This window comes from Pseudomonas sp. efr-133-TYG-23 (genome assembly GCF_030209215.1).
GTDB classification, from domain to species: domain Bacteria; phylum Pseudomonadota; class Gammaproteobacteria; order Pseudomonadales; family Pseudomonadaceae; genus Aquipseudomonas; species Aquipseudomonas rhodesiae.
Genome location: NZ_JARVSL010000005.1, coordinates 112,689 through 169,033, shown reverse-complemented (window position 1 = coordinate 169,033; position 56,345 = coordinate 112,689). Strand labels below are relative to the sequence as shown.

Sequence of the window (56,345 nt, the reverse complement as noted above, 5' to 3'; positions counted from 1 at the left end):
CGAGCAGGCCACCGACGTCTTCAATCGCCGCCTCGCGTACCAGTTCGAATTGCTCCTGAGCCACCAACGTACCGCCACCGTCGCGGGTGAACAGTTCGGTGAGCAGCGCGCCGTCTTCGGCATAGCTGACGATATGGCTGCGCCCTACCCCGCCCCGGCAAGCCTGGGCCGCTGCGTCGAGCAATTCGGCCTGGTAGTTGCTGCTGCCCAGGCGCTGCAGATGTGCCGGCACCTGCTGCGGACGCAGCTCGCGCACCAAACGCCCATGTTCATCGATCAGGCCGAGATCGGCACCGAACAGCAGCAATTTATCGGCCCCTAAGTCGATCGCGGCGCGAGTAGCGACATCTTCGCAGGCCAGGTTGAAAATCTCTCCGGTGGGCGAGTAACCCAAGGGCGACAGCAAGACGATAGAGCGTTCGTCCAGCAGGCGATTGATGCCCTTGCGGTCGACCCGGCGCACTTCGCCGGTGTGGTGGTAGTCCACGCCTTCGAGTACGCCGATGGGGCGTGCAGTTACCAGATTGCCGCTGGCCACCCGCAGGCGCGAGCCCTGCATGGGAGAAGAGGCCATGTCCATCGACAGGCGTGCTTCGATGGCGATACGCAGATGGCCGACCGCATCGATCACGCACTCCAAGGTGGCGGCATCGGTGATGCGCATGCCTTCGTGGTAAGACGGGGTGAGGCCGCGCGCTTCAAGGCGCGCTTCGATCTGTGGACGCGAACCATGCACCAGCACCAGACGCACGCCCAGACTGTGGAGCAGCACCAGGTCGTGGACGATATTGCCAAAGTTAGGATGGTCCACACCATCGCCCGGCAACATGACCACAAAGGTGCAGTCGCGGTGGGCATTGATGTAAGGGGAAGCATGACGAAGCCAATTGACGTATTCGGGCATAACACCTGGGCCTGTAATAAAAAGCAGCCAAAAAAGGATGAATCGTGAAAGCGCACGGCGGGCTGATGGTTATCGTCGGAACAGGCTTGGCGACACGCTCACTCTCCTTCTATGTACGAACAGGCAGGGGTTAATTTATGCGGGTTTCAGGCAGTAATGTTCGATCAATTCCCGCAATAGACGCACTGTAGGCGTCAGGCGTGACATTTCGAGGTATTCGCCCGGCTGGTGCGCACAGGCGATATCGCCAGGGCCGAGCACTAGGGTTTCACAACCAAGGCGCTGAAGATAAGGCGCTTCGGTGCCGAACGCTACTGCTTCGGCACGATGACCGGTCAAACGTTCCGCAACCCGCACCAGCTCTGCGTCTTCCGGCTGCTCGAATGGCGGCACCGCCGGGAACAGCGGCGCGTAGGCGATCTTGACTTGATGGCGCTCGGCCAACGGTTGGAGCTTCTGCCGAATGGCATCGCGCAACACTTGAGGGTCCATGCCGGGCAGGGGGCGCAAATCGAACTCCAGGGAGCATTGGCCACAGATGCGGTTGGGGTTGTCACCACCGTGGATGCAGCCGAAGTTCAGGGTCGGTTGCGGCACGCTGAATTGCGGATTGCGGTACTCGCGCTGCCAGGCCAGGCGCAGGCCGCGCAGTTCACCGATAGCATCGTGCATAGCCTCAAGGGCGCTGCGGCCGAGGCTGGGGTCCGACGAATGGCCGCTGCGACCGAGAATGTCGATGCGCTCCATCATCACGCCTTTATGCAGGCGGATCGGTTTAAGGCCCGTCGGCTCGCCGATCACCGCCGCGCGGCCCAGCGGGCGACCGGCCTCGGCCAGCGCACGGGCGCCGGACATGGAGCTTTCCTCATCGCACGTAGCGAGGATCAGCAAGGGCTGCTTGAACGGTTGATCCAGCAGCGGCAACAGCGCCTCGATGATCAAAGCGAAAAAGCCCTTCATGTCGCAACTACCCAATCCTACCCAGCGACCGTCGATTTCCGTCAGTTTCAGCGGGTCGGTTTTCCACAACGCGGGGTCATAGGGCACGGTGTCGCTATGCCCGGCCAGCACCAGGCCGCCAGGGCCGCTGCCGAAACTGGCGAGTAGATTGAATTTGCCTGGGCTGACGGTCTGGATGTCGATGCTGAACCCCAGATCGCCCAGCCAGCCGGCAAGCAGGTCGATCACGGGGCGGTTGGTCTGGTCCAGGGACGCCTGGGTGCAACTGACCGACGGCGCGGCAATCAACGCGGCGAACTGCTCTTTCATGGACGGCAACGGCATATACAGTCTCCCCACTTCCCGGATGAACCTCACTATAGAGGCATCTGCACGACACAATAAACCGTTGCGGCGCGTTGCCGGGCTCAGTCCTGTACACTGCACGACCTTGGCAGCCACTCTTTTCCCCGGCTGCGCTCCCGATCCTGGATTTTCCGGCCATGCAGAAAGAAACCGAAATCAAGCTCCGCGTCAGCCGCGAAACACTCGCCGCGCTGCGTGAGCACCCGTTACTGAAAAAACGCAACAAAAGTGGCTGGGAACGCCGTGAGTTGATGAACCAGTATTTCGACACCCCCGAGCGCGACCTGGCCCAGGCCAAGGTTGCCCTGCGCCTGCGCAAGGACGGTGACGACATCATTCAAACCCTCAAGACCCGTGGCCAGAGCGTCGCCGGCTTGTCGGAACGCAACGAGTACAACTGGGACTTGCCCAAAGCCAAGCTCGACGTGAAGAAACTCGACGGCGAGTGCTGGCCCGAGCAACTGGCCGAACTGGACAAAAAAACCCTCAAGCCGATTTTTACCACCGACTTCGTGCGTGAACGCGCCGAAATCGCCTGGGGCCGCGGCAAGGCCAAGGTGGTGATCGAAGCGGCTCTGGACCTGGGCCATGTAGTGGCCGGCAAACAGAAAGAAGAAATCTGCGAGCTGGAACTGGAACTGCGCGAAGGCGAGCCGGCCGCCCTGCTGGAACTGGCCGCCGAACTGGCCGCCACCCTGGCGCTGATGCCATGCGATATCAGCAAGGCCGAGCGCGGCTACCGCCTGTATGACGCCAGCAGTTACTCCCTGAGCCTGCCGGCGCCACAGCTACACGCCGAAATGCCGCTGGACGATGCTTTCGCCGCCCTGATGTGGCACCTGCTCGGCAGCAGCCAGCGCCTGGCTGAACAATACCGTTTCAACGGCCACTGGCGCCTGCTGCAGGACTGGGTCGATAACCTCGGCGAACTGCGCGCTCTGGTCGGCAGCCTCGGCCAGGCCGCGCCCCGCCAGTCCACCAGCGAACTGCGCACTGCGCTGGACGCGCTGCTGGAAGACTGGCGCCCACTGGTGCAGGCCGGTGACGATGATGAAGACATCCGTAAAGCCGCACCGGAACAATTCGCCGAAGAATTGGAAGACGTGCGCTGGGGCCTGTTCTCACTCAACACGTCGCGCTGGCTGATGGCCCGCACCTGGACCGCCGACCGCAACGTGCGTGGCAACCGCCAGGGCGCCGCGCAAATCGCCAACTGGTTGCCGCGCCTGCTGGCCGACGACGCCGTCGCCTTGCAACTGCCACGCTACCAACAGCAGCCGGAAGACTTGGCCGAGCAACTGCCACGTATCGAACGCATCCAGGCCTGGCTGCACCACGCCCGCCATGTGCTGGACATTCCGGAACTGGATCGTCTCTACGGCGAGCTGAACAAGTTGGCGCTATTGGCCAACCAGCCGATCACTGATGAGTCGCTGGATGCGCGGATGCACCAGGCGATTGCGGTGTATCAGAACCGTGCGTGGAAGACCCTGCTGCGTTTGTAACATTGCAATCGGCCGCCAGCCCTCCTTCCACATATGAAATGCATTCCAAGTGTGGGAGGGGGCTCGCCCCCGATAAGATCCACCCGATCAGCGCAATACTGGCAGGCTGGTGGTCGACTTGATTTCAGACAGCGCCACAATCGAATTGACCTCCTGAATCCCAGGCACCATCGACAGCTTCTCGAAGAAAAACCGTTCGTACGCCTCGATGTCCGACGTCACGATGCGCAGCAGGAAATCCACCGCGCCCATCAGCACGTAACACTCCAACACTTCCGGAAACCCGCGAATCGCCTCGGTGAACTCAGTGAAGTTGGAACGGCCGTGGGCGTTGAGTTTGACCTCGGCGAATATCTGCGTGTTAAGGCCGATTTTCTTGCGATCCAGCAACGTCACCTGACCGCGTATCACCCCTTCCTCCTTGAGCCGTTGAATCCTGCGCCAACAAGGCGACTGGGACAGACCGACCTGCTCAGCGATCTGCGCGCTGGACAGCGACGCATCTTCTTGCAGCAAGGCCAGGATGCGGCGATCGTAGGCGTCCAATTCACTGTGCATAAAAATACCTTCTTTGGACCGTCTATTGGTTTGAATACGTTTTTATGTCCGTATTTACGCCAATATTAGATAAGAAATCTCCGAGGTTGGATGTAAAAATTCCTCCACTCAATTTGGAGAGTCAGCATGCACGCCGTCGAAACCACTCCGCCTGTCACCCGCGTCGATGCATGGGCCGTCAACACCGCCCACTGTCAGGCCCACTACCAGATCGTCGCCGAAGCCGAGCCCGATGTGCTGTGCCGCGTGCTCAACTATTTCGCCCTGCAATTTCTTACGCCTCGGCAGGTCTCGGTGAGTCGAGACGTAGACGTACTGAATATCCAAATTGTGCTCGATGGTCTGAGCTGGCATCGGGCCCAGGTGATCGGCGAAAAGATTCGAAACCTGATCAGCGTATGTTCTCTGGACGTGTGGACGCCCGATGCACTGGGGGCCGGCGTCCAGATGGCGGTCGCCAGGTAAAAACCTGCAACACAGGTTGACGGGGCGAGCGTCGGAGGCTGACTAGCCTGGGAGAACATCCAAGGCCATCCGGAAACCTCTTCATGCCTGCTGATCGTCGTTTGGAACTGCACCCGTTGCTGCCACCCTTGGTGGAATATGGGCTGATTACGCCCGACATCGCGCACCGCTTATCGGCGTTGCCAGCCGATACGACCCGCCACCCACTGGAGCGCATCGCGGAGCTGGGGCCATGCCTGGAACGCCTCACTCAGTGGCTTGCCGAGCAGGCCGGGCAAATCTATCTACGCATCGACCCGCTGAAGATCGACGTCGCGACGGTGGTGCCGCTAATGTCCCATGCGTTCGCCCAACGCCACGGCATCCTGGCGGTGGCCGTGGACGCGCAAACCGTCACCGTTGCCAGCGCGCAACCCTATGTGACCTGCTGGGAGGCCGGCCTGGCGCAGGTGCTCAAGCGTTCGATCACGCGCGTGGTGGCCAACCCGCAGGATATTCAGCGCTGCATCGGCGAATTCTATCGGCTGGCAAAATCGGTCAACGGTGCTGAGCAGAAGGTCACCGCGCCAGGCCATCCGGACCTGCTCAACCTTGGGGGCAGCGATCAGGAGCCGGACGCTAACGATGCGCACATTGTCCATATCGTCGATTGGCTGCTGCAGTACGCCTTTGCCCAGCGGGCCAGCGATATCCATATCGAACCCTGCCGGGATCAGGGTCGCGTGCGCTTGCGCATTGACGGGCTGCTGCACGATGTCTATCAATTCCCACCCCAGGTTGCGGTGGCTGTGGTCAGCCGCCTCAAGAGCCTGGGCCGCATGAACGTGGCGGAGAAACGTAAACCCCAGGACGGTCGGGTGAAGACCAAAAGCCCGGCGGGTATGGAAATCGAGTTGCGCCTGTCGACCCTTCCCACGGCCTTCGGCGAAAAACTGGTGATGCGGATTTTCGACCCTCAGGTCCTGCTCAAGAGTTTTGACCAGTTGGGTTTGTCGGATGACGACCGGCACCGCTGGAATGCCATGACGCGCCAGACCAACGGCATCATCCTGGTCACCGGGCCTACCGGCTCAGGCAAAACCAGCACGCTCTACACCACGCTCAAACAGCTCGCGACCCGTGAGGTCAACCTGTGCACCGTGGAGGACCCGATCGAGATGGTCGAGCCGGCGTTCAATCAGATGCAGGTGCAACACAATATCGACCTGACCTTTGCCAGCGGCATCCGCGCCCTGCTGCGCCAGGACCCGGACATCATCATGATCGGCGAGATACGCGACCAGGAAACCGCAGAAATGGCTATCCAGGCCGCGCTGACCGGGCATCTCGTGCTGTCCACCCTGCACACCAACGACGCGCCCAGCGCCATCAGTCGGCTACAGGAGCTGGGTATTGCTCATTATTTGATCAAGGCTACCTTGTTGGGGGTGATGGCGCAGCGCTTGGTAAGGGTGCTTTGTCCTTATTGCAAGCGTATGGGCGATGACGGCCATGAAGCGGTGGGATGTGCGGAGTGCCGTCACAGCGGTTACCGGGGACGAGCCGGTGTTTACGAAATCATGATATTGGACGAGTCGCTCAAAGCGCTGATTACCCCGGGCGCCGATGTTCAAGCCCTGCGTCAGGCGGCGATGGCGCACGGGATGTGCAGCTTGCGCATGGCGGGCATGCAGAAGGTCAGGACGGGGCAGACCTCCTTGGCTGAAGTGCTGCGGGTCACCCCCTCAGATTCAGTAACAAATCCCTAGATTACGGCGCGGACAGATCGTTCTTATCGCAGACAACACCATTACAATCAGCAAACGTTGCGTCACTGACATCATCAGATAGGGAATCGTCATGCAAATCGGAACCGTACTGCTGCTCTTTGTAGGATTGGCCATCGCCATTCTGTTCATGGGCTTCAAAGTCGTACCCCAGGGTTACCAATGGACGGTCGAGCGCTTTGGTCGCTATACCAACACCCTCAAGCCAGGCCTGAACATCATCATCCCGGTCATGGACCGTATCGGTCGCAAGATCAACGTAATGGAAAGCGTGCTGGATATCCCGCCGCAGGAAGTCATCACTGCCGATAACGCCACCGTGCAGATCGATGCCGTGTGTTTCTTCCAGGTGGTCAATACCGCTCAGGCTGCCTACGAGGTCAACAACCTCGAACACGCCATTCGGAATCTGCTGCAAACCAATATCCGAACCGTACTCGGCTCGATGGAACTGGATGCCATGCTGAGCCAGCGCGATGGCATCAATGAAAAACTGCTGAAGACCGTGGACGAAGCCACCGCGCCCTGGGGCATCAAGATCACACGTATCGAAATCAAAGACATCAGCCCCCCGGCCGACCTGATGGCGGCCATGTCCGGTCAGATGAAAGCCGAGCGGATCAAGCGTGCGCAAATCCTCGAAGCTGAAGGGCTGCGGGCATCGGCGATCCTCACCGCAGAGGGCAAAAAGCAAGCCCAGATTCTGGAGGCCGAAGGTAGCCGGCAAGCGGCGTTCCTCGAATCCGAAGCCCGCGAACGCCAGGCCGAGGCCGAAGCACGGGCAACCCAAGTGGTGTCGGAAGCCATCGCCTCGGGCAACGTGCAGGCGGTCAACTACTTCGTCGCGCAAAAGTATATCGACGCCCTGGGCAAGCTGGCCTCGGCCAACAACAGCAAGGTCATCCTGATGCCGCTTGAAGCCAGCCAGGTGATCGGTGCGGTCGGTGGCATCGGCGAGATCGTCAAGGCAACGTTCGATAACAAGAAGGGCTGAGGCCATCGCCATGTGGGATTTCCTGCTGCACCTGTCGTTTTGGGATTGGCTGGCCTTGGGCACGGTGCTGTTGATTCTTGAGGTCTTCGGCGCCGGTGGTTACCTGCTATGGATGGGTATCGCAGCGGCAGCCGTGGGCGTGATCAAGTTTCTGGTTCCGCCCCTCGCGCTGGAATGGCAACTGCTGTTGTTTGCCGTGCTGTCGATATTGACGGCGGTGTACTGGTGGAAACGCCAGCGCAGTAGCGCCAAGGTCAGTGACCAACCGGGGCTGAATGAACGCGGCTCAGAGTTGATCGGCCGCACATTCGTGGTGCACCAGGCGATTGTGGATGGACGAGGTAAGGTGAAGGTCGGCGATGGTGTGTGGATGGTCAGCGGCCCCGACTGCCCGGTAGGCGCTCAAGTACGCGTGATTGCCCAGGAAGGCGTGGTGTTGAAGGTTGAAACTGTTTAGTCAATGACGGAACTCGATTGGGCTAACCACGATCCAAACGTACAGATCACCCACCCGGAGTCACCCATCATGCGTCTCAAATATGCTGTCGCAACCCTCGCTGTGCTTTCCCTTCCTGTCGGTTCAGCCATGGCCGACAGTTTCTGGCGCAATGTCATCTCCTCCGGTGCCACCACCGGCTCGACCTACCTGACATTCAAAGACCACAAACTGGTGGTCGCCGCTCAAGATGACGCCGGCAGCTTCGTAGCCAGCGACGGTGGTATCCGTGGCCCTTACCTGGAGGCCGCAATGCAGAAAGTCCGCGCCGACAACCCAGGCTTGCAAGCCACGGACATGGAGTTGGCCAACGCCATCCTCGCGAAAAACGCTGTCACCGAGTGATAGCTTCTCGCTGAAAAATGCCGCTTTTGAAGCGGCATTTTTTTGCCCGTAAGGTGACGATTCATTCACAGGCGACAGGCTATATTCAGTCGAACCGTGCAACCATGCCGGTGCGCACACGCCTCACCACCATCGCCAATCAGAACGGATGCCGTCATCGTCATGAGCCAACAGCCTTTCCTGCCGTTTTCCAAACCCACCATCGATGAAGCCACCATTTCGGCGGTAGGCGACGTATTGCGCTCCGGCTGGATCACCAGTGGGCCGAAGGTGCAGGCGTTCGAGGCGCAACTGTCGGAATATTTTGGCGGCCGTCCGGTGCGCACGTTCAACTCCGGCACCTGCACCATGGAGATTGCCTTGCGCATCGCGGGCATCGGGCCGGGCGATGAAGTCATCACTACACCGATCTCTTGGGTAGCCACCGCCAACGTCATTCTGGAAGTCGGCGCCACACCGGTATTCGCCGATATCGACCCTGTTACCCGTAATATCGACCTGGCCCAAGTGGAAGCCGCGATCACACCACGCACCAAGGCAATCATTCCTGTCTATCTGGCCGGTTTGCCGCTGGACATGCCGATGCTTTATGCACTGGCCAATAAGTACAACTTGCGTATCGTCGAAGATGCCGCCCAGGCGCTGGGCTCCAGCTGGGACGGCGAGCGCATCGGCGCCACTGGGGATTTCGTGTCGTTCAGTTTCCAGGCAAACAAGAACATTACCTGCTCCGAGGGCGGCTGCCTGGTGCTGAACAATGCCGATGAGGCGCGGCTGGCCGAAAAGTACCGCCTGCAGGGCGTGACCCGTACCGGCTTCGACGGTCTGGATGTGGATGTACTAGGCGGCAAGTTCAATATGACCGACATCGCTGCCGCCATTGGGTTGGGACAATTCGCTCATATCGAGCAGATCACTGCCCATCGCCAGAATCTTGCGCGTCACTACTTCAACTGTTTTGGCAGTGACTTCGAAGAAAAGTACGGGGCGCAACTGCCGCCGGCCGACTTCGAAAACAGCAACTGGCACCTGTTCCAACTCGTGCTGCCGGAACGCCAGGACGGTTTGCCCGCCCGCGCCACATTTATGGAGCGGATGCAGGCCCACGGTGTTGGCATTGGCTATCACTACCCGCCGATCCACCTGCTGAGCCTGTATCGGGCGCAGGGGTTCAAGGAAGGCATGTTCCCGGTGGCGGAAAAGGTCGGGCGTTTGATCGTGTCGTTGCCGATGTTCACGGCGATGACGGAGGCGGATGTGGAGCGCTCGGTGGCGGCGGTAAAGGCCGTCTTGACGGCGAGCTGAACACTCACGGCTCAATGTGGGAAGGAATTGTCGCCCTCCCACATGAGACGTGCGTTATTCGCCGATGGAAGCTTTGTAGCCGGCGGCATCCAGCAGTTGGTCCAACTCAGCCGGATTGCTTGGCTTGAGCTTGAAGATCCATGCCGCGTACGGGTCGGAGTTCAGCAGTTCAGGGCTACCGCTCAATTCCTCATTGACGGCAGTCACTTCACCTGCGATCGGGGCGTAGATATCCGAAGCCGCTTTCACCGACTCAACCACCCCAGCCTGGCCACCGGCCGCGAACGTGGCGCCCACCTCAGCCAACTCAACAAACACCACATCCCCCAACGCTTCCTGGGCGTGATCGGAAATACCGACGGTCACCGTGCCGTCAGCTTCCAAACGGGCCCATTCATGACTCTCGGCAAAACGCAGGTCGGCTGGGATATTGCTCATTGTCTGTGTCCTCAAGAAGAAATGTCAGCGGCCATTGGCCCGCCGGAATAGTTAGATCAAGGTTTTGCCATGACGTACAAAGGTCGGTTTGACCACTCGAACCGGGTACCACTTGCCGCGGATTTCCACTTCGGCCCGGTCGGCGGTTGCCTTCGGTACACGCGCCAGGGCAATGGATTTGCTCAGCGTAGGAGAGAAACTACCACTGGTGATCTCCCCTTCGCCAACATTGGCGATACGAACCACCTGATGAGCGCGTAAAACCCCACGTTCTTCCAGCACCAGCCCCACCAATTTGAACTGCACACCCGCCGCCTCCTCTGCTTCCAGCGCAGCGCGACCGATGAAATTGCGCTCGGCCGGCTCCCAGGCGATGCTCCAAGCCATATTGGCTGCCAGGGGCGAGACGTCTTGGTGGATGTCCTGGCCATAGAGGTTCATACCGGCCTCAAGGCGCAACGTGTCACGAGCGCCCAGGCCGATGGGCGAGATGCCGGCGCCAACAAGGTCGTTGAAGAAACCCGGCGCCTGATCGGCAGGCAGCACAATTTCCAGGCCGTCTTCGCCGGTGTAACCCGTGCGGGCGATAAACCAATCGCCATCGGCCTGGCCTTCGAAAGGCTTGAGTTGATGAATCAAGGCGCCACGCGACTGAGTGACCAGCTCGGCAATTTTATGCCGGGCTTGGGGGCCTTGAATGGCCAGCATCGCCAGTTCCGGCCGTTCACGCAGTTGCGCTTGGTACTCGCCCAGTTGCGCCTGCATCCAGGCCATGTCCTGGTCACGGGTGGCGGCGTTGACCACCAGCCGGTAACCGGTTTCGGTGCGGTACACGATCATGTCGTCCACCACACCGCCCCGCTCGTTGAGCATGGCGCTGTACAACGCATGGCCGCAGCCATGCAAACGACCGACATCATTGGCCAGCAGGTGCTGGAGCCATTCCTTGGCCTGGGGGCCTGTGACATCGATCACGGTCATATGAGATACATCGAACACCCCGCAGTCGCGTCGCACCTGATGGTGCTCTTCAACTTGCGAGCCGTAGTGCAAAGGCATATCCCAACCGCCAAAATCGACCATTTTCGCGCCGAGGGCGAGATGCAGGTCATACAGAGGCGTACGCTGTCCCATGGGTTTCTCCTTCCGGGCTTGGCGAAGGTGCGCAGCGTTACCAAGCGTGCTGGAGGCCTTGAACGACAAGGTCTGCATGACGCTCAGCGCGCCGATCCGAAGGATGGACCGCACCGAATGCCGCGCATTGTAGCCGCAAGCCGTAGGACTGGCACCTAACCGATTTGCCGAGCTGAACGACGGATCAGCCCGATGACCGGCAGCAGCCCCACCAACACCAGCGTCAATGCCGGCAGAGAGGCCCGCGCCCACTCGCCCTCACTGGTCATTTCAAACACGCGTACCGCCAGCGTGTCCCAGCCGAACGGGCGCATCAGCAGGGTCGCGGGCATTTCCTTGAGCACATCGACAAACACCAACAACGCCGCGCTCAAGGCGCCGGGAAGCAACAGCGGCAGATACACTTTGCAAAACAGTCGCGGACCACTCACACCCAGGCTGCGCGCAGCCTCCGGCAACGACGGACGGATTCGCGCCAGGCTGTTTTCCAGTGGCCCGAACGCAACCGCCAGGAAGCGCACCAGATACGCAAGCACCAACGCGGCGAGGCTACCGAGCAGCAACGGTCTGCCCCCACCGCCCAGCCAGCCAGACAGCGGCACCACCAGTTCGCGGTCCAGATAGCTGAAGGCCAACATGATCGACACCGCCAGCACCGACCCCGGCAAGGCATAGCCCACATTGGCCAGGCTGATCCCGGAACGAATCGCCCGAGTCGGCGACAGACGATTGGCGAAGGCCAGCACCAAGGCCACGCTCACAGTAATCAGAGCCGCGATACCGCCAAGATACAGGGTGTGGACGATCAAGCCGGCGTAGCGCTCATCCAGGTCGAAGCGACCGCGTTGCCAGAACCAAGCCACCAGCTGCAGCAGCGGAATCACAAAGGCGCACGCAAATACCAGCCCGCACCAGGTACTCGCCGCCGCCGCTTTGAACCCTCGCAGGTGATACAGCGCCTTGCTCCGCGGCCGTTCATTGCTGGGGCGGCTGGCGCCTCGCGCGCGGCGCTCGCCGTAGAGCACCAGCATGACCAACAGCAGCAGCAAGCTAGCCAGCTGGGCTGCGCTGGACAGGCTGAAAAATCCGTACCACGTCTTGTAGATGGCGGTGGTGAACGTATCGAAGTTGAACACCGACACGGCGCCAAAATCCGCCAGGGTCTCCATCAGGGCCAGGGCCACACCCGCCCCGATTGCCGGTCGCGCCATGGGCAGCGCCACACGCCAGAACGCCTGCCAGGGCGATTGCCCCAGCACCCGCGCGGCTTCCATCAAGCCCTTGCCCTGGGCCAGGAACGCGGTGCGTGCCAATAGGTAGACATAGGGATAGAACACCAGCACCAACACGATGATCACGCCACTGGTGGAACGCACCCGGGGCAGGCGCAGGCCCGTACCGAACCACTCACGCAGCAGCGTCTGCACCGGACCCGAAAAGTCCAGCAAGCCGACAAAGACAAAAGCCAGCACATAAGCCGGAATGGCGAAAGGCAACATCAATGCCCAGTCGAGCCAGCGCCGTCCGGGAAATTCGCAGAGACTGGTCAGCCAGGCCAGGCTAACCCCCAGCAGCGTCACGCCTACGCCCACACCCAGCACCAACGTGAGGGTATTGCCCAGCAGGCGTGGCATCTGGGTATCCCAGAGGTGAGACCAGATTTGCGCGTCGATGCTTTGCCAGGACAACACCAGCACGCTCAGCGGCAGCAGCACCAGGGCGGCGACGCTAAAGACCGGCAGGTACCAGCGGCGTTGGGCGGGGTGGGCCAAAGGGGGGCTCTCGGTAATGAATATCTTGAAATCACCGCAACCCAATGTGGGAGGGGGCTTGCCCCCGATGGCGGAGTGTCAGTCTACTGATCAGTGACTGATCCACCACCATCGGGGGCAAGCCCCCTCCCACAGTTAGATCTGCGGCGTCCTACAAATTCTACTTAGTTCCAGCCGGCGCGATCCATCAACCGAATGGCTTCTGCCTGACGTTTACCTGCGACTTCCACCGGCAGGGTATCCGCAACGAACTTACCCCAGGTCGCCACTTCGGCCGACGGCGGCACTGCCGGGTTGGCCGGGAACTCCTGGTTCACGTCGGCGAAGATCTTCTGTGCTTCAGGAGTGGTCATCCATTCCACCAGAGCCTTGGCGGCGTCCGGATGTGGCGCGTATTTGGTCAGGCCGATGCCAGACAGGTTCACATGCACGCCTCGGTCGCCCTGGTTGGGCCAGAACAGTTTTACCGGCAGGTCAGGCTTCTGTTTGTGCAGACGGCCGTAGTAGTAGGTGTTGACGATGCCTACATCGCACTGGCCCGCATTGATGGCCTCCAACACGGCGATGTCATCGGAGAACACGTCGGTAGACAGGTTATTGACCCAGCCCTTGATGATTTCTTCGGTCTTGGCCGCGCCGTGGGTTTCGATCAGGGTCGCGGTCAGGGACTGGTTGTAGACCTTTTTCGCCGTGCGCAGGCACAGGCGACCCTCCCACTGCTTGTCTGCCAGGGCTTCGTAGGTGGTCAGATCGCTGGGTTTAACCCGGTCGGTGGAATACGCGATGGTCCGCGCGCGCAGGCTCAAGCCGGTCCAGGCATGAGCCGATGAGCGGTATTGAAGGGGAATGTTCTTGTCGATCACCGGGGAGGTGAACGGTTGCAGGATGCCCATTTGCTCGGCTTGCCAGAGGTTGCCGGCGTCGACGGTGAGCAACAGATCGGCGGTGGCGTTTTCCCCCTCGGCCTTGATGCGCTGCATCAGCGGGGCTTCCTTATCGGTAATGAACTTCACCTTCACGCCGGTCTTTTGGGTATAGGCGTCGAACACCGGCTTGATCAGTTCGTCGATGCGCGAGGAGTAGACCACCACCTCATCAGCGGCCTGCGCGGCGCAGGTGCCGACGAGCGTAAGTGCCAGGGCAGTCAGGAGGCGCTTGGGTACCAGCATGGGGGCGGTCTCTCATTTGCAAATAGAGGGCAAATGATAAGGACTCACATTTGGTACCTCAATCAATCGCTCGGCGGAGGCGTTACCAGATGTTGCACGACCCGTTCAGGGCCTGGCCAACTCCGGCAAGTCCCCGCTCAAGCCCAGGGCCTGACGCACGAACAGCGCTTTGGCTTCCGGCATTTGGTCGACCATTTTCAAGCCCGCATTGCGCAACCAGCGCAGCGGCAGTTGGTCGGCCTGGAACAACCGCTCGAATCCCTCCATCGAGGCCATCAGCGCCAGGTTATGCGGCATGCGGCGCCGCTCGTAGCGGCTCAGCACTTTCACATCCGCCAGGCGCTCACCGCGCTCAGTGGCCGCCAGCAGCACTTCGGCCAGCACCGCCGCGTCGAGAAACCCCAGGTTCACGCCCTGCCCCGCCAGCGGATGGATGACGTGGGCGGCATCGCCGATCAGCGCCAGGCCTTCAGCCACGTAGCGTTTGGCATGGCGCTGGCGCAATGGCACGCACACCCGCGGGTCGGCGCTCACCACGCTGCCCAGGCGGCCTTCGAAGGCGCGCTCCAGTTCACGGCAGAAGCTGTCTTCATCCAATGCCATCAAGCGTTCGGCTTCAGTCGGCGTGGTCGACCAGACAATCGAGCACCAATCCTGCTGGCCGTCACGCTCCAGCGGCAAAAACGCCAGGGGGCCGGTATCGGTAAAGCGCTGCCAGGCCGTGCGCTGGTGCGGCTGACTGCTGCGCACGCTGGTGACGATGGCGTGATGCAGGTAATCCCACTCACGGGTCGCGGTGCCGGTGAGGCGGCGCACGGCGGAGTTTGCTCCGTCGGCAGCCACCACCAGCGGCGCCCGCAGCGTGCGGCCATCGGCCAGGGTCAGCAGCCATTCATCGCCGGAGCGCCGCATCTGCTCAAGTCGCGCATTGGCCAAAAGCCCGAGGTCGCAGTCGTGCAGGCGGTCGAGCAAAGCGTCCTGAACCACACGGTTCTCGACGATATGCCCGAGCACCTCGGCGTGCACGCTGGCTGCCGAAAAGTGGATCTGCCCCGTGCCGCTGCCGTCCCACACCTGCATCTGGCCATAGGGGCTGGCGCGGCGCGAGGCGATGCCGTCCCAGGCGCCCAGTCGTTCGAGGATGCGCTGGCTGGCGGCCGACAACGCGCTCACACGGGGTTCGAACGCCGCGTCGCGGTCGAACGGCTTGACACTCAGCGGGCTGCCATCGAGCAGCAGCACCTGTAGGCCGCTGCCTTGCAACGCCAGCGCCAGAGCGCTTCCGACCATTCCGGCCCCTACAATCAGCACATCTGCGCGCATGTCCATGCTTTAGGCCTGTCTCGCTGGCGGCTTGCGCCGCACGTAAAGGGTTTTGTCGACTCGCGCCACCAGGGTGCCGGAGCCGTCATGAATCTGGACCTTGAGGTGGGGCAAGTATTTCTCGCCCCCTTCGGTCTGGCGACGCACCTCGTCGAGCAAGGTGTCGTCGATAAAAAACTCGGCATACACCGGGCCTTTACCCGGCGAGATGAAATCGATGCTGGCCGCTTTGTCCCAGACGATGTAATCGCGCCCCAGGTTCTCCATGAGCATCAGCATGTAGAACGGGTCGACCATCGAATACAGGCTGCCGCCGAATTGCGTTCCCACATAATTGCGGTTGTACCACCCCAGGCCCATGCGCACTTTGACGTGCCGAAAGTCGGCACTCATGTGCTGTACGCTGATGCCCGCGCCCAAGTACGGCGGGTACAGGGTCATGACCCAACGCAACAGGCGCGCCTTGCCCAGGCGCTCGATCAGCCATTTACGCATCGGGGCGCGTACCCAGGCCCATGGCCTGACGGGCGAACCAGCGCTTGGCCGGCGGTAGAAGATCCAGGCCCAGCAGGCCCACATTGCGGCCCAGCGCCACCAAGGGTTGCGCGCTGCCGAACAAGCGCGTGACCTGGTCGGAGAAGCCCACGGTAAGCTTCTGGTCCATACGTTGGCGGTCACGATAGGCTTGCAGGGTCGCCAGATCGCCTGGCACGGCCGGCCCAGCCAGCAGCGCTTCGGCTAAAGCATGGGCGTCACGCAGGGACAGGTTGAAACCCTGCCCGGCAATCGGGTGCAGGCTGTGGGCGGCGTTGCCGATGATGGCCAGGTGCGAGCGCACTTGTTCTTCGGCTTCCACCAACGTCAGCGGATACAGATGACGCGCGCCAACCTGCTTGAGCGTGCCGAGGCGATAGCCGAACACGCCCTGCAACTCGCTGAGAAAACTGCGCTCGTCAAGGTCGGCCAGGCGCTGGGCGTCCATGCCGACACGCGTCCACACCAGCGCGCAGCGGTTGTCCGGCAACGGCAGCAAAGCCATCGGACCATCATCGGTGAAGCGCTCGAAGGCTTCGCCGTTATGGGCTTCGCTAGGGGTGATATTGGCGATCAGCGCACTCTGGTTGTAGGGCCGGGTTTTCACGCCGACGCCCAGTTGCTCGCGCAAACCGGAACGGCCGCCATCGGCCAGCACGGCCAAGTCGCACTCCAGCTCGGTTTCATCGTCGAGGGTCAGGCGATAGCCATCGGGCAGCGGCACCATGCGGGTAACTTGCGCGGGGCAGCGCCAGCTCACCACGTCGCTGTCCAGGCCTTGCCACAGGCACTGGCCCAGCCAGGCGTTTTCCACCACATAGCCCAAGGCCGGCACGCCCTCTTCCATGGCGGACAGGCGCGCAGTGGAAAAACGCCCACGGTCCGACACATGAATCTGCTTGATCGGCTCGGCGCGGCGGGCAATGGCCTGCCACAGGCCCAGGCGCTGATAGATCTGCCGAGCGCCAAACGACAGCGCCGAGGAGCGCGCGTCGTAGCTGGGCTGGTAACTGTCGCCGGGGGCGAACGGTTCGATCAGCACGATCTTCCAACCGCGCGCCTTGGCACCGGCCTGCAACGCCAGCGCCAGGCTGGCGCCCACCAAGCCGCCGCCGATAATCGCCAGGTTGACCCGGCTCATCGGGCGGCCGCCATCAATGCTTCGATATCGGCGACGGTCTTGGGCACGCCGCCGGTCAGGATTTCACAGCCTTGCTTGGTCACCACCACGTCGTCCTCGATGCGCACGCCAATGCCACGCCATTTCTTTGCCACGTTCTGGTTGTCCGGCGAAATATAAATCCCCGGTTCCACCGTCAGCGCCATGCCGACTTCCAGCACGCGCCACTCACCGCCCACTTTGTACTCGCCCACATCGTGCACATCCATGCCCAGCCAATGGCCGGCGCGGTGCATATAGAAAGCTTTGTACGCTTCGCTGGCGATCAATTCGTCGACATCGCCTTGCAACAACCCCAGTTTCACCAGCCCGGCGGTGATCACCTGCACGGTGGCCTCATGGGCCTGGTTCCAATGCTTGTTGGGGGCGATCTGGGCAAACGCGGCCTCTTGGGAGGCCAGCACGATTTCATAGATCGCCTTCTGCTCCGGCGAAAACCGGCCATTGACCGGCCAGGTGCGGGTGATATCGCTGGCGTAGCAGTCGATTTCACAACCGGCGTCGATCAACACCAGATCGCCGTCCTTGAGCAGTGCGTCATTTTGCTGGTAGTGCAGGATGCAGCTGTTGCGACCAGCAGCGACGATAGACCCATAGGCCGGCATCTTTGCGCCGCCCTTGCGGAACTCGTAGTCCAGCTCGGCTTCCAGGCTGAACTCGTACAAACCGGCGCGGCTGGCCTGCATCGCTCGCACATGGGCGGCACAGGAAATCCGTGCAGCTTCGCGCATCACCTTCAGTTCCGCCGCCGATTTATACAGGCGCATGTCGTGGAGCAAATGATCCAGGGCAACGAATTCGTTCGGGGGCTGGGCACCCAGGTGGGCCTTGGAGCGGATCACGTTGATCCATTCCATCAAATGCCGGTCGAATTCGGCATTGCTGCCCATGGCTGAGTACACGCGGTCGCGGCCCTCAATGAGGCCCGGCAGGATGTCGTCGATATCGGTAATGGGGAAGGCGTCGTCGGCGCCAAAGTCACGGACCGCGCCTTCAGTGCCGGCGCGCAGGCCGTCCCACAGCTCGCGTTCGGCATTGCGCTCGCGGCAAAACAGCACGTACTCGCCATGTTGACGACCGGGCATCAGCACAATGACTGCTTCTGGTTCCGGGAAACCGCTCAGGTATTGGAAGTCGCTGTCCTGGCGGTAAACATGCTCCACATCGCGATTGCGGATAGCTACGGCGGCGGCTGGCAGGATCGCGATGCTGTTGGGTTCCATCTGCGCCATGAGCGCCTTGCGGCGTCGAGTGTATTCCGCTTTGGGGATATGGATCATGGGCAGATGGGCTTCCTTTCTCAGTGCAGCGACGGCTTGGGCGCGGCAGGTTCAGCGGATTTCTTGGTCTCGGTGAACAGCAGCAGCGGCGCGACGCGCAAGTATTCCATGACTTCCATGTAATCGCTTTCGCCGTCCTCGGACTCTTCCAGGGCGTCTTGCACCTGAGAGATGGCGGCCAGGTCCTGCAAGACTTCCTTGGCGTCGGTGCTCAGCTCCAGGCCGCCGGCGTTCACGCCGAAACCGTGGAGGAAGCCCTGGCACCATTGGCCCAGCGCTGCGGCGCGGTCGGCCAGCGGTGCGTCGTCAGTCGGCAGCAGCAGGACCACGGTGATGTCATCACCGGTCAGTTCGCCCTTGACCATTTCCTGCAGGCCGACCAGCGCATTGCGCACGTTATCTTCGGGCTCTTTTTCCAACAGTTCGGCCACATCGGCCAACCAGTTGTCGGGGTCGAAGCCGACACCGGTGCAACTGCGGCCCAACAGCACGCCGTGCAGTTCGGCCGGGGAGCAAGGGTGGCCGCTGGCGTTCAGCAGAGCGGAGAAAGCGTCGTATGGGGAATTCTTAATGGGCATGATGAGCTAGGCGCCAGGCGGCGCGATGTCTAGAATGAAGCGCTGTATCCTAGCACCGGCAGACGCACCCGACTATCAAGGGCGTCAGATCGTTTATCCTGCAGTTGCCATTCATCAGACAAATCCAGTGGAACCCAATGGAAGACACCGACCTGCAAGCGCTGATGGCCAGACTCGAGCTGCTAATTACTCGGGTCGAGCAACTTAAGAGTCAAAACAGACTCCTATTAGCTCAGGAAAAGACCTGGCGCGAGGAACGCGCTCACCTCATTGAAAAAAACGAAATCGCCCGGCGTAAGGTCGAATCGATGATTTCGCGCCTGAAGGCCCTGGAGCAAGACTCATGAGTTCAAGCAATAGCGTCACCGTGCAGATCCTGGATAAAGAGTATTCGATCATCTGCCCCCAGGAAGAGCGCAACAACCTGGTGAGCGCCGCCCGCTACCTGGATGGCAAGATGCGTGAAATCCGCAGCAGCGGCAAAGTCATCGGCGCCGACCGCATCGCTGTGATGGCTGCGCTGAACATTACCCATGACTTGTTGCACAAGCAGGAACGCCCGGACGTACAGGCCAGCGGCTCGACGCGCGAGCAAGTGCGTGACCTGCTGGAGCGCGTGGATCTGGCGCTCGCCAGCGACTCGGATGCACCCAAGGGCTGATTGCCGCGTCTGTTTAAGGTATACTCGCCCTCACTCCCTGGCGTGTTTGCCAGTCGGCGATGTCCCTGAGCCGATTCGCACTACCCTGGAAGTTGCACGTTGGGCTGGTGTGCATGTCCGCTAGACGGAAAGCCTTAAAGCCTACTGCTTCTTCCACCTTGAACTTTCGGGTTCAAGGGCTAAGTCGACAGCGGCTCTGTCGGGGAGCCTGAATTCCCAAACTCAATGCCAGTCCCAGGACTGGCATTGTTTTATGAGCCGAACAGCCATGACCGAAACTGCGCCGCTTTCCCGTCCGCAACTTCGACGCCTGTTGCGCAAGGCCCGCCGCGCCCTCACGCCGAGCGAGCAACGCCAGGCCGCTCAGGGCCTGTACCGGCAGCTGGCACAGCACCCGCTGTTTCGCCGAGCCAAACATATCTCCCTTTACCTGCCCACCGACGGTGAAATCGATCCGAGCCTGCTGCTGCGTGCTGCGCAGCGCCGGGGCAAAGCCACGTATCTGCCGGTGCTTAGCGCTTGGCCGCGCACGAAGATGGTATTCCAGCGTGTGCGCCCCGGGGAAAAGCTGCTGCCCAATCGCTTTCGCATCCTGGAGCCACGGGTGAATATCCGCCGGCAACGCAAGGTGTGGGCGCTGGACCTGGTGCTGATGCCGCTGGTGGGATTCGACGATGAAGGTGGCCGCCTGGGTATGGGCGGGGGTTTCTATGACCGCAGTCTGGCGTACCTCGCACGCCGCCAGCGCTGGCGCAAGCCGACGTTGCTGGGCCTGGCCCATGAATGTCAGAAAGTCGATCGGTTGGCGCAGGCAAGTTGGGATGTGCCGATGGCTGGCACGGTGACGAATAAGCAATGGTATATCGCAGAAGCGTCGCTGGAATCAGCGACGCCTTGAAGTCGTATTAACGCTTGTACTGTTGTTGCACTGGTGACAATTCAACTGGGGCATCGGTCTTGTTCGACCACAGACTTTGCGCATAGCCGGTGGTCACGACGCCCAGACCAAACAAAATAACCAATATCCATAGTAAATCCGGTTTACGTTGCATCGATTGCCCCCCTTCAGGCACCTCGTACACGATGACAACAACGTTCCAAAGTAGTCCGTTGCAGCTGAGTCAAGCTTAAAATCCCGGCATTTTGCGTTAACGTGAACCAACACGCAAACCTTGACGCCAACCGACTGTCGGTTTGTGCGGCAATTGCCCGACAACTTGCCCAATGCCTGTTTGAGGAGCCTAAAAATGGCCTATTGGCTGATGAAATCCGAGCCCGACGAACTGTCCGTCAAGGGCCTGGAAAAACTCGGAAAAGCCCGCTGGGATGGCGTGCGTAACTACCAGGCACGTAACTTTCTGCGCGCCATGGCGGTGGGTGACGAATTCTTCTTTTACCATTCCAGCTGCCCCGAACCGGGCATTGCCGGCATCGGCAAAATCATCGAGGCGGCCTATCCAGACCCGACCGCACTGGAGCCCGACAGCCATTACTTCGACGCCAAGGCCAGCCCGGAGAAAAACCCGTGGAGCGCGATCACGGTCGCCCATGTCCAGACCTTCCCCAAGGTGCTGGGCCTGGGTTACCTGAAACAGCAGGCGGCACTCGCCGAACTGCCCCTGGTGCAAAAAGGCAGCCGCCTCTCGGTCATGCCGGTGACCGCCGAGCAATGGGCCGCCGTACTGGCTCTGCGCTAGGCGCCAGAACCCTACAGTCACGCTCGCGACGCATGCGCTTGGGCCGCAATCGCGCTAGGCTTGCGCTTCATTTGACCGGTATCAACGCCCACAGCGGCAATACCGTCAAACTAGGACGCTAACGCCGCAGGATGCTTCCATGTCGACGAACCATCGCACCTCTCAGCTGTTTGCCACGCTCCTGATCGCATTGTTGCTCGCCGCCGGCGGGTTCGGTTACTGGAAATCCACTCAAGACCGCCTGCCCGAAGGCCTGAGCATGGGCAATGGTCGCCTGGAATCCACCGAAGTGCAGATCGCCGCCAAAATTCCCGGTCGCCTGGCCGAAGTGCGGGTGGACGAAGGCGACAAGGTGCTCAAGGGCCAATTGCTGGCGCGCATGGACACCCGCACGCTGGAGGCCCAGCGCGCCCAGGCCGAAGCCGAAGTGTTGCGCGCCAAAGAAAATCTCGCCGCCGCCGAAGCCAATGTGCAATTGCGCCAGAGCGAACAGTTGCTGGCCAACCAGGAACTCAAGCGCACCCAAGAGCTGTACAAGCGCGGCTTCGCCAGCAGCCAACTGATCGATCAGCAACAGGCGCGGCACAACACCGGCAATGCGGCCGTAGTCGCCGCACAGGCCCAGGTCAATTCGGCCAAGGCCGCCATCGGCGCCGCCCAGGCGCAGGTGGCCCAACTCAGCAGCGAAATCGATGACAGCAGCCTGCGCGCCCCCATCGACGGCATCATTCAACTGCGCCTGGCCGAGCCCGGTGAAGTGCTGGGTGCCGGTGGCCGCGTGTTGCTGCTGATCGATCCCGAAGATCAATACATGAACCTGTATTTGCCCGCGTCGGTGACCGGTCGCCTGACGGTGGGCAGCGACGCCCGCATCCTGCTCGATGCCCTGCCCCAGCAAGCGCTGCCGGCGAAAATCACCTTTGTCGCGGCCAAGTCCCAGTTCACCCCCAAAGAAGTGGAAACCCGCGATGAGCGGCAAAAACTGGTGTTCCGCGTCAAGCTGCGCCTGACCCAACCCAGCGCCGTGCCCCAAGCCAAACCCGGCATGCCGGGCGCAGGTTACGTGCGCACGGCCGACATAGACTGGCCGGCCAACCTGCAATGACCGGCCTGGCGCTGCACGCCACGGGGATCAACCACCGCTATGGCCAGCAACAGGCGCTGGTCGATATAGCCTTCAGCCTGCCCGCCGGTACGCGTTGCGGGCTGATTGGCCCGGACGGCGCGGGCAAGTCCAGCCTGCTGGGCTTGATCGCCGGGGTTAAAAAGCTGCAGGACGGCCAGCTCGACGTACTCGGCGGCGCCATCACCGACCGCCGCCACCGCAACAGCTTGTACCCGCGCATCGCCTTCATGCCCCAGGGACTGGGCGGCAACCTGTACCCCGAGCTGTCCATCCGCGAAAACATTCGCTTCTTCGCCACTCTGTTCGGGTTGTCGAAGGCCGAGTGTGACCAGCGCATGCACAGCCTGCTGCTGGCCACCGACCTTGAACGCTTCGCCGAGCGCCCTGCCGGCAAGCTGTCCGGCGGGATGAAACAAAAGCTCGGCCTGTGCTGCGCGTTGATCCATGAACCAGACCTGCTGATCCTCGACGAGCCCACCACTGGTGTCGACCCGCTGTCGCGCCGACGTTTCTGGGAACTGGTCGAAACGGTGCGCGGCGAACGCCCGCAACTGACGCTGCTGGTCGCCACCGCCTACATGGAAGAAGCCGAGCAGTTCGAACACTGCCTGATGCTTGATCGCGGCATGCTGATCGCCAATGGCTTGAGCCGTGAACTGGCCGCCGCCACTCCCAGCGGAAAATTGGATGAAGCATTCACCCACTTTCAGGGCGACGGCGCTCACGACAAACCGCCGCTGGTGATTCCACCGAGGGAAAGCACCAGCGCCGACATCGCCATCGAGGCCCACGACTTGACCCTGCGCTTTGGCGACTTCACTGCGGTCAACAAGGTCAGCTTCGCGATTGGCCGAGGGGAAATCTTCGGTTTCCTCGGTTCCAACGGCTGCGGCAAGACCACCACCATGAAGGTCCTCACTGGGCTGATGCCCGCCACTGAAGGCAGCGCGAAACTGTTGGGCAAGACGGTGGACGCCAAAGACCTGGCCACCCGCAAGCGCGTGGGGTTCATGTCCCAGAGTTTTTCCCTGTATGGCGAGCTCAGCGTGCGCCAGAACCTGGCGCTGCACGCCCAACTGTTCGACTTGCCCAAGGCCGACAGCGGCCCGCGCATCGACGAACTGATCCAACGCTTCGAGTTGGGCGACGTGGCCGGGCAACCGTCGGGGGAGTTACCCCTGGGCCTGCGTCAGCGCCTGTCCCTGGCGGTCGCGGTGCTGCATCGCCCGGAAGTGCTGATCCTCGATGAGCCGACCTCCGGCGTCGACCCGGCCGCCCGGGATGATTTCTGGCGGTTGCTGATCGAGCTGTCCCGCGAGCAAGGGGTGACGATATTTCTGTCCACCCACTTCATGAACGAGGCCCAGCGCTGCGACCGCATCTCACTGATGCACGCAGGTAAAGTGCTGGCCTGCGACACGCCGCACGCGCTGCAACAACAATTCAAGGGCGAGACCCTGGAAGCCGCGTTCGTCACCTGCCTGGAGCAGGCTCAAGGCGAAGCCGAACCCGCCGCGCCGAGCCAAACCGCCAGCGAAGCCAGCGCACCGCCGCAGAGCAAGCGCGGCTTCAGCCTGGCGCGCCTGTTGGCGGTGGCCAGCCGTGAAGGCAAAGAGCTGTTGCGCGACAAAGTGCGCATGGCCTTCGCGCTGCTCGGGGCGATGTTCATGATGGTGATCTTTGGCTACGGCATTTCCCTGGATGTGGAAAACCTGGCGTTCGCCGTTTATGACCAGGACCAGACCCCGCAAAGTCGCGCCTACTTGGAAGCGTTTCGCAGCTCGCGCTATTTCGCCGAACGACCGCCCATTCAAGATGCGAACGAACTGCACCGGCGCCTGCAACGCTCGGAAATCAAACTGGCATTGGAAATCCCACCGGGCTTTGGCCGCGACCTGTACGCCGGGCGCCAACCCACGGTGGCCGCATGGCTCGACGGCGGCATGCCGTTCCGCGCGGAAACCAGCCGTAACTATGTCGAAGCCGTACACCTGGGCAACCTCCAGCAATTGGCCGAGCTGAGCAGCCTGCCGCGCGGCAGCCAGGGCGCCGCCAAACTCGAAACCCGCTTTCGCTACAACCAAGACGTGGTCAGCGTGAACGCCATCGGCCCTGGGGTGATGGCACTGATCCTGGCGTTTATCCCGGCCATGCTTACCGCGTTGGGCATCGTGCGGGAAAAAGAGCTGGGCTCGATCACTAATTTTTACGCAACACCCCTGACGCGCCTGGAGTTTCTGCTGGGCAAACAGGCGCCATACCTGGTGGTGAGTCTGGTCAACCTGGCCGTGCTGGTGGCCATGAACCGCTGGCTGTTTGGCGTGCCGTTCAAGGGCAGCGGCCTGACGCTGGCGTTCGGTGGGCTGCTGTATGTGCTGGCCACCACCAGCATGGGCCTGCTGATTTCTGCATTCACACGCACCCAGATCGCGGCGATCCTCGGCACGATGATCATCACCAGCCTGCCGACCATCCAGTTCTCCGGGCTGATCGTGCCTCGCTCATCCCTGGAAGGCGCCGCGGCGCTGATGGGCATGCTGTTTCCGGCCGGGCACTTTTTGGATATCGCGGTGGGCACCTTTACCAAGGCTCTGGATCTGCGCCAGCTGTGGCCGCAATGCCTGGCGCTGTTCGGGTTCTTTGTCGGGTTCACCGGGTTGAGCCTGGTCATGCTCAAGAAGCAGGAGGTCTGATGCATAAGTTCGCGCACATCCTGCGCTTGGGCCTGAAAGAACTCACCAGCCTGCGCCACGACAGCGTACTGCTGCTGTTTCTGTTCTACGCGTTCACCGTGGCCATCTATATGCCCGCCGCCGGCTCAGTGATCGGTGTGCATAACGCCAGCGTGGCGCTGGTGGATGAAGACCACAGCGCCCTGTCCCGACAACTGGGCGAAGCGCTGCAACCGCCGGAGTTCCAGACGCCAGCGCCGTTGCCTTACAACCTGTTGGACAAGGCCATGGACAGCGGCGAGTACACGTTCGTGATCAATGTGCCGGCCAATTTCCAAGCCGACTTGCTGGCCGGGCGCCAACCCAGCGTGCAGGTCAACGTGGATGCAACGGCCATGAGCCAGGCATTCATGGGTGCCGGTTACATTGGCAGGATTTTCCAGCGCGAATTGTTGAGCTACAGCGGCCAGGCCGATGCCGCCGCACAGACACCGGCGCTGCTGACCACCCGCTCGCTGTTCAACACCAACCTGGAAGGCGGCTGGTTTTTGGCGGTGATCCAGATCGTCAACAACATCACCATCCTGGCCATCGTGCTGACCGGCACCGCCCTGCTGCGCGAACGCGAACACGGCACGCTCGACCATTTGCTGGTGCTGCCCCTGACGGCGCTGGAAATCATGCTGGCAAAAATCTGGAGCAACATGCTGGTAGTGGTGCTGTGCACGTGGGTGTCATTGGAAGTGGTGGTCAAAGGCTTGCTGGGTGTGCCGCTGGCCGGCTCATTGGGGTTGTTTCTGTTTGTGACGGCGTTGTACCTGTTCGCCAGTACGGCGCTGGGGATTTTCCTCGCCACCCTCGCCCGCTCGACCCCGCAATTCGGGCTGCTGGCGATTCCGGTGATCATCCCGATGCTGTTGCTATCAGGCGGCAGCACGCCTTTGGACAGCATGCCGGAGTGGCTGCAATGGGTGATGCAGGGCTCGCCGTCGACGCATTTTGTGAGTTTGAGCGCGGCGATTCTATTCCGCGATGCGGGGGTAAGCGTGGTATGGCCGGATTTGCTGGCGCTGGCGGGAATCGGCCTGCTGTTTTTCGCCGTGGCGCTGGCGCGGTTCAGGAAGAGCCTGGCGTCCTGAGACCGCGCACCTGGCGCGCTTACTGGATGATCAAGTTGTTGAACAACAGGTCTTCGACCATGGGCTTGCCGGTCTCGTCGTTCATCACTTGCTGGGTTTGCTTCAGGGCTTCCTGGCGCAGTTTTTCCTTGCCCTCCACGGTGCTCATCGCCTCGTTGGTCTGCTGGGTGAACAACGCCACCAGTTGATTGCGGATCAACGCGTCGTTGGCTTTAACGGCGGCGGCGGCTTCGGTGCCGGTCACGCGCAGGGCGATGTCGGCCTTGAACACCTTGAGTTTCGCCGTGCCATCCAGGCCGTAATTACCCACGAACGGCGGGCTCAAGCTGATATAGCTGACTTTCGGCGCCTCGCCCTCTTTGCCTTCCTTGGCTTCTTCGGCCTGTACCGCCATCGGCAGGATCAGGGCCAGCATCAACAGAATCCGCGCTTTCACAATTCATTCCTCACATTCGGTGCCCGGTAGCATAACGCTAGCAAGGCTGAGCACAAGCTTATGGCGACTTATCAGGCCGGGGCATGCTTGTTGACCCTGGGGCCTGCCCTCCTACACTTATCGGCCACGACGCCAAAAGGAATAGTCCGATGAAAGCTGTGCTGTGCAAAGCCTTCGGCCCCGCCGAAACCCTGGTGCTGGAAGATGTCGCCAGCCCGGCGATCAAGAAAAACGAAATCCTGCTGGACGTGCATGCCGCCGGGGTCAACTTCCCGGACACGCTGATTATCGAGGGCAAATACCAGTTCAAACCGCCCTTTCCGTTCTCGCCGGGTGGTGAAGCCGCAGGGGTGGTCAGCGAAGTGGGGGAGAAAGTCAGTCACTTGAAGGTCGGCGATCGGGTCATGGCCTTGACCGGCTGGGGCAGCTTTGCCGAACAGGTCGCAGTGCCCGGCTATAACGTGCTGCCGATCCCTGCCAGCATGGATTTCAACACCGCCGCCGCGTTCAGCATGACCTACGGCACCTCAATGCACGCGCTCAAACAACGGGCCCACCTGCAACCCGGCGAAACCCTGCTGGTGCTCGGTGCCTCCGGTGGCGTGGGCCTGGCCGCGGTGGAAATCGGCAAAGCCATGGGCGCCCGGGTGATTGCTGCCGCCAGCAGCGCCGACAAGCTCGCAATCGCCAAGGCTGCGGGCGCCGACGAATTGATCAATTACAGCGAAGCCAGCCTGAAGGATGAGATCAAGCGCCTCACCGACGGCAATGGCGCGGATGTGATCTACGACCCAGTGGGCGGCGACCTGTTTGACCAGGCTATTCGCGCGATTGCCTGGAACGGCCGCCTGCTGGTGGTGGGGTTTGCCAGCGGGCGCATTCCCGAGCTGCCGGTGAACCTGGCGCTGCTTAAAGGCGCGGCGGTGGTCGGCGTGTTCTGGGGCTCCTTCGCTCAGCGCCAGCCGCAGGATAACGCGGCGAATTTCCAGCAATTGTTTGGCTGGTATGCCGAGGGCAAGCTCAAGCCGCTGGTGTCGCAGGTGTATCCGCTGGAACAGGCGGCCCAGGCTATCAACGATCTTGGGCAGCGCAAGGCTGTCGGGAAGGTCGTCGTCCAGACCCGCTGATCGCCATCTGAATGTGAGTAATGTGGGAGGGGCAATCCCCCCACATTCCTAGAAAAGCCTAAAACGACATAAACCTGCCTATTTGCGGCATGTTCATAAAAGAACATGCAGTTACGCCGTTTTCCTGTGTTTGACCTCAAGAGGCGATGCTATTTTCGGTAACGAAACTGTAACATTCGCATCCGCAGTCAAAACAAGAAATCTGGAGCTCTTGAATGTTTGCTTTCTTTCGTCCTGCCGCGCACCAGGCGCCCCTGCCTGAAGAAAAAATCGACAGTACCTACCGACGTCTACGCTGGCAGATCTTCGCTGGCATTTTCTTCGGTTATGCCGGGTACTACCTGCTGCGCAAAAACTTCTCCCTGGCCATGCCTTACCTGATCGAAGACGGTTACAGCCGCGGCGAACTGGGCTTGGCGATGTCGGCTATCGCGATTGCCTACGGCCTGTCCAAGTTTCTGATGGGCCTGGTGTCCGACCGTTCCAACCCGCGCTACTTTTTGCCCTTTGGCCTGTTGGTCTCGGCGGGCGTGATGTTCATTTTCGGTTTCGCGCCTTGGGCGACGTCCAGCGTGACCATGATGTTCATATTGCTGTTCATCAACGGCTGGGCCCAGGGCATGGGTTGGCCGCCGAGCGGGCGCACCATGGTGCATTGGTGGTCACAGAAAGAACGCGGCGGCGTGGTGTCGGTGTGGAACGTGGCGCACAACGTCGGCGGCGGCCTGATCGGCCCGCTGTTCTTGCTGGGCATGGCCTGGTTCAACGATTGGCACGCGGCATTCTACGTGCCTGCCACGGTGGCCTTGGCAGTGGCGGCGTTTGCGTTCATCACGATGCGTGACACCCCACAATCGGTTGGCCTGCCGCCTATCGAGCAATACAAGAACGACTATCCCGAAGGCTACAACGCCAGCCACGAAGACGAATTCAGCGCCAAGGAAATCTTCGTCAAATATGTGCTGCGCAACAAAATGCTCTGGTACATCGCCTTCGCCAACGTATTCGTCTACCTGCTGCGCTATGGCGTACTGGACTGGGCACCGACTTATCTCAAGGAAGCCAAACACTTCACGGTGGATAAATCCTCGTGGGCTTACTTCTTCTATGAGTGGGCGGGTATCCCGGGCACGCTGCTGTGCGGCTGGATGTCGGACAAAATCTTCCGTGGCAACCGTGGCCTGACCGGCATTGTGTTCATGGGCCTGGTGACCGTGGCGACGCTGGTGTACTGGCTCAACCCGCCGGGCAATCCGACGGTGGACATGATTGCGCTGGTCTCGATCGGCTTCCTGATCTATGGCCCGGTAATGCTGATCGGCCTGCAGGCGCTGGAGCTGGCACCGAAGAAAGCCGCCGGCACCGCCGCGGGTTTCACGGGTCTGTTCGGTTACCTGGGCGGCTCGGTGGCGGCAAGTGCGGCCATGGGCTACACCGTTGACCATTTCGGCTGGGACGGCGGCTTCGTGCTGCTGATCGGCGCGTGCCTGCTGGCCATCGCATTCCTGATACCGACCCTGTGGCACACCAACAGTGTCAGCTCGGCCCGTTAAGCGCCTGAGCATCCTTTTGCACACCGCTTGAGCCGCGCCTCCAGGTTTTTATCTGGCATGGCGTGGCTGCGCAGGGCGTTGACGGTCTGCTCGACATAATCGCGGGTCGTACCGTAACGCCCACTCGCGCTTTGCAGCACATGGTTGAGCACGATATCAGGCAAGTTGCCGGCGTAGCTGGGCAAATGCCGCTCCAACACAAACCCCAGCGCTTGCACCTGCGTGCCATCCTCCAACCGACAACTGAGCCAGTGCGGCCGGTACGAGGGATAGGGCATCTCGCGCTGCCACAAGGCATACAGCGAGGCTTCCAGTTGATCTTCCGGCAAGCGATAAGCAAACCCGCTGCATGACCCACCGCGATCCAAACCGAATACCAACCCTGGCAATTCCGGCGTACCACGGTGCTCGTGGGACCACAAATACAGGCCACGGTGATATCCGTGGACCCGGGCCCGTACCCGCTCGGTCGACGAGCATTCCGGCCGCCAAATCAATGAACCATACGCAAATAGCCAGACCGGCCCACCCTTATGCCGGGCCATGGTGGCCTGCATGGAGCTCATCAACTGTTCGTGGGTAAGTTGCGGTCCCAGATCGAGCCGCGGAGGGTAAGCCAACTGCAGAAGATCGGTTTCAATGGCGGTCATGGCGAAAAGCGGTGCGCCTCCTGTGTAACCAGCTGTAAGCGACTTTAGCGCAATAAAACGCGCCGCAGGAACCGTTTAGGCCAAAAGTATGGGGTGTGCTGAACCTGCGGCCTTGGGGATATAGCTTAGGGATATCCACCGGGGACAATAAATACCGGAAGTGAATAAGCAGAGATATAAGGCCAACGGCCATTCGTCAGGATTGAAACCCATAATCCCGCTACTTTCAGCCCCGGTTCAGCCTGGGGCACGTTCCTGCCGTCAAAATGATGTGCCGATCACGACCCACTAGCCGCCGCCCCCACCGACTACCGAGGTCGCCCCATGAAAAAATTTCGACTGCCAGGACTGTTGTTTCTGGCCCAGGCCACCACCGCACTGGCCGCCGAAGCGCCGCCTGGCGAAGACGACAAAGGTTTCTGGTATGCGCAGACCAGCGTCTACACCCGGCATTTCTCCCCCGACCCAGACCACAATAACCATCAGGACCTGATCGGCCTTGAACGCAATGAAGCCTCAGGCTGGGTGTATGGCGGGGCGACCTTCCGCAACTCGTTCAGCCAGCGTTCGTACTACGTCTATGGGGGCAAACGCTATGACATGGCGGATTACCCGGTGTACGTAAAACTGACCGGCGGCGCGCTTCAGGGCTATCGCGGCAAGTACCGCGACAAGATCCCACTGAACGGCCTCGGCGTGGCGCCGGTGATCATTCCATCGGTGGGCACCCATTACGGGCCGGTGGCGGCGGAGCTGGTGCTGTTGGGCTTCAACGCGGCGATGCTCACCGCGGGCGTGCGCTTCTAGGGTCGGGGGGCGTAGGCAAATACGTCAGCGCGCATCTGATGCGCGTCCATGCCGGCTTCGACCAGCGCATCCAACGTGCCATAGATCATCGCCGGTGAACCGCTGGCATAGACATGCACGGCCTTCAGGTCGCGGATGTCTTCGCACACCGCTTCATGCAATAGCCCACAGCGCCCTTCCCAACCGCACAGGTCGCTGACGACCTTGTGCAGAAACAGGTTGGGCAGTTGCTGCCATTGCGTCCAATGCTCGATTTCGTAGAAGTCTTCCGGGCGGCGCACGCCCCAGTACAGGTGTACCGGGTGCTTGAAACCGGAAGCGCGGCAATGCTCGATCAGGCTGTGCATCTGCGCCATACCGGTGCCTGCGGCGATCAGCACCAGCGGGCCGTCGGGCAGCTCGGCCAGGTGAGTGTCGCCAAACGGCAGTTCCACACGCGCTATCTGATCACGCTGCAGTTGGGCCAGCAGGTTGCGTGCGCTGTCTTCACGGGCAAGTACATGCAGTTCCAGCTCACGCCCAGAATGGGGTGCCGAGGCCAGGGAAAACGCCGACTTCTCCCCGTTATCCCGTTCGATCATCAGGTATTGCCCGGCGTGGTAACGCACCGCCTTGCCGGCAGGCGCGCGCAGGCGCACTCGCCACACATCGCCACCCACGTCGACGCACTCGCTCAATTGGCACGCCAACTTGCGCAGCGGCAGCTCGCCGGGGGCCAGCACGCCGTCCCACAACACAACGCAGTCTTCCAGTGGCTCGGCGATGCAGGTGAAGAATTCACCGTGGTCACGCACTTCACCGGCTTGCTGCACGCGGCCTTCCACCAGCAGCGCGGCGCACACATGGCATACACCGTTGCGGCAGGCCTGGGGGCATTCATAACCCAGGCGACGGGCGCCTTCGAGAATCCGCTCGCCAGGGACCAGTTCCAGTACAGCACCGGAAGGTTGCAGGGTTACACGCATCAATCTATTCCCAATTCTTTCCAGATCGCATCGACACGCGCGGTCACGGCTGCATCCTTGACGATCACCCGGCCCCATTCGCGGGTGGTTTCACCCGGCCATTTATGGGTGGCATCCAGGCCCATCTTCGAGCCCAGGCCCGACACCGGCGACGCAAAGTCGAGGTAGTCGATTGGCGTGTTATCGATCATCACCGTATCGCGCTTGGGGTCCATGCGCGTGGTGATGGCCCAGATCACGTCGTTCCAGTCACGGGCGTTGATGTCGTCGTCGGTGACAATAACGAACTTGGTGTACATGAACTGTCGCAAAAACGACCACACACCCAGCATGACCCGCTTGGCATGGCCTGGGTACGACTTCTTCATAGTGACCACGGCCATGCGGTACGAGCAGCCTTCCGGCGGCAGGTAGAAATCGGTGATTTCCGGAAATTGCTTCTGCAGAATCGGCACGAACACTTCGTTGAGGGCCACGCCGAGGATGGCCGGCTCATCCGGCGGACGGCCGGTGTAGGTGCTGTGGTAGATCGGCTTGATCCGATGAGTGATGCGTTCGACCGTGAACACCGGGAAGCTGTCGACTTCGTTGTAATAACCGGTGTGGTCGCCATAGGGGCCTTCATCGGCCATCTCGCCGGGATGAATCACACCTTCCAGGATGATTTCCGCGGTGGCCGGCACTTGCAGGTCGTTGCCACGGCACTTGACCAGTTCGGTGCGGTTGCCACGCAACAGTCCCGCGAAGGCGTATTCGGAAAGGCTATCCGGCACCGGCGTTACGGCACCGAGGATGGTGGCCGGGTCGGCGCCCAAGGCCACGGAGACCGGGAACGGCTGGCCGGGGTGTTTTTCACACCACTCACGGAAGTCCAGAGCGCCGCCACGGTGGCTCAGCCAACGCATGATCACTTTGTTACGGCCGATCACTTGCTGGCGATAGATGCCCAGGTTCTGGCGATCCTTGTTCGGGCCCTTGGTGACGGTCAGGCCCCAGGTGATCAACGGGCCGACGTCGCCGGGCCAGCAGGTCTGCACCGGGAGCATGCCCAGGTCGACGTCATCGCCTTCGATGACCACTTCCTGGCACACGGCGTCCTTGACCACTTTGGGCGCCATGGCAATGATCTTGCGGAAAATCGGCAACTTGGACCAGGCATCCTTCAAGCCTTTGGGCGGCTCGGGCTCCTTGAGGAACGCCAGCAGCTTGCCGATTTCACGCAACTCGCTGACCGACTCGGCACCCATGCCGAACGCGACGCGCTCGGGCGTGCCGAACAGGTTGCCCAACACCGGGATATCGAAGCCGGTCGGCTTTTCGAACAGCAGCGCCGGGCCCTTGTTACGCAGGGTGCGGTCGCAAATCTCAGTCATTTCCAGCACCGGGGAAATCGGCATCTGGATACGTTTCAACTCTCCGCGCTGCTCAAGTTGCTGCACGAAATCCCGAAGATCCTTGAATTTCATTAACCATGCCACCCGTAAAATAGGCGTACATCCTACCTGCTCTTACGAGCGCTGGCAGCTTATTGAACGACATTGCGGCTTACATCCGACTCAATCGACGCGTTGCGCAAGGTGCGGAAGAAGGGCTCGAGAAAACCTTGTACGAACAGGGTGCCAGAGATCGAGAGATGGTTGTCATCGGTATACAACGACTTGCCAGCCAGTTCGACCCGACACCATCCATTTGTATCGCAGAGCTTCGGCGCAGGGTCGAGCAACTGAACGCCTGAGTCGGCCGCCGCCATGCGCTCAAATAGATTGCTGATATAGGCCTGTCGCTGCATGTGCTCGGCCAGAGGCAGACCTTCTCGGTCGGTCGGGCGCCCCAACATCGCCAGGCGGCTGAGCCGGTATGGCACGTTGAAATCCTGCAACGGCACCTCTTTGACCAACCATACGCGGTGCCCCTGAGCACGCAGCTGCTGCACCAGCGCGCCAAGCCCTTCGGTGAAGAGCTGCTCAGCGGTGGCACGGTCATATTTCCCCGTTGCCGGATCATGAATAGAAGCGCCCGTATCACCATTGCGCTGACCATACACGTAGAGACTCCAGCGAGCCGCCAGTACCACATCGCTGAACGGTTCGTCCTTTATCAACTGCGTTACACGATCGTTGAACGCTCTGCAGCCAGGCGTATTTTCTTTGCGATAAAACGGCAGACAACCGGCGTAACCAGCCTGGGTAATGTTGAGGTGATACTGGTTCGCGCTGTCTTTCAACGCAGGAATCAAGGCCGATGCGTGACTGTCACCCCAGACCAACGCCTTGGGCGCCGCGGCCTGAGGACCGAAATGGCAGAACGCTCGGTGCTTGTTTTTTTTGTCATCCGACAAGCAATTCATGAGTGCCGGGCTCCAAGTGTGGGTTTGCGCGAACTGCAAGGCCTCGGGCGACAATCGCCACGCAACCCCGCTCGACCACACCAAGCCTTTGCCCATCATGCCCAGGCCCAGCAGCACGATGACACCCGTTACCAGAATCGAGCGGTTCCCGGCCAAGAGTCGGCGCTCACGAAACGGCCCCTCCACAAATCGCCAGGATAAATACCCTAGAACCAGGCTGAGTACGAACAGTGCTGCGAGCGCCCAAGTCGACAGCCCATAAATACTGGCGTACTTGCCAAAAACCAGTACCGGCCAGTGCCACAGGTACCAGGAATAGGAAATCAAGCCTATGCCCACCAGCACGCGGCTACCCAGCAAACGTGCGACCAGTGTGGGGTGTTGGCCATTAGCCCAAATCAGCCCGACCACGCCCAATACTGGCAGTAAGGCTGCAGCGCCAGGGAAGGCCGTGTCCGCGTCGTAACCCAATATAGCCACAAGGATCAGGCCCAGGCCGAGCAAACTGACTGTTTGCGCCAACGCTGGGCTCATTTGTTTGGCCCGTACCGGCATAACCGCCAGCATGGAGCCTGCCAGCAGCTCCCAGGCACGCATGGGTAGCAGGAAAAAAGCCTTTTCCGGGTGATGAAACACCGCCCAGGCGCTCGCTCCAAACGACACAAGCATCAGTACGCACAATACGCTGCGCCATTGCTTGATCCGACTCGATACAAATACCAGCACGAGCGGAAAGGCCAGGTAGAACTGCTCTTCGACAGATAAGGACCAGGTATGCAGCATTGGCTTCATATCGGAGGCGGTCTCGAAGTAACCGTCCTGACGCATGAAGAACAGGTTGGAGATAAAGATCACCTGGTTGTGTATCGAGCGCCCCAACTCGGAGTAATCCTTTGGCGCCATCAGAAACCAACCAACCACCAACGATATGGACATCATGACAATCAGCGCTGGCAGGATACGCCGGGCTCGCCTTGCCCAAAAATCGAGAAAGCTGAAACGTCCTGCTTCACGCTCGCGCCAGATGATCGACGTGATCAGAAATCCTGAAATCACGAAGAACACATCAACGCCGACAAATCCCCCGGAAACTCCTGGAACCCCATAGTGGAACAGAACGACAGCCAGGACAGCGATGGCACGCAGGCCGTCGATGTCTCTGCGGTAAGCAAGAGTGGTCATAAGAAATGTGGTCAGTCTCTGACGAAAGGGATAAGCGTAGTCGCGCGTACAATTTTTGTTACTTAACGGACAGTTATGCCATGAGAAATGCTGCATCAGGACGCAAAAAAAATGGCGCCCTATTCGGGCGCCATTTTTTTAAGCTGAAGCGTCGTATTACTTGCGCTTCATCGACAAGAAGAACTCATCGTTGGTCTTGGTGGTTTTCAGTTTATCCACCAGGAACTCGATGGCTGCCACTTCGTCCATCGGGTGCAGAAGCTTGCGCAGGATCCACATACGCTGCAGCTCGTCGTCGGCGGTCAGCAACTCTTCGCGGCGGGTGCCGGAACGGTTGATGTTGATGGCCGGGAAGACGCGTTTTTCCGCGATACGACGGTCCAGGGGCAGTTCCATGTTGCCGGTACCCTTGAACTCTTCGTAGATCACTTCGTCCATCTTCGAGCCGGTCTCAACCAGCGCGGTGGCGATAATGGTCAGCGAGCCGCCTTCTTCGATGTTCCGCGCGGCGCCGAAGAAACGCTTGGGTTTCTCCAGGGCGTGAGCATCGACACCACCGGTCAATACCTTGCCGGAGCTAGGGATGACGGTGTTGTAGGCACGGGCCAGACGGGTGATGGAGTCGAGCAGGATCACCACGTCTTTCTTGTGTTCGACCAGGCGCTTGGCCTTCTCGATCACCATCTCGGCAACCTGCACGTGGCGGGTTGGCGGCTCATCGAACGTGGAGGCAACCACTTCACCGCGCACGGTGCGCTGCATCTCGGTCACTTCTTCCGGACGCTCATCGATCAGCAATACGATCAGATGAACTTCAGGATTGTTACGTGCGATGTTCGCTGCAATGTTCTGCAGCATGATGGTCTTACCGGCTTTCGGCGGCGCAACGATCAAGCCACGCTGGCCCTTGCCGATCGGTGCGCAAAGGTCGATCACGCGGCCGGTCAAGTCTTCGGTGGAACCGTTACCGGCCTCCATCTTCATGCGCACGGTCGGGAACAGCGGCGTCAGGTTCTCGAAGAGAATCTTGTTTTTCGCGTTCTCAGGACGATCGAAGTTGATCGTGTCGACCTTGAGCAGGGCGAAATACCGCTCGCCTTCCTTCGGAGGACGGATCTTGCCCACGATGGTGTCACCGGTGCGCAAGTTGAAGCGGCGGATCTGGCTCGGCGAGACATAAATATCGTCTGGGCCGGCGAGGTAGGAAGCGTCTGCAGAGCGGAGGAAGCCGAAGCCGTCCTGGAGAATCTCCAGCACGCCATCACCGGAGATTTCCTCGCCGCTTTTCGCGTGCTTTTTCAGCAGGGAGAAAATCACGTCCTGCTTGCGCGAACGGGCCATATTTTCTATGCCCATTTCTTCGGCCAATTGGAGCAGGTCGGTAATCGGCTTTTGCTTGAGTTCAGTCAGATTCATATAGGAATGACGTAATCATTTATGGAGGGGGAAATTAAGCTTTTGGCTTAATGAGGCCGCGCCGCGGAGAAGGCGACAGGATCGCGTACTAATCGAAAAGGAGTGCGTCGGCGACGGCTTGCAGGGGGCAGTGGAGAAACCAGTGCGGGGCCGAATGTAACACCTGAATTTCGGAGCGTCTAGCCCTGTTTTACGAAAAAGCCCCGCTATTTGCGGGGCTTTTTTGACGACGCTTAGATGTTCGCGTCGATGAATGCAGCCAACTGCGACTTCGACAATGCGCCTACTTTGGTCGCTTCAACGTTGCCGTTCTTGAACAGCATCAGCGTAGGAATACCACGTACGCCGTGTTTGGCAGGCGTTTCCTGGTTGTCGTCGATGTTGAGTTTGGCAACGGTCAGTTTGCCTTCGTAGGTGGTTGCAATGTCGTCCAGAACCGGAGCGATCATTTTGCAAGGGCCGCACCACTCAGCCCAGTAGTCAACCAGCACCGGGCCTTGAGCCTTGAGTACTTCGGCCTCAAAGGTCGCGTCCGTGACGTGCTTGATAAGATCGTTGCTCATGGATGTCTCCGGATTGTAAGCAAAAAAAACGTTGCCCATCATAGCCGCCCTTCCCCCGTTCAGGAAGCCGCCTCTGATTGAGTCTCGCTATGGCGATCAATGAGTTTGGATATTGCCTTATTCAGGGGGTGGCAGGGGTCAGGAACGCGATGCCGGTACGTAACGCCGCGTTGCGTACGTGCTGCTGCATGGTTTTCTGCGCTGCTGCACTGTTGCGTTGAGCCAGGGCGCGGAGGATTTTGCGATGCTCTTGCCAGGTTTCCATGGCCCGCTCCGGCCGGATGAACGGTAGTTTCTGACTCTCCAGAAACACCTCGGCGCTGGCACTGAGGATGCTGACCATCGCTCGGTTACCGCTGGCGAGGAGAATGCGCTGGTGAAATTCAAAGTCCAGCCGCGCAGCCGCTTCGAAATCACCGGCCTTGAGCACCTGACGCATTGCCTCGACGTTGTCTTCCAGGCTGTCTAACGCCTCGATGGTCAGCGTGACCGCCGCCAACCCCGCGGCAAAGCCCTCCAGGGCATAGCGCAACTGAAAAATCTCCAACGGCGTGGCCTGCGCCGCGAAAGGCCAGGCAAAACCCGCCGGCGGCTCCTGCGCGGTTTGCACGAACACACCTTTACCCGGTTGCACACTGACCACACCCAGAGCGCTCAGGGACGACAACGCTTCGCGCAATGACGCCCGACTCACGCCCAGTTGCACGGCCAACTCACGCTGAGACGGCAGGGCATCGCCTGGGCCGAAACCCTGCTCCTTGATCAGTTTGCGGATGGCCTGCAACGCCGCCTCCGGTACCGCTTGGGCGATGGAATTCATAAAAAACTCAAGGTTTCAGTCAACTGAGCGGCTAGTTGTAAAGCTATTCGTAGTCGCCGGCAAGCCACGCCCTAAAGGCGCTCGCGAGGTTTTAGCGGCGCTCGAAAAGGGTGCAAAAAACTTGCTTACTGTTCAGACCAGTAAGACCAATACACGCCAGTAAAACCCAGCCTCGCAGCGCAATCGGCTACGACTGGCATGGGCTGTGCACTGACCACTGACAGAACATTCCTTCGCCTTTCTCGGAGAGTTGCCATGACCAAGCGCTACAGCGCCCTGCTGACAGCCCTGTTTGCCAGTCTGATGCTGAGCCACGCACCCGCCCAGGCCAACGGGCTGGACGATATCGTGGCCCGTGGCACCTTAAAGGTTGCCGTGCCGCAGGATTTCCCGCCGTTCGGCTCGGTCGGCCCGGACATGAAGCCCCGTGGCCTGGACATCGACACCGCCAAGCTGCTGGCCGACCAGCTCAAGGTCAAGCTGGAGCTGACCCCGGTCAACAGCACCAACCGTATCCCCTTCCTCACCACCGGCAAAGTCGATCTGGTGATATCCAGCCTGGGTAAAAATCCCGAGCGCGAGAAGGTCATCGACTTTTCCAAGGCCTACGCGCCCTTTTACCTCGCCGTGTTCGGCCCGCCCGAGGCCGCCATCGCCAGCACCGACGACCTCAAGGGCAAAACCATCAGCGTGACCCGTGGCGCCATCGAAGACATCGAGCTGACCGCCGTGGCGCCCAAAGAAGCCACGATCAAACGCTTCGAAGACAACAACTCGACGATCGCCGCCTACCTGGCCGGCCAAGTCGACCTGATCGCCAGCGGCAACGTAGTGATGGTGGCGATCAGCGAGCGCAACCCCAAACGCGTACCGGCACTGAAAGTGAAGCTCAAGGATTCGCCGGTGTACGTGGGCGTGAATAAAAACGAGCCGGCGCTGCTGGAGAAGGTCAATCAGATCCTGGTCGCGGCCAAGGCTGACGGCAGCCTGGAAAAGAACGCGATGCAATGGCTGAAAGAGCCGCTGCCCGCCGATCTGTGAAGCCACGGAGCTGACTGATGGCGTATCAATTTGACTTTGTTCCGGTGCTGGCCAACACCGACCTGTTGTTGCGGGGTGCGCTATTTACCCTGGAATTGACGGCTATCGGCGCGATCCTCGGCGTCGCCCTGGGCACCGTCGGTGCAGTAGTGCGTGCCTGGAAAATCCAGCCTCTGGCCTGGTGCTTTGGGGTCTATGTCGAGTTGATCCGCAATACGCCATTCCTGGTGCAGCTGTTCTTCATCTTCTTCGGCCTGCCGTCGTTGGGATTGAAAATCACCGAATGGCAAGCCGCCGTACTGGCGATGGTGATCAACCTGGGGGCTTATTCCACGGAGATCATCCGCGCGGGCATCCAGGCCGTTCCTCGCGGGCAACTGGAAGCCGCCGCCGCACTGGCGATGACCCGCTTCGAAGCCTTCCGTCATGTAGTGCTGCTGCCGGCGCTGGGCAAGGTGTGGCCAGCCCTGAGCAGCCAGATCATCATCGTGATGCTAGGGTCGGCGGTGTGTTCGCAGATCGCCACCGAAGAATTGAGTTTTGCCGCCAACTTCATCCAATCCCGCAATTTCCGCGCCTTTGAAACGTATGCCCTCACCACGCTGGTGTACTTGTGCATGGCGCTGATGATTCGCCAGTTGCTCAATTGGATCGGCCGTCGCTTTGTGATGAGGAATAGCCGATGAGTGATTTTTCATTCTGGGACATTGTGCGCAACCTGCTTACGGGCCTGCAGTGGACGTTGCTGCTGTCGCTGGTGGCATTTATCGGCGGCGGCCTGATCGGTTTGCTGGTGATGACTCTGCGCATCAGCAGCAAGGCATTTCCACGCAATGTTGCGCGGACCTATATAGAGCTGTTCCAGGGCACACCGCTGTTGATGCAGTTGTTCTTGGTGTTTTTCGGCATCGCGCTGCTCGGCGTGGATATTTCGCCCTGGCTGGCGGCGGCGATCGCCCTGACTTTGTTTACCAGTGCCTACCTCGCCGAGATCTGGCGCGGCTGCGTCGAGTCAATCGCTCATGGGCAGTGGGAAGCCTCCGCCAGCCTGGCACTCAACCCGCTTGAGCAACTGCGTTATGTGATCCTGCCTCAGGCCCTGCGTATCGCCGTGGCGCCGACCGTGGGGTTCTCGGTACAGGTCGTAAAAGGCACCGCCGTGACCTCGATTATCGGCTTCACCGAACTGACCAAGACCGGCGGCATGCTCGCCAATGCCACGTTCGAGCCCTTTATGGTCTACGGCCTGGTGGCCCTTGGTTACTTTTTGCTCTGCTACCCCTTGTCCCTCAGTGCGCGCTACCTGGAAAGGAGACTGCATGCCTCTGCTTAGAATTTCGGCCCTGCATAAGTATTACGGCGACCATCATGTCCTCAAAGGCATCGACCTCACGGTTGAAGAAGGCCAGGTCGTGGCGATCATCGGTCGCAGCGGCTCGGGCAAATCCACCTTGCTGCGCACCCTCAATGGCCTGGAGTCGATCAACGATGGGGTGATCGAAGTCGACGGAGAGTACCTCGACGCCGCACGCGCCGACCTGCGCAGCCTGCGGCAGAAAGTCGGGATGGTGTTCCAACAGTTCAACCTGTTCCCGCACCTGACCGTGGGCGAAAACGTCATGCTCGCGCCCCAAGTGGTGCAGAAAGTGCCCAAGGCCAAGGCCGCCCAACTGGCTCGGCAAATGTTGGAGCGCGTTGGGCTGGGTGAGAAATTCGATGCCTTCCCCGATCGTCTGTCCGGCGGCCAGCAACAACGGGTCGCCATTGCTCGCGCCCTGGCCATGTCGCCCAAGGTGCTGTTGTGTGACGAAATCACCTCGGCCCTGGATCCGGAACTGGTCAACGAGGTACTCAGCGTGGTGCGCCAGTTGGCCAAGGACGGGATGACGCTGATCATGGTGACCCACGAAATGCGCTTCGCCCGGGAGGTCGGTGATAAGTTGGTCTTCATGCACCAGGGCAAGGTGCATGAAGTGGGCGATCCCAAGGTATTGTTCGCCAACCCACGTACCCCCGAATTCGCGAACTTTATCGGCTCAGTGGAGCAGTCGGGCTGACCAGCTCGAAACGGCCCCTCCCCTCCAGCACCGCGTGACTGCGCACCTGCAGGGCGTCGGAGGGCAGTTCGGTGTCGATTTGCACCTGGGCGGTCAAGCGCTTGCCAACCGCCCGGGTGGACAGTACCTGCCCTGGCAATAGCTGCCCGCCAACGGGCTCACCGGCAAGCTGTACCGGCGCCCACTCGACAGCATGCCCATCCACCTGGGCCTGCTTGAGTGTCAGACGGAAGTGCCCCTGACGGCCAAACCGGAAACCTTGCCCATCGGCTGCTCCGACAAATCGCAGCGCGATGGTCGCAGGCTCCATGCACAGCACGCTCAAGTGCAACATGCGCGTCCCCAGTACGAGGGTGGGGCTGTGTGTCAGCGGCTCATTGCGAATCACCCCATAGTCGACCGTCGGCTGGCTCACGGACAACCGGCAGTTCTGCGCCTGTACTGCCTCGCTCATCGCCATCGTGCAGAACAGTAAGAGGCCCAGTTTCTTCAGCTTAACGGCCATGGCACACCGCCGATGTTGTCTCGTAGAACGTGTCATTGTCGGGCTGGGTCCCAGGAGTAAGCCTGAGCTGGCAAGTAGAAGAATCCGACAAAGAAACCCGCAACGCCTGGGAGTCGTTCATGTCATTCAGGAAAATCATGCCGTCACCCACGACGCTGGTCAGGAAACGGTTGTTTTTATCGAACACCGAAGCACCCTGAGGCAATGGTCGGCCCTGTTCATCGGTGCCGGTGACCAGCACCCGGCGCACTTTCACCACGTCGAACGCTACGCTGTTCACCGACCCGCGGGCGGCAGCGAGGGTGTGCGTGCCGTTCTTCAGGTCCACACGTTTGGGCAAGGACTGGGTCTGTACTTCGATACGACTGTCGGTATAGGCCGGCAACCCGGGGATCACCGCCTGCCCGCTGAAATCGGTCCATACCGGGCCGTGCGGGGTACTGATTTTGGCGGCTCCGATATCGCCCACCGAGACAATGCCAAAGGTGTCCTGCACGGCATACGGCGAGAACGTCAAACCGCCTCCGTGGGCCACGACGCCGCCGCGCAACTGCCCGGAATAATCGGTGCCCTGGGGGTTGCGACTGACCCCCATGCCCACTCGGGTGTAGCGTGGCATCAGGTCCAACTGACCGCGCAACGTTTGCTCCCGCGCACTGAGGTCACGCTCGACGCCCACTTCGTAGTTCACGTAGTCGTTGACCCGCTCGGTAAGGGCGGTGCCAGCCCGCGCGCGGTCCCCACGCCGACTGATATAGCTGTTGACCCGACGATCACCGCCCAGGGGCACGGTCACCTGCAAGCGCACAGACAGATCATCGTCGGGCGCCGAATCACGCCGGCTACCGCCTTGGGTAACGTCATGCCGTTTGCGGGTGCCACCCACCTGCGAATCGGCGATCAAGGTGACGTCGGCATGGCTGAATGAGCGGTTCCATGAGGCGAACAGATGCTCGGTGGTGTGCCCGTCGAATGAGTTGCTGCGCGTATAGCCCAAAGAGAATGCCCCCAGCGCGGGGTCGATCCAGCTCACTCCGGCGGTGTATTGATGCTTGAAACGAGAGTCCAACTCATCGGTCTTGGACGAGCGACCCGCCTCAAGCACTTCGCGATAGCCACGCGTCTGGGTGGTAGCGCTGAGGCTCAGGTCCATATCGGCGGACACCGGGCTGCTCACGCTTAGGCTGCTGCGTGAACCGGACACCGCATTAAGACTATCTCGGGAAAGGTTATGGCGAGCACCCACGTTCACGCGTTGGAAAAACACGCTGCTCAGCGTGCCTCCGGCCGCCCAGTAATCATCGGTACTCAACAGGCCAAAGCCGGCGGATGAGTCGCGCCCCAGGCCCCAGGTGCCACTGCCCATGGCGACGATGGGTGACGGCGCGTCTTCATGGGTGTTCTCACGCACCTTGCCCAAGGCGAAGTAATAGCCGGGTGCCGCGGGAGCAGCACCGGCAAACGAAGCCGCCGGCACCACAAAACTGCGCGTGCCTCCTCGCACATCGATCACGCTGACTTCCAGGTCGCTGGTGCCATTGAGCAGCGGCAAACCGGTCAACCGAAAAGGCCCTTCGGGCACCAGCGTGCTATGGATCAAGGCACCCGACTGACGCACTTCGATCCTCGACTGGCTCTGGGCCAGCCCCTCAACCACGGCATTGTTGCTGCCCGCCGGCACGCGGGATTGACCATCGGGGAAAAACTGCACACCGGACAGTTGGAGGCCACCGAACTGCGGGTTATTGCTGGACAACTGGCCGACCTGGAAGGTCGATTGCAACGCGCCGATATCCCGCTGGGCATAGGCATTCAAATGTTCGGCGCGGGCCTCGCCATTGTCGGACACATAGTATTGGCGACTGCGAACGATCCAATCTCCGAGGTTGAACCCCGCCTCGGTATAAGCCGATACGAACCGGCTCGCACCGCTGCGCGAATGGCTATCGAACCCCTGCACGTCATAGTTGAACAGCGCCGCCGCCCCGCCCCGGGCAAAGTGCCCAGCCTCCCATTGCGGCTCGCGCAGCGCCTGCGTCGGCACCACCAGCGCAACCTCATCGTTACCGGGCCGCAGCCGCACCATCGTATTAGGGAAAGCCCCCAGGAAGTCATGACAGGCCTGAGTCGCATCAGCCGTCTCTTGGATAATGCCACTCGGTTTGACCAACCCGGCCTTATCGAGCAGCCCGGCGGTAAAACACAGTTGCCCATGCGCATCGAACCGCGCCTCCACCAACCCGAGCGGGTTGCCATTGAGCCGCAACCCGACCACATGCACACCCTCACGAAAACGCGGGGCCGTGCGGAAATAGTCGGAGACCTTCGGATCAATACCGTGGGCAGTCAGCGCCGCCAGGTCAAACCCCTCGCCCAATTCCAGGGCAGGCAGCGCGCCAGGCAAACTCCACAAAGTCGCGACCCCCATCAACAGCGTGGGCCGACAGGGCCAGAGCGATGCCAGAAGTCGGTTACTCGACAGGTTTATCATGAGTCGATCAACCCTCGCCGGCATTGATCAAAGCTCGGTAGTTGTCTGCGGAAAAACCGTAGACAGTGGCGGGCTGAATCTCTACAGCAGCCACCCCCTCCAGAGCGCCTTCGACGCTCAATGTCAGCGCCTCCCCCGGCAAAATGTAGGTTCGGGGCAATGTTGCCAGGGCCTTCTGTGGCAGCAGCAGCACCTCCGGCGCTAGACGCACGACGTAGGCACTGTCGTTGTGAACGCTGAGCGCCTCGCCCACGTGCTTCCACTTCAGCAGTTCCCAGGGGCTGTGATGCAGAGGCAGACCGCGCGGATGCAGGATCAGCGGCAAGTTCTGCCGCAAGGTGATACCGATGGTCGCACGGCCTGGCGCACGGGCCTGGGGGATGCCTTCGAAGGACACGCGTTTCAATCGCTGGGTTTTCAGCGGCTCCTTCAAGGTGCCGATGAAGCGCACCAACTGAGTTTCGCCCGCCTCCACGCGCGTAATGGGCGGCGTCACGATTAAAAGCGGCTCCACATCTTCCGGTACGTTTTCGATCACCGAGTGAAGCAACGCCGGCGTCGCGTCAGTATTTTTGATAGATATCGTCGCTTCGCCCTGGTCTTCATAAAATACAACTACCGTGGTCTCCGGCAACATGCCGTCTGCTATCACAGCACCGCTAAACCAAAGGCAAAAACTGGCACATAACACACGCGCACTATTTATTACTGAAAGACTAAGCACTCAGTGTTCCCCACGCCCTTTAAGTTGACCATTGATAGCCAAGCCACCCCCTATAAAAACAGCCGATCGGAAATAGGAAACTTCTGATCGGCCGCAAATAAGTGGCTTAGATGTAACTCAACTCAAGCGTCGCACGCCCATCCAGAACGGTATCGCGCGACAGGTCCAGGTCCTGGCCCCGATTAATGACGGCGCGCACTTCGAGGGTGCCGGTCAGTTGACTGATCGCGGCTGGAGTGACAGCCGTGGTGCTGCGCCAGGAATACTGACTAGGGGCCTGGGCCACTTTGCCATCCGAGTTTTGCCAGGCGCCGGTGCCGACACGCACGATGGGAGCCAGCGTGCTGGTGGACGAACGCAGGTCTTTGAGGGTGATGGCGAAACCACCGGTCCTGCGGCCGCCAACGGCACCCAGGCCATAGTTGTGGGCTTCGGTATAGCCGGCCCCCAACGCATTGAGGATGCCAGGCACCTTGCTGGCGCCCTGCAGGTCGACGAACTTCAATCCGAACTTGGCTGGGGTAGTGCCGCAGTTGATGCTTAGGGGAGCGGTCTTGGGCAGCAATGGGTTGAACGCCGTTGGCAGCAATTGGCCGGAAGGGATGGTGCCGTAATCGACAATGCCGCCACCGGTCATGCTGAGGTTGCAGGCAGCGGGTTTGATCGTGCCCCTGACGATCAGTTCGGCGCTGCTGGAAGCGTGGGCGTTGATGGCCGCAGCCAGGCAAGCGATACCGAAAGTCAATCCAACAATCTTTTTCATAAGGGTCCTGTCACAGAAGTTATCAGGCGCATTTATTTATTGTTCCTAACGGCAACAATAAATAAATAACACCACGGCACTATTGCCGAGTGACAGTCTGTCCTTTTAGCACCCGACTAAAAAATGAGACAACACCTCAGTTACTGTGGGAGCGATAAAAGATTATTGTCGGCCAAGCGCAAACCCAGGGTAGGCCCCGACAAGGCAATAAATAAAATACCGACATGAAAGGTGTAGGCAAAATCATAATTCGCACTACAACAGGCAAAAGTTAAAACTTCCTACAAGAACACACGAGGACGCTACAGCGACCAAGAAAGATAACCTACTTTTCCTACAGCCAATTCTTATGGGCGGCCTCGGCGCAATTCCCTAAGCACTACGCGTTGGCGTCAGCGGTCGATCGTGGCACGATGGCGAGGTTATCGACCGAGACCCCCAAACCATGCCGCAATCCCAAGCCAAGAATCTGTCCCTGATCGCCGCCATCGACCTGGGCTCCAACAGCTTTCACATGGTCGTGGCCAAGGCCCAGAACGGTGAGATCCGCATCCTTGAGCGGCTCGGCGAAAAGGTGCAACTGGCCGCCGGGATCGACGACGAGCGCCAGCTCAATGAAGAATCCATGCAGCGCGGGCTCGATTGCCTCAAGCGTTTCGCTCAACTGATCAACGGTATGCCCCTGGGCGCCGTTCGAATCGTAGGTACCAACGCCCTGCGCGAAGCGCGCAACCGTGGCGAATTCATCCGCCGCGCCGAAGAAATCCTCGGCCACCCCGTGGAAGTCATCTCCGGCCGTGAGGAAGCACGCCTGATCTACCTCGGCGTGTCACACACCCTGGCCGATACCCCCGGCAAACGCCTGGTGGCGGACATCGGTGGCGGCAGTACCGAGTTCATCATTGGCCAGCGTTTCGAGCCGCTGCTGCGCGAAAGCCTGCAGATGGGCTGCGTCAGCTACACCCAGCGTTATTTCAAGGACGGCAAGATCACCCCGGCGCGCTACGCCCAGGCCTATACGGCTGCGCGGCTGGAGATCATGAGCATCGAGCACGCCCTGCACCGCCTGACCTGGGATGAAGCCATTGGCTCATCCGGCACCATCCGCGCCATCGGCCTGGCTCTCAAGGGGGGCGGGCACGGCACCGGCGAGGTCAACGTCGAAGGCCTGGCGTGGCTCAAGCGCAAACTGTTCAAGCTGGGGGATGCCGAAAAAATCGACTTCGACGGCATCAAGCCCGACCGACGCACGATCTTCCCGGCCGGCCTGGCGATTCTCGAAGCGATTTTCGACGCCCTCGAACTGCAACGCATGGACCACTGCGATGGCGCCCTGCGTGAAGGCGTGCTGTATGACCTGCTGGGCCGTCACCACCATGAAGACGTGCGTGAGCGCACGCTCAGCTCATTGATGGAGCGTTATCACGTCGACCTGGAGCAAGCGGCCCGCGTTGAACGCAAGGCGCTGCATGCCTTCGACCAAGTGGCCGAGGACTGGGGCCTGGAAGACGGCGTCTGGCGCGAACTGCTGGGCTGGGCGGCCAAGGTGCATGAAGTGGGCCTGGACATCGCTCACTACCACTACCACAAGCATGGTGCTTACCTGATCGAGCACTCGGACCTGGCCGGTTTCTCCCGGGAAGACCAACAGATGCTCGCGCTGTTGGTGCGCGGCCATCGCCGTAATATCCCCAAGGACAAATTCGCGGAATTCGGTGACGACGGCATCAAACTGATTCGCCTGTGTGTGCTGCTGCGTTTTGCGATCCTGTTCCACCACATCCGTGGCACGCAGGAGATGCCCCAGGTCAAACTGCGGGCCGATGGCGACAGCCTGGAAGTGATGTTCCCCAAAGGCTGGCTGGAGGAAAACCAGCTGACCCAGGCGGATTTTGCCCAGGAAGCAGAATGGCTGACGCGGGTGGGGTTCAGTCTGAACCTGCGCTAGAGAACACCAAAAACAAATGTGGGAGGGGGCTTGCCCCCGATGAGGGAGTGTCAGTCAACAGATTCATTGACTGCTCCACCGTCATCGGGGGCAAGCCCCCTCCCACCTTTCAGACATCGTCGGTTTTTAGTTCACCGCCAGGATCGGGCTACCCAACTTTTCCAACAACGTTGCCTGCGCGCTGCGCGGGTTCTGGTTGCCGGTCGGGGTGTTGCGCACGTAGCGCCCGTCGGACTGCAGGCTCCAGCTGTGGGTGTTATCGGTCAGATAACTCTCCAGCTCTTTCTTGACCCGCATGATCAGCTTCTTGCCTTCCACCGGGAAACAGGTCTCGACGCGCTTATCGAGGTTGCGTTCCATCCAGTCGGCGCTGGAGAGGAACATCTGCTCTTCGCCGCCGTTGAGGAAGTAGAACACGCGGGTATGCTCCAGGAAGCGACCAATGATCGAACGCACATGGATGTTGTGCGAAACCCCGACGATTCCCGGACGCAGGCAGCACATGCCACGCACCACCAGGTCGATACGCACACCGGACTGGCTGGCCTTGTACAGCGCACGGATGATTTTCGGGTCGGTCAACGAGTTGAACTTGGCAATGATGTGCGCCGGTTTGCCGTCGAGGGCGAACTGGGTTTCGCGGGCAATCATGTCGAGCATGCCCTTCTTCAGGGTGAACGGCGCGTGCAGCAGCTTCTTCATGCGCAAGGTCTTGCCCATGCCGATCAACTGGCTGAACAACTTGCCGACGTCCTCGCACAAGGCGTCGTCGGAGGTCAGCAGGCTGTAGTCGGTGTAAAGCTTGGCGTTACCGGCGTGGTAGTTGCCGGTGCCCAGGTGGGCATAACGCACGATTTCGCCGGCCTCGCGGCGTAGGATCAGCATCATCTTGGCGTGGGTCTTGAAGCCCACCACGCCGTAGATCACCACCGCACCGGCCGCTTGCAGACGGCTAGCCAGTTGCAGGTTGGACTCTTCGTCGAACCGCGCGCGCAGTTCGATAACCGCGGTGACTTCCTTACCGTTACGCGCGGCGTCCACCAGCGCATCGACGATTTCCGAGTTGGCGCCGGAGCGGTACAGGGTCTGGCGCACCGCCAATACATGGGGGTCCTTGGCGGCCTGACGCAGCAGGTCCACCACAGGCGTGAACGACTCGAAGGGGTGCAGTAGCAGAATGTCCTGCTTGCTCACCACGCTGAAGATGTTCTCGCTGTTTTGCAGCAGCTTGGGGATCTGCGGGGTGAACGGCGTGTATTGCAGCTCCGGGTGGCTGTCCAGACCGGTGATGCTGAACAGACGCGTGAGGTTGACCGGGCCATTGACCTGATACAGCTCGCTCTCGCCCAGGTTGAACTGCTTGAGCAGGTAGTCCGACAGGTGTTTGGGGCAGGTATCGGCCACCTCTAGGCGCACCGCATCGCCGTAGCGCCGCGAGAACAGCTCGCCGCGCAGGGCACGGGCCAGGTCTTCGACGTCTTCGGAATCCAACGCCAGGTCGGCGTTACGGGTCAGGCGGAACTGGTAGCAGCCCTTGACCTTCATGCCTTGGAACAGGTCATCGGCGTGGGCGTGGATCATCGACGACAGGAATACATAGTTGTCGCCAGCGCCCCCCACCTCTTCCGGTACCTTGATGATCCGTGGCAACAAGCGCGGCGCCGGGATAATCGCCAGGCCGGAGTCGCGGCCAAAGGCGTCGATGCCTTCCAGTTCGACGATGAAGTTCAGGCTCTTGTTCACCAGCAGCGGGAACGGGTGAGTCGGGTCAAGGCCGATGGGGGTGATGATCGGCGCGATCTCGTCGCGGAAGTAGCGACGCACCCAGGTCTTGATCTTGGTGGTCCAGTGACGGCGACGGATAAAGCGAACCTGATGCTTTTCCAGTTCCGGCAGGAGAATGTCGTTGAGGATCGCGTATTGGCGATCCACATGGCCGTGGACCAGCTCGCTGATGCGCGCCAGCGCCTGGTGCGGCTGCAGGCCGTCGGCGCCGGCCTGTTCGCGGGCAAAAGTGATTTGCTTTTTAAGGCCCGCCACGCGGATTTCGAAGAACTCATCCAGGTTGCTGGAGAAGATCAGCAGGAACTTCAGCCGCTCCAGCAAGGGATAGGACTCATCCAGCGCCTGCTCCAACACGCGAATGTTGAATTGCAGTTGCGACAGCTCGCGATGAATGTACAGGCTGCTGTCATCCAGGTTGACCACCGGCGGCGCCGGGGCTGGCACCGGCACTTCAGCAGCGACGACGGGCGCGAGCGGCTCATGTTCCGGGGGTGTCTCGGAGACTTGCTCCACCACCGGGTGGGCGTCTTTTACGGCAACTTCGGAGAGTCCTTCGGTATTCATCGAGTGTCCTGTGAGAGCTACGGTTGCGCTCTAAGCAATTGGGCGGCGCGGGCGGCAAAGTAGGTCAGAATGCCATCAGCTCCGGCACGTTTAAAGGCAGTCAGGGATTCAAGGATCACTCCCTCACTCAACCATCCATTCTGTATTGCGGCCATGTGCATCGCGTATTCGCCGCTGACCTGATAAACGAAGGTCGGCACCTTGAACTCCTCTTTGACCCGATAAAGGATGTCCAGGTACGGCATTCCGGGCTTGACCATCACCATGTCAGCCCCTTCGGCCAGATCGGCGGCCACTTCGTGCAAGGCCTCATGGCTGTTGGCCGGGTCCATCTGGTACGAAGCCTTATTGGCTTTGCCCAGGTTCAGCGCCGAGCCCACCGCGTCGCGGAACGGGCCGTAGTAGGCGCTGGCGTACTTGGCCGAGTAGGCCATGATCCGCACATTGACGTGACCGGCCAGCTCCAGGGCTTCGCGAATCGCCTGGATGCGCCCGTCCATCATGTCCGACGGCGCCACCACCTGCGCCCCGGCCGCGGCGTGGGACAGCGCCTGCTTGACCAGCGCATCGACGGTGATGTCGTTCTCAACATAGCCGTCGGCGTCCAGAATGCCATCCTGACCATGGGTGGTGAACGGGTCCAGCGCCACGTCGGTGATCACCCCCAGCTCCGGGAAGCGTTCGCGCAATGCGCGGGTGGCGCGCTGAGCAATACCTTGCGGGTTCCAGGCTTCGGCAGCATCCAGGGACTTGAGTTCAGTGGGCGTGACGGGAAACAACGCCAGCGCCGGAATACCCAGTTCAACCCAGCCAGCCGCCTCCTCAAGCAGCAGGTCGATGGTCAAACGCTCCACCCCCGGCATCGACGCCACAGCTTCGCGGCGGTTCTCACCGTCCAGCACAAACACCGGCAGGATCAGATCATCGGTCGTCAGCACGTTTTCACGCACCAGGCGGCGAGAAAAATCATCACGGCGATTGCGACGCAGGCGGGTAGCGGGGAACAGGCGATTGGCAGGGGTAAAGCTCACGACAGACTCCTGAGCCCGGGTTCACGGGCGAGCGTTGCAGTTATAAGCGGCCATTATGACGAAGGAATGACAGTTGTGCTTATCGATGCGACCTGTCGTCGCATTCGTCGTTTATGTAGGAATTGTTCACTTCGTGACACATCTCGATACTTTCATGAATGTTCGCGAAGGCGTAGGCTGCGCGTTCATTTCGCCAGCACCCAGACCATGCTTCAACAATTTCTGCATGACTTCGGCTACTTTGCCCTCTTCCTCGGCACCTTCTTCGAAGGCGAAACCATCCTGGTGCTCGCAGGCTTTCTGGCGTTCCGTGGTTACATGGATATCAACCTGGTGGTGGTCGTTGCCTTCTTCGGCAGCTACGCCGGCGACCAGCTCTGGTACTACATGGGACGCAAGCATGGCCGCAAGCTGCTAGCGCGCAAGCCGCGCTGGCAACTGATGGGTGACAAGGCTCTGGAGCATATCCGCAAGCATCCGGACATCTGGGTGCTGAGCTTTCGTTTCGTCTATGGCTTGCGCACCGTGATGCCGGTGGCGATCGGGCTGTCCGGCTACCCGCCGTTGCGCTACTTGATCCTTAATGGCATCGGTGCCGCGATCTGGGCCGCCGCGCTGGGCGCAGCGGCTTACCACTTTGGCGCCGTGCTCGAAGGCATGCTCGGCAGCGTCAAGAAGTACGAGCTGTGGGTGTTGGGCGCATTGCTGGTACTGGGTTTTGGCCTGTGGGTGCGCCGCCGCTTCAAAAACGCGCGTATCGCCCGTCAGGCATGCGCCGACGCACAAGCCCAGAGCGCTGCCGAGCCGGTGCCGGTGGAGAAACCTAAGACGCCAGTCGAGTAAGCCGGCTTCTGCAGCAGTAGAGGCCGATCATGCTGAGCAGGCTATAACTGGCCAGGCCCAGCCAGCCCAGGCTGCTTGCCGGCCATAGCCCGACCAACGGCGCCAGCCATACCAGCGGCGCATTCAGCGCCAGGCGCAGCAGCTCAGCCTTCAACGCCCACGGGCGATTCTCCAGGGCCACGCCTAAGGTAAACAGCCCCAACGCCATCGCCCCCCAGCCCAGGACCAGCGCCGCCGTGGGCAGACCTTCGCCGACGTTCATCAAGTAACTGCCAAACCCCACATACGCCGCAAATTGCACGGCGACGTACACCTGCTGACGCACATCCAGCGGCACTTCGTATTTGCGGAACTGGCTCAAGTCGGGCTTGGCCAATGGGTATTTGGCCTTCACATCCGCCGGGCGCCAGCCGGTGCGCATAAACCAGATACGCAGCTTGTCCCACAGGCTCTGCGTTCGCCGCGCATCGCTACACAGTTGCGCATAGAACTGCAGATTGGCCCACAGCGGGTTCCAACTGGCCAGGGGCGTGGTCACGCCGAAAATCACCGGTTCGTTTTCGTCTTCTTCTTGGAAACTGCCGAACAGGCGGTCCCAAATAATGAACACCCCGCCGTAGTTGCGATCCATGTAGAGAGCGTTCTGTGCATGGTGGGCCCGATGATTGGACGGAGTAACGAAGAACCACTCGAACCAGCCGAGCTTGGGCACATGCCGTGTATGGACCCAGAATTGATACAGCAAATTGAGCGACGCCACGCTGATAAACACCACCAATGGCACGCCGGCCACCGCCAGGGGCAGGTAGAAGATCCAGCTCAGCAGAAACCCCGTGCTGGTCTGGCGCAGGGCGGTGGTGAGGTTGTAGTCCTCGCTCTGATGGTGCACCGAGTGCGCGGCCCACAGAATATTGCGCTCATGCCCCATGCGATGCAGCCAGTAGTAGCAGAAGTCATAGAAAACAAAGGCGAACAGCCACGTCCAAGGGCTCTGCGCCGGCAAATCGAACAGCGCCAGATGCTTGAGAGCGAACGCGTAGGTCAACACGCCCACGCCCTTGGTCAACAGGCCCGTGGTGGTAGACAGCACACCGGTGCTCAGGCTGTTGATGGCATCCGCCACCCGGTAATTGCGCTGTCCGCGCCAACGGTCGGCAAGCAGCTCCACCACGATCAAGGCAATGAAAAACGGTACCGCGTAAGGCACGAAGTCCATGGGCAAGTCCGGTCTATTTTTGTTACATCAAGATTAGGTGCAGCGCTGTGAGATCCCATTGGCAACAGGTTACAAATTAGTAGACATTTAACGCCAAGAACCCAGGAGAAATGCCCATGAGCAAAAAGATTGCAGTGATCCTTTCCGGCTGCGGCGTGTACGACGGCGCAGAGATCCACGAAAGCGTGATCACTTTGCTGCGCCTGGATCAGCGCGGCGCTCAGGTCCAATGTTTCGCACCCGATATCGAGCAACACCACGTCATCAATCACCTGACCGGCGAGGAAATGCCAGAAACGCGCAACGTGCTGGTGGAGTCGGCGCGCATCGCCCGTGGCGAGGTGAAGGACATCAGCCTGGCCAATGTCGACGACTTCGATGCTCTGATCGTACCCGGCGGGTTTGGCGCGGCGAAGAACCTGTCGAATTTTGCCAGCGAAGGCACCGCATGCAGCGTCAACCCGCAGGTACTGGCGTTGGCGGAGGCCTTCGCCGAGGCGAGCAAACCCGTAGGGCTGATCTGCATCTCGCCGGCCCTGGCCGCGAAGATCTACGGCCCGGGCGTAACCTGCACCATCGGCAACGATGCCGACACCGCAACCGCCCTGGGCAAGATGGGCGCCACTCACCAGGAGTGCACGGTTGAAGACATCGTCGAGGACAAAGCGCGCAAACTGGTAAGCACGCCGGCCTATATGTTGGGCAAGAACATCGGCGAGGTGGCGTCAGGCATCAATAAGTTGGTGGATCGCGTGCTGGAGCTGACCCACGAGAACGACGAGTGATCGCCTGACCGGCCCGATGCGGTAAGCCGCTCCACCCTCAACCCTGGCGCATCAGTTGCGTAAGGATTCGGTCCAGCGCATTGGCAAACGCCTGCTTATCCTTCTCCCCATGGGGCGGTGGTCCGCCGCCCATCTGGCCCTGTTCACGCAAGTCGGTGAACAGGTTGCGCACCGCCAACCGCTCGCTCATGTTCGCCGGGCTGAACTCCTTGCCTCGCGGGTCCAGCGCGGTGACGCCCTTTTTCACCAAGCGATCGGCCAGTGGCACGTCGCTGCAGATCACCAACTCGCCGGGCACCGCGTGCTCCACCAGGTAGTCATCGGCGGCGTCCGGGCCGCTGGGTACCACGATCAGCTTCACGCAGGCAAAAGCCGGCTTGATCTGGCTCTGCCCGGCCACCAGCACCACCTCGAACTGGCGCTTGAGGGCGAACTTCACCACCAGGTCCTTGGCCGCGCGCGGGCAGGCGTCGGCATCGATCCAGACGCGCACGGTTATACCGCCACTCGGCGCTTCTCGGCCAAACGACTGCGGCCGTACAGCACCACAATCGCCAGGATCGCCACCACCTGCGCACTCAGCGAGTAAGCGTCGGCGTGGATGCCCAGCCAGTCGAAGTCAAAGAACGCCACCGGCCGTGTACCGAAGACACCCGCCTCCTGCAATGCCTTGACACCATGCCCAGCGAACACCACCGACAGCGCGCACAGCAGCGCCGCGTTAATACCGAAGAACAGCGCCAGCGGCAGCTTCGCCGAGCCGCGCAGGATCACCCAAGCCAAACCCACCAGCAGCACCAGTGCGGTGGCGCCCCCCGCCAGCACTGCGTTATGCCCAGCCGGGCCGGCTTGCAGCCACAGGGTTTCGTAGAACAGGATCACTTCGAACAGCTCGCGGTATACCGAGAAAAACGCCAGCACCGCAAAACCGAAGCGCCCACCGCCGCCCACCAGGCTGCTCTTGATGTAGTCCTGCCAGGCCGCTGCGTGGCGCCGGTCGTGCATCCACACTCCCAGCCATAGCACCATCACGCTGGCGAACAACGCCGTGCACCCTTCCAGCAATTCACGCTGGGCACCGCTGACATCAATCACATACGCCGCCAACGCCCAGGTAGCCAGGCCGGCCAACAGCGCCAAACCCCAGCCGGCGTTGACGCTACGCACCGCCGATTGCTGGCCGGTGTTACGCAGGAACGCCAGGATCGCCGCCAGCACCAGGATCGCTTCCAGGCCCTCACGCAGCAGGATCAGCAAACCGGAGATATAACTCAACGACCAGCTCAGGCCATCGCCACCGAGCAAACCGGCCGATGCGGCGAGCTTGGCCTTGGCCACGTCCAGGCGCTGCTGCACTTGATCGATCGGCAACCCGTCCTGCAACGACTGCCGATAGGCCATCAGGGCCTTTTCGGTGTCTTTGCGCACGTTGGCGTCGACGTTGTCCAGGGAGCTTTCCACCAGCTCGAAGCCTTCCAGGTACGCCGCTACCGACAGGTCATAGGCTTGTTCGTGATCGCCATTGCGGTACGCGGCCAGGCTCTTGTCTAAGGTGCTCGCGGTGTAGTCGAGCAACTGTGCCGGGCCGCGCTTGACCTGCGGCGGCTGCGCACGCTGGGCGCGGAAGGTCGCGGCAGCTGCGGCACCGTCAGCGGCCAGCACTTCATTGGGGGTACGACGGGCCAGGTCGGCGAGGTTGAACGGCTGCTCGCTCTTGGCGGCCGCCGGGTCGGCGGTAAATTCGGCGATGTAGGTGGCCAGGTCCCAACGCTGGCGGTCATCCAATTGATCGGCGAACGCCGGCATGTCGGTGCCTTCGACGCCCAGGCCCAAGGTGTTGTAGATCGCGTAGAGACTCAGGCGATCCAGCCGCGCGGCGTCCCGCAGATTCGCCGGCGGCGGCGTAAGGCCCACACCTGCCGGCCCATCGCCAGCGCCAGAATTGCCGTGGCACACCGAGCAATGCTGGGCGTAGAGGGGTGCACCGCGCGTTGGGTCGGGCGTGATGGCCGGGGCCTGGCTCACTTCATAAGCCACCGCCAACTTGGCGCCCAATTGCCGAGCCTGTCGGGCAACGACGGCACCGTCCTGACGAGCGGTCACCGCCACGCTCAATTCTTCGACGCCCGTTACCAGTTCGGCGCGTTCCGGCTTGGCCGGCAAGTCCGCCACCAAACCCTGCAACACCCCAAGGAACTCAACTTGTTCACGGTATTCCGAAGGGTCCACCACCTTGCCCGCGTCCACCGTCGGCGGGTAATCCGCACCGATGTAGTCCAGCAAATGCAGGGCTTGGGGCGCGCCCTCGGCCGTCGCGGCCAACAGGTTGAAGCTGCACGACATCAACGCCGGCAACACCAGCCAGGCGAGAAAACGGTGG

54 protein-coding genes and 1 other RNA gene (2 of these 55 cut by a window edge) are annotated in these 56,345 nt (G+C 60.8%); 25 read left to right on the top strand and 30 right to left on the bottom strand.

Going from position 1 to position 56,345, the window contains the following annotated elements:
* On the bottom strand, nt 1-904 hold the 5' portion of the coding sequence (gene argA / locus QRN41_RS03365; protein ID WP_034139727.1) for an amino-acid N-acetyltransferase. Its footprint begins 398 nt before the window's first position; only the first 904 of its 1,302 coding nucleotides appear in the window; its start codon is at nt 902-904; the stop codon falls past the left edge of the window.
* A gap of 135 nt (nt 905-1,039) precedes the next feature.
* On the bottom strand, nt 1,040-2,188 hold the full coding sequence (gene argE, locus QRN41_RS03360) for an acetylornithine deacetylase (protein WP_285421151.1): 1,149 nt from the start codon (nt 2,186-2,188) through the stop codon (nt 1,040-1,042).
* A 158-nt stretch (nt 2,189-2,346) separates the two neighbouring features.
* Between argE and QRN41_RS03355 the strand changes: the two genes are divergently transcribed.
* A complete protein-coding gene (locus tag QRN41_RS03355) occupies nt 2,347-3,714 on the top strand; it encodes a CYTH domain-containing protein (RefSeq protein ID WP_034101370.1) in 1,368 nt (455 codons plus the stop codon).
* A gap of 87 nt (nt 3,715-3,801) precedes the next feature.
* Here QRN41_RS03355 and QRN41_RS03350 read toward each other — a convergent pair whose 3' ends face one another.
* The gene (locus tag QRN41_RS03350; RefSeq protein ID WP_003195279.1) at nt 3,802-4,272 is read right to left on the bottom strand and encodes an Lrp/AsnC family transcriptional regulator; all 471 of its coding nucleotides are present in this window, start codon (nt 4,270-4,272) and stop codon (nt 3,802-3,804) included.
* 126 nt (nt 4,273-4,398) lie between these two features.
* Between QRN41_RS03350 and QRN41_RS03345 the strand changes: the two genes are divergently transcribed.
* The 6 genes from QRN41_RS03345 (at nt 4,399) to QRN41_RS03320 (ending at nt 9,643) form a co-directional block, all read left to right on the top strand.
* Nucleotides 4,399-4,737, top strand: coding sequence for an ACT-like domain-containing protein (locus tag QRN41_RS03345; RefSeq protein WP_034101371.1), 339 nt, complete (start codon nt 4,399-4,401; stop codon nt 4,735-4,737).
* A gap of 83 nt (nt 4,738-4,820) precedes the next feature.
* On the top strand, nt 4,821-6,485 hold the full coding sequence (locus QRN41_RS03340; RefSeq protein WP_285421150.1) for a GspE/PulE family protein: 1,665 nt from the start codon (nt 4,821-4,823) through the stop codon (nt 6,483-6,485).
* A gap of 91 nt (nt 6,486-6,576) precedes the next feature.
* Entirely contained in the window at nt 6,577-7,497 is a 921-nt protein-coding gene (locus tag QRN41_RS03335; RefSeq protein WP_010207363.1) for an SPFH domain-containing protein, read from the top strand.
* A 10-nt stretch (nt 7,498-7,507) separates the two neighbouring features.
* A complete protein-coding gene (locus QRN41_RS03330) occupies nt 7,508-7,954 on the top strand; it encodes an NfeD family protein (RefSeq protein WP_034101373.1) in 447 nt (148 codons plus the stop codon).
* 69 nt (nt 7,955-8,023) lie between these two features.
* Nucleotides 8,024-8,338: a DUF2388 domain-containing protein gene (locus tag QRN41_RS03325; protein WP_003176799.1), complete on the top strand. Its 315-nt coding sequence runs from the start codon at nt 8,024-8,026 to the stop codon at nt 8,336-8,338.
* Between the two features lie 162 nt (nt 8,339-8,500).
* On the top strand, nt 8,501-9,643 hold the full coding sequence (locus tag QRN41_RS03320; protein WP_285421149.1) for a DegT/DnrJ/EryC1/StrS family aminotransferase: 1,143 nt from the start codon (nt 8,501-8,503) through the stop codon (nt 9,641-9,643).
* 54 nt (nt 9,644-9,697) lie between these two features.
* Here QRN41_RS03320 and gcvH read toward each other — a convergent pair whose 3' ends face one another.
* From gcvH to QRN41_RS03275, 9 genes are all read right to left on the bottom strand, one after another.
* Nucleotides 9,698-10,081 (bottom strand): glycine cleavage system protein GcvH, encoded by a 384-nt coding sequence (gcvH, locus tag QRN41_RS03315; RefSeq protein ID WP_167417010.1) that lies wholly within the window; start codon nt 10,079-10,081, stop codon nt 9,698-9,700.
* A gap of 51 nt (nt 10,082-10,132) precedes the next feature.
* Nucleotides 10,133-11,215 (bottom strand): glycine cleavage system aminomethyltransferase GcvT, encoded by a 1,083-nt coding sequence (gene gcvT, locus QRN41_RS03310; RefSeq protein ID WP_285421148.1) that lies wholly within the window; start codon nt 11,213-11,215, stop codon nt 10,133-10,135.
* A 155-nt stretch (nt 11,216-11,370) separates the two neighbouring features.
* Nucleotides 11,371-12,987, bottom strand: a complete 1,617-nt coding sequence (locus QRN41_RS03305) for an ABC transporter permease (RefSeq protein WP_285421147.1) — start codon at nt 12,985-12,987, stop codon at nt 11,371-11,373.
* 164 nt (nt 12,988-13,151) lie between these two features.
* Nucleotides 13,152-14,156, bottom strand: coding sequence for an extracellular solute-binding protein (locus QRN41_RS03300; RefSeq protein WP_040266898.1), 1,005 nt, complete (start codon nt 14,154-14,156; stop codon nt 13,152-13,154).
* 105 nt (nt 14,157-14,261) lie between these two features.
* Nucleotides 14,262-15,479, bottom strand: coding sequence for a 2-octaprenyl-3-methyl-6-methoxy-1,4-benzoquinol hydroxylase (locus QRN41_RS03295; RefSeq protein ID WP_167389870.1), 1,218 nt, complete (start codon nt 15,477-15,479; stop codon nt 14,262-14,264).
* Between the two features lie 9 nt (nt 15,480-15,488).
* On the bottom strand, nt 15,489-15,974 hold the full coding sequence (locus QRN41_RS03290; RefSeq protein WP_034101380.1) for a DUF4442 domain-containing protein: 486 nt from the start codon (nt 15,972-15,974) through the stop codon (nt 15,489-15,491).
* Complete coding sequence (gene ubiH / locus QRN41_RS03285; RefSeq protein WP_034139737.1) at nt 15,967-17,154, bottom strand: 2-octaprenyl-6-methoxyphenyl hydroxylase; 1,188 nt, start codon at nt 17,152-17,154, stop codon at nt 15,967-15,969. The genes QRN41_RS03290 and ubiH overlap by 8 nt, the downstream gene beginning before the upstream one ends.
* Nucleotides 17,151-18,473 (bottom strand): Xaa-Pro aminopeptidase, encoded by a 1,323-nt coding sequence (gene pepP, locus QRN41_RS03280; protein WP_034115419.1) that lies wholly within the window; start codon nt 18,471-18,473, stop codon nt 17,151-17,153. Before pepP ends, ubiH begins: the two co-directional genes overlap by 4 nt.
* A gap of 20 nt (nt 18,474-18,493) precedes the next feature.
* Nucleotides 18,494-19,051, bottom strand: coding sequence for a YecA/YgfB family protein (locus QRN41_RS03275; RefSeq protein WP_034101383.1), 558 nt, complete (start codon nt 19,049-19,051; stop codon nt 18,494-18,496).
* Between the two features lie 137 nt (nt 19,052-19,188).
* Between QRN41_RS03275 and QRN41_RS03270 the strand changes: the two genes are divergently transcribed.
* From QRN41_RS03270 to QRN41_RS03255, 4 genes are all read left to right on the top strand, one after another.
* The gene (locus QRN41_RS03270; RefSeq protein ID WP_034101384.1) at nt 19,189-19,398 is read left to right on the top strand and encodes a TIGR02449 family protein; all 210 of its coding nucleotides are present in this window, start codon (nt 19,189-19,191) and stop codon (nt 19,396-19,398) included.
* On the top strand, nt 19,395-19,712 hold the full coding sequence (locus QRN41_RS03265) for a cell division protein ZapA (RefSeq protein WP_034101385.1): 318 nt from the start codon (nt 19,395-19,397) through the stop codon (nt 19,710-19,712). Before QRN41_RS03270 ends, QRN41_RS03265 begins: the two co-directional genes overlap by 4 nt.
* Before the next feature lie 31 nt (nt 19,713-19,743).
* Nucleotides 19,744-19,922: non-coding RNA, 6S RNA (gene ssrS, locus QRN41_RS03260), on the top strand.
* 58 nt (nt 19,923-19,980) lie between these two features.
* Nucleotides 19,981-20,610, top strand: a complete 630-nt coding sequence (locus tag QRN41_RS03255) for a 5-formyltetrahydrofolate cyclo-ligase (RefSeq protein WP_034101386.1) — start codon at nt 19,981-19,983, stop codon at nt 20,608-20,610.
* Between the two features lie 7 nt (nt 20,611-20,617).
* Here QRN41_RS03255 and QRN41_RS03250 read toward each other — a convergent pair whose 3' ends face one another.
* Nucleotides 20,618-20,764, bottom strand: a complete 147-nt coding sequence (locus tag QRN41_RS03250; RefSeq protein ID WP_094064348.1) for a hypothetical protein — start codon at nt 20,762-20,764, stop codon at nt 20,618-20,620.
* 195 nt (nt 20,765-20,959) lie between these two features.
* On the opposite strand from QRN41_RS03250, the gene QRN41_RS03245 reads away from it, so the two are divergent.
* The 4 genes from QRN41_RS03245 to QRN41_RS03230 all read left to right on the top strand — a co-directional run bounded on the left by QRN41_RS03245 (nt 20,960) and on the right by QRN41_RS03230 (nt 26,346).
* On the top strand, nt 20,960-21,409 hold the full coding sequence (locus tag QRN41_RS03245; protein ID WP_167417005.1) for an EVE domain-containing protein: 450 nt from the start codon (nt 20,960-20,962) through the stop codon (nt 21,407-21,409).
* 139 nt (nt 21,410-21,548) lie between these two features.
* A complete protein-coding gene (locus QRN41_RS03240) occupies nt 21,549-22,514 on the top strand; it encodes an HlyD family secretion protein (RefSeq protein ID WP_034101388.1) in 966 nt (321 codons plus the stop codon).
* Entirely contained in the window at nt 22,511-25,228 is a 2,718-nt protein-coding gene (gene rbbA / locus QRN41_RS03235) for a ribosome-associated ATPase/putative transporter RbbA (RefSeq protein WP_285421146.1), read from the top strand. The genes QRN41_RS03240 and rbbA overlap by 4 nt, the downstream gene beginning before the upstream one ends.
* Nucleotides 25,228-26,346 (top strand): ABC transporter permease, encoded by a 1,119-nt coding sequence (locus tag QRN41_RS03230; protein WP_034101390.1) that lies wholly within the window; start codon nt 25,228-25,230, stop codon nt 26,344-26,346. Before rbbA ends, QRN41_RS03230 begins: the two co-directional genes overlap by 1 nt.
* Before the next feature lie 19 nt (nt 26,347-26,365).
* On the opposite strand, the gene QRN41_RS03225 is transcribed toward QRN41_RS03230, so the two are convergent.
* Nucleotides 26,366-26,782, bottom strand: coding sequence for a flagellar basal body-associated FliL family protein (locus tag QRN41_RS03225; protein WP_034101391.1), 417 nt, complete (start codon nt 26,780-26,782; stop codon nt 26,366-26,368).
* A 149-nt stretch (nt 26,783-26,931) separates the two neighbouring features.
* On the opposite strand from QRN41_RS03225, the gene QRN41_RS03220 reads away from it, so the two are divergent.
* Both QRN41_RS03220 and glpT read left to right on the top strand, forming a co-directional pair.
* Complete coding sequence (locus tag QRN41_RS03220) at nt 26,932-27,909, top strand: NADPH:quinone oxidoreductase family protein (RefSeq protein WP_034139743.1); 978 nt, start codon at nt 26,932-26,934, stop codon at nt 27,907-27,909.
* A gap of 215 nt (nt 27,910-28,124) precedes the next feature.
* Complete coding sequence (gene glpT / locus QRN41_RS03215; RefSeq protein WP_034139744.1) at nt 28,125-29,462, top strand: glycerol-3-phosphate transporter; 1,338 nt, start codon at nt 28,125-28,127, stop codon at nt 29,460-29,462.
* Here glpT and QRN41_RS03210 read toward each other — a convergent pair.
* Complete coding sequence (locus tag QRN41_RS03210) at nt 29,459-30,112, bottom strand: gamma-glutamylcyclotransferase (RefSeq protein ID WP_034101394.1); 654 nt, start codon at nt 30,110-30,112, stop codon at nt 29,459-29,461. The genes glpT and QRN41_RS03210 overlap by 4 nt on opposite strands.
* A gap of 324 nt (nt 30,113-30,436) precedes the next feature.
* On the opposite strand from QRN41_RS03210, the gene QRN41_RS03205 reads away from it, so the two are divergent.
* Nucleotides 30,437-30,919, top strand: a complete 483-nt coding sequence (locus tag QRN41_RS03205) for a sn-glycerol-3-phosphate transporter (protein ID WP_167417003.1) — start codon at nt 30,437-30,439, stop codon at nt 30,917-30,919.
* Here QRN41_RS03205 and QRN41_RS03200 read toward each other — a convergent pair.
* The 6 genes from QRN41_RS03200 to QRN41_RS03175 form a co-directional block, all read right to left on the bottom strand.
* Nucleotides 30,916-31,884 (bottom strand): CDP-6-deoxy-delta-3,4-glucoseen reductase, encoded by a 969-nt coding sequence (locus tag QRN41_RS03200; RefSeq protein WP_034101396.1) that lies wholly within the window; start codon nt 31,882-31,884, stop codon nt 30,916-30,918. The two genes, QRN41_RS03205 and QRN41_RS03200, sit on opposite strands and share 4 nt — an antisense overlap.
* Nucleotides 31,884-33,350, bottom strand: coding sequence for a 4-hydroxy-3-polyprenylbenzoate decarboxylase (ubiD, locus tag QRN41_RS03195; RefSeq protein ID WP_034101397.1), 1,467 nt, complete (start codon nt 33,348-33,350; stop codon nt 31,884-31,886). The genes QRN41_RS03200 and ubiD overlap by 1 nt, the downstream gene beginning before the upstream one ends.
* Nucleotides 33,351-33,409: 59 nt before the next feature.
* Nucleotides 33,410-35,413 (bottom strand): acyltransferase family protein, encoded by a 2,004-nt coding sequence (locus tag QRN41_RS03190; protein WP_285421145.1) that lies wholly within the window; start codon nt 35,411-35,413, stop codon nt 33,410-33,412.
* Between the two features lie 156 nt (nt 35,414-35,569).
* Entirely contained in the window at nt 35,570-36,829 is a 1,260-nt protein-coding gene (gene rho, locus QRN41_RS03185; RefSeq protein ID WP_016973082.1) for a transcription termination factor Rho, read from the bottom strand.
* A 233-nt stretch (nt 36,830-37,062) separates the two neighbouring features.
* On the bottom strand, nt 37,063-37,392 hold the full coding sequence (gene trxA, locus QRN41_RS03180) for a thioredoxin TrxA (protein WP_034101399.1): 330 nt from the start codon (nt 37,390-37,392) through the stop codon (nt 37,063-37,065).
* A gap of 121 nt (nt 37,393-37,513) precedes the next feature.
* Entirely contained in the window at nt 37,514-38,212 is a 699-nt protein-coding gene (locus QRN41_RS03175) for a FadR/GntR family transcriptional regulator (protein WP_034101400.1), read from the bottom strand.
* A 255-nt stretch (nt 38,213-38,467) separates the two neighbouring features.
* On the opposite strand from QRN41_RS03175, the gene QRN41_RS03170 reads away from it, so the two are divergent.
* The 4 genes from QRN41_RS03170 to QRN41_RS03155 are packed head-to-tail and all read left to right on the top strand — an operon-like array spanning nt 38,468 to nt 41,310.
* Nucleotides 38,468-39,253 (top strand): transporter substrate-binding domain-containing protein, encoded by a 786-nt coding sequence (locus QRN41_RS03170; RefSeq protein ID WP_034139749.1) that lies wholly within the window; start codon nt 38,468-38,470, stop codon nt 39,251-39,253.
* 17 nt (nt 39,254-39,270) lie between these two features.
* On the top strand, nt 39,271-39,939 hold the full coding sequence (locus QRN41_RS03165; RefSeq protein ID WP_034139750.1) for an amino acid ABC transporter permease: 669 nt from the start codon (nt 39,271-39,273) through the stop codon (nt 39,937-39,939).
* On the top strand, nt 39,936-40,586 hold the full coding sequence (locus tag QRN41_RS03160; RefSeq protein WP_034115425.1) for an amino acid ABC transporter permease: 651 nt from the start codon (nt 39,936-39,938) through the stop codon (nt 40,584-40,586). The genes QRN41_RS03165 and QRN41_RS03160 overlap by 4 nt, the downstream gene beginning before the upstream one ends.
* Nucleotides 40,573-41,310, top strand: coding sequence for an amino acid ABC transporter ATP-binding protein (locus QRN41_RS03155; protein WP_034101404.1), 738 nt, complete (start codon nt 40,573-40,575; stop codon nt 41,308-41,310). The genes QRN41_RS03160 and QRN41_RS03155 overlap by 14 nt, the downstream gene beginning before the upstream one ends.
* Here QRN41_RS03155 and QRN41_RS03150 read toward each other — a convergent pair.
* The 4 genes from QRN41_RS03150 to QRN41_RS03135 form a co-directional block, all read right to left on the bottom strand.
* Nucleotides 41,282-41,815 (bottom strand): DUF1120 domain-containing protein, encoded by a 534-nt coding sequence (locus QRN41_RS03150; protein ID WP_034139751.1) that lies wholly within the window; start codon nt 41,813-41,815, stop codon nt 41,282-41,284. The two genes, QRN41_RS03155 and QRN41_RS03150, sit on opposite strands and share 29 nt — an antisense overlap.
* Nucleotides 41,805-44,306, bottom strand: coding sequence for a fimbria/pilus outer membrane usher protein (locus QRN41_RS03145; RefSeq protein ID WP_285421144.1), 2,502 nt, complete (start codon nt 44,304-44,306; stop codon nt 41,805-41,807). Before QRN41_RS03145 ends, QRN41_RS03150 begins: the two co-directional genes overlap by 11 nt.
* Before the next feature lie 7 nt (nt 44,307-44,313).
* The gene (locus QRN41_RS03140; protein ID WP_318253860.1) at nt 44,314-45,012 is read right to left on the bottom strand and encodes a fimbria/pilus chaperone family protein; all 699 of its coding nucleotides are present in this window, start codon (nt 45,010-45,012) and stop codon (nt 44,314-44,316) included.
* A 124-nt stretch (nt 45,013-45,136) separates the two neighbouring features.
* Complete coding sequence (locus tag QRN41_RS03135; protein ID WP_167416999.1) at nt 45,137-45,793, bottom strand: DUF1120 domain-containing protein; 657 nt, start codon at nt 45,791-45,793, stop codon at nt 45,137-45,139.
* 445 nt (nt 45,794-46,238) lie between these two features.
* On the opposite strand from QRN41_RS03135, the gene ppx reads away from it, so the two are divergent.
* A complete protein-coding gene (gene ppx / locus QRN41_RS03130; RefSeq protein WP_034139755.1) occupies nt 46,239-47,741 on the top strand; it encodes an exopolyphosphatase in 1,503 nt (500 codons plus the stop codon).
* Between the two features lie 126 nt (nt 47,742-47,867).
* On the opposite strand, the gene ppk1 is transcribed toward ppx, so the two are convergent.
* Nucleotides 47,868-50,090: a polyphosphate kinase 1 gene (ppk1, locus tag QRN41_RS03125; protein WP_034139756.1), complete on the bottom strand. Its 2,223-nt coding sequence runs from the start codon at nt 50,088-50,090 to the stop codon at nt 47,868-47,870.
* Nucleotides 50,091-50,107: 17 nt separating this feature from the next.
* Complete coding sequence (hemB, locus tag QRN41_RS03120) at nt 50,108-51,121, bottom strand: porphobilinogen synthase (RefSeq protein WP_034101411.1); 1,014 nt, start codon at nt 51,119-51,121, stop codon at nt 50,108-50,110.
* A gap of 207 nt (nt 51,122-51,328) precedes the next feature.
* On the opposite strand from hemB, the gene QRN41_RS03115 reads away from it, so the two are divergent.
* Complete coding sequence (locus QRN41_RS03115; RefSeq protein ID WP_034115429.1) at nt 51,329-51,964, top strand: DedA family protein; 636 nt, start codon at nt 51,329-51,331, stop codon at nt 51,962-51,964.
* Here the strand turns inward: QRN41_RS03115 and QRN41_RS03110 are convergent.
* Nucleotides 51,945-53,180 carry a sterol desaturase family protein gene (locus QRN41_RS03110; RefSeq protein ID WP_173603570.1) on the bottom strand — a complete coding sequence of 412 codons (1,236 nt, stop codon included), beginning with the start codon at nt 53,178-53,180 and terminating at the stop codon, nt 51,945-51,947. The genes QRN41_RS03115 and QRN41_RS03110 overlap by 20 nt on opposite strands.
* Nucleotides 53,181-53,296: 116 nt before the next feature.
* Between QRN41_RS03110 and elbB the strand changes: the two genes are divergently transcribed.
* Nucleotides 53,297-53,965, top strand: a complete 669-nt coding sequence (gene elbB / locus QRN41_RS03105) for an isoprenoid biosynthesis glyoxalase ElbB (RefSeq protein ID WP_167416997.1) — start codon at nt 53,297-53,299, stop codon at nt 53,963-53,965.
* A 37-nt stretch (nt 53,966-54,002) separates the two neighbouring features.
* On the opposite strand, the gene QRN41_RS03100 is transcribed toward elbB, so the two are convergent.
* Together QRN41_RS03100 and QRN41_RS03095 are read right to left on the bottom strand one after the other, a co-directional pair.
* Complete coding sequence (locus QRN41_RS03100) at nt 54,003-54,458, bottom strand: YaiI/YqxD family protein (protein WP_034101415.1); 456 nt, start codon at nt 54,456-54,458, stop codon at nt 54,003-54,005.
* Nucleotides 54,459-54,460: 2 nt separating this feature from the next.
* Nucleotides 54,461-56,345, bottom strand: partial view of an FTR1 family protein gene (locus QRN41_RS03095; RefSeq protein WP_167416996.1) — the 3' portion only. It continues 11 nt past the right edge of the window; 1,885 of the gene's 1,896 nt are visible here — the last part of the coding sequence; its start codon lies beyond the right edge, outside the window — the gene reads right to left on this strand; the stop codon is at nt 54,461-54,463.

Bases quoted from the DNA above. Each gene is read 5' to 3' on its own strand.
- argE (WP_285421151.1), bottom strand. From the start codon at position 2,188: ATGCCGTTGCCGTCCATGAAAGAGCAGTTCGCCGCGTTGATTGCCGCG.
- QRN41_RS03355 (WP_034101370.1), top strand. From the start codon at position 2,347: ATGCAGAAAGAAACCGAAATCAAGCTCCGCGTCAGCCGCGAAACACTC.
- QRN41_RS03350 (WP_003195279.1), bottom strand. From the start codon at position 4,272: ATGCACAGTGAATTGGACGCCTACGATCGCCGCATCCTGGCCTTGCTG.
- QRN41_RS03345 (WP_034101371.1), top strand. From the start codon at position 4,399: ATGCACGCCGTCGAAACCACTCCGCCTGTCACCCGCGTCGATGCATGG.
- QRN41_RS03340 (WP_285421150.1), top strand. From the start codon at position 4,821: ATGCCTGCTGATCGTCGTTTGGAACTGCACCCGTTGCTGCCACCCTTG.
- QRN41_RS03335 (WP_010207363.1), top strand. From the start codon at position 6,577: ATGCAAATCGGAACCGTACTGCTGCTCTTTGTAGGATTGGCCATCGCC.
- QRN41_RS03330 (WP_034101373.1), top strand. From the start codon at position 7,508: ATGTGGGATTTCCTGCTGCACCTGTCGTTTTGGGATTGGCTGGCCTTG.
- QRN41_RS03325 (WP_003176799.1), top strand. From the start codon at position 8,024: ATGCGTCTCAAATATGCTGTCGCAACCCTCGCTGTGCTTTCCCTTCCT.
- QRN41_RS03320 (WP_285421149.1), top strand. From the start codon at position 8,501: ATGAGCCAACAGCCTTTCCTGCCGTTTTCCAAACCCACCATCGATGAA.
- gcvH (WP_167417010.1), bottom strand. From the start codon at position 10,081: ATGAGCAATATCCCAGCCGACCTGCGTTTTGCCGAGAGTCATGAATGG.
- gcvT (WP_285421148.1), bottom strand. From the start codon at position 11,215: ATGGGACAGCGTACGCCTCTGTATGACCTGCATCTCGCCCTCGGCGCG.
- QRN41_RS03300 (WP_040266898.1), bottom strand. From the start codon at position 14,156: ATGCTGGTACCCAAGCGCCTCCTGACTGCCCTGGCACTTACGCTCGTC.
- QRN41_RS03295 (WP_167389870.1), bottom strand. From the start codon at position 15,479: ATGCGCGCAGATGTGCTGATTGTAGGGGCCGGAATGGTCGGAAGCGCT.
- QRN41_RS03290 (WP_034101380.1), bottom strand. From the start codon at position 15,974: ATGCGTAAATGGCTGATCGAGCGCCTGGGCAAGGCGCGCCTGTTGCGT.
- ubiH (WP_034139737.1), bottom strand. From the start codon at position 17,154: ATGAGCCGGGTCAACCTGGCGATTATCGGCGGCGGCTTGGTGGGCGCC.
- pepP (WP_034115419.1), bottom strand. From the start codon at position 18,473: ATGATCCATATCCCCAAAGCGGAATACACTCGACGCCGCAAGGCGCTC.
- QRN41_RS03275 (WP_034101383.1), bottom strand. From the start codon at position 19,051: ATGCCCATTAAGAATTCCCCATACGACGCTTTCTCCGCTCTGCTGAAC.
- QRN41_RS03270 (WP_034101384.1), top strand. From the start codon at position 19,189: ATGGAAGACACCGACCTGCAAGCGCTGATGGCCAGACTCGAGCTGCTA.
- QRN41_RS03265 (WP_034101385.1), top strand. From the start codon at position 19,395: ATGAGTTCAAGCAATAGCGTCACCGTGCAGATCCTGGATAAAGAGTAT.
- QRN41_RS03255 (WP_034101386.1), top strand. From the start codon at position 19,981: ATGACCGAAACTGCGCCGCTTTCCCGTCCGCAACTTCGACGCCTGTTG.
- QRN41_RS03250 (WP_094064348.1), bottom strand. From the start codon at position 20,764: ATGCAACGTAAACCGGATTTACTATGGATATTGGTTATTTTGTTTGGT.
- QRN41_RS03245 (WP_167417005.1), top strand. From the start codon at position 20,960: ATGGCCTATTGGCTGATGAAATCCGAGCCCGACGAACTGTCCGTCAAG.
- QRN41_RS03240 (WP_034101388.1), top strand. From the start codon at position 21,549: ATGTCGACGAACCATCGCACCTCTCAGCTGTTTGCCACGCTCCTGATC.
- rbbA (WP_285421146.1), top strand. From the start codon at position 22,511: ATGACCGGCCTGGCGCTGCACGCCACGGGGATCAACCACCGCTATGGC.
- QRN41_RS03230 (WP_034101390.1), top strand. From the start codon at position 25,228: ATGCATAAGTTCGCGCACATCCTGCGCTTGGGCCTGAAAGAACTCACC.
- QRN41_RS03220 (WP_034139743.1), top strand. From the start codon at position 26,932: ATGAAAGCTGTGCTGTGCAAAGCCTTCGGCCCCGCCGAAACCCTGGTG.
- glpT (WP_034139744.1), top strand. From the start codon at position 28,125: ATGTTTGCTTTCTTTCGTCCTGCCGCGCACCAGGCGCCCCTGCCTGAA.
- QRN41_RS03210 (WP_034101394.1), bottom strand. From the start codon at position 30,112: ATGACCGCCATTGAAACCGATCTTCTGCAGTTGGCTTACCCTCCGCGG.
- QRN41_RS03205 (WP_167417003.1), top strand. From the start codon at position 30,437: ATGAAAAAATTTCGACTGCCAGGACTGTTGTTTCTGGCCCAGGCCACC.
- QRN41_RS03200 (WP_034101396.1), bottom strand. From the start codon at position 31,884: ATGCGTGTAACCCTGCAACCTTCCGGTGCTGTACTGGAACTGGTCCCT.
- ubiD (WP_034101397.1), bottom strand. From the start codon at position 33,350: ATGAAATTCAAGGATCTTCGGGATTTCGTGCAGCAACTTGAGCAGCGC.
- QRN41_RS03190 (WP_285421145.1), bottom strand. From the start codon at position 35,413: ATGACCACTCTTGCTTACCGCAGAGACATCGACGGCCTGCGTGCCATC.
- rho (WP_016973082.1), bottom strand. From the start codon at position 36,829: ATGAATCTGACTGAACTCAAGCAAAAGCCGATTACCGACCTGCTCCAA.
- trxA (WP_034101399.1), bottom strand. From the start codon at position 37,392: ATGAGCAACGATCTTATCAAGCACGTCACGGACGCGACCTTTGAGGCC.
- QRN41_RS03175 (WP_034101400.1), bottom strand. From the start codon at position 38,212: ATGAATTCCATCGCCCAAGCGGTACCGGAGGCGGCGTTGCAGGCCATC.
- QRN41_RS03170 (WP_034139749.1), top strand. From the start codon at position 38,468: ATGACCAAGCGCTACAGCGCCCTGCTGACAGCCCTGTTTGCCAGTCTG.
- QRN41_RS03165 (WP_034139750.1), top strand. From the start codon at position 39,271: ATGGCGTATCAATTTGACTTTGTTCCGGTGCTGGCCAACACCGACCTG.
- QRN41_RS03160 (WP_034115425.1), top strand. From the start codon at position 39,936: ATGAGTGATTTTTCATTCTGGGACATTGTGCGCAACCTGCTTACGGGC.
- QRN41_RS03155 (WP_034101404.1), top strand. From the start codon at position 40,573: ATGCCTCTGCTTAGAATTTCGGCCCTGCATAAGTATTACGGCGACCAT.
- QRN41_RS03150 (WP_034139751.1), bottom strand. From the start codon at position 41,815: ATGGCCGTTAAGCTGAAGAAACTGGGCCTCTTACTGTTCTGCACGATG.
- QRN41_RS03145 (WP_285421144.1), bottom strand. From the start codon at position 44,306: ATGATAAACCTGTCGAGTAACCGACTTCTGGCATCGCTCTGGCCCTGT.
- QRN41_RS03135 (WP_167416999.1), bottom strand. From the start codon at position 45,793: ATGAAAAAGATTGTTGGATTGACTTTCGGTATCGCTTGCCTGGCTGCG.
- ppx (WP_034139755.1), top strand. From the start codon at position 46,239: ATGCCGCAATCCCAAGCCAAGAATCTGTCCCTGATCGCCGCCATCGAC.
- ppk1 (WP_034139756.1), bottom strand. From the start codon at position 50,090: ATGAATACCGAAGGACTCTCCGAAGTTGCCGTAAAAGACGCCCACCCG.
- QRN41_RS03115 (WP_034115429.1), top strand. From the start codon at position 51,329: ATGCTTCAACAATTTCTGCATGACTTCGGCTACTTTGCCCTCTTCCTC.
- QRN41_RS03110 (WP_173603570.1), bottom strand. From the start codon at position 53,180: ATGGACTTCGTGCCTTACGCGGTACCGTTTTTCATTGCCTTGATCGTG.
- elbB (WP_167416997.1), top strand. From the start codon at position 53,297: ATGAGCAAAAAGATTGCAGTGATCCTTTCCGGCTGCGGCGTGTACGAC.